General features: G+C 71.4%; 50 protein-coding genes, 1 tRNA gene and 1 riboswitch. Of the genes, 31 read left to right on the top strand and 20 right to left on the bottom strand.

All coding sequences use genetic code 11. The annotated features are described in order from the left end of the window. Positions 1-49: 49 nt before the first annotated feature. On the bottom strand, positions 50-691 hold the full coding sequence (locus UO65_RS23340; RefSeq protein WP_152551945.1) for a DUF6461 domain-containing protein: 642 nt from the start codon (positions 689-691) through the stop codon (positions 50-52). A 1,111-nt stretch (positions 692-1,802) separates the two neighbouring features. Here UO65_RS23340 and UO65_RS36110 point away from each other — a divergent pair. Then, complete coding sequence (locus tag UO65_RS36110; RefSeq protein WP_152552230.1) at positions 1,803-2,471, top strand: hypothetical protein; 669 nt, start codon at positions 1,803-1,805, stop codon at positions 2,469-2,471. Between the two features lie 251 nt (positions 2,472-2,722). On the opposite strand, the gene UO65_RS23345 is transcribed toward UO65_RS36110, so the two are convergent. After that, positions 2,723-2,799 (bottom strand) — tRNA-Leu (locus UO65_RS23345). A 151-nt stretch (positions 2,800-2,950) separates the two neighbouring features. Between UO65_RS23345 and UO65_RS23350 the strand changes: the two genes are divergently transcribed. Beyond that, positions 2,951-3,556 (top strand): ANTAR domain-containing response regulator, encoded by a 606-nt coding sequence (locus tag UO65_RS23350; protein ID WP_035286327.1) that lies wholly within the window; start codon positions 2,951-2,953, stop codon positions 3,554-3,556. Positions 3,557-3,614: 58 nt separating this feature from the next. On the opposite strand, the gene UO65_RS23355 is transcribed toward UO65_RS23350, so the two are convergent. Both UO65_RS23355 and UO65_RS23360 read right to left on the bottom strand, forming a co-directional pair. Beyond that, positions 3,615-3,809: a hypothetical protein gene (locus tag UO65_RS23355; RefSeq protein WP_035286329.1), complete on the bottom strand. Its 195-nt coding sequence runs from the start codon at positions 3,807-3,809 to the stop codon at positions 3,615-3,617. Continuing rightward, a complete protein-coding gene (locus UO65_RS23360) occupies positions 3,782-5,431 on the bottom strand; it encodes a hypothetical protein (RefSeq protein ID WP_152552231.1) in 1,650 nt (549 codons plus the stop codon). The genes UO65_RS23355 and UO65_RS23360 overlap by 28 nt, the downstream gene beginning before the upstream one ends. A gap of 253 nt (positions 5,432-5,684) precedes the next feature. Between UO65_RS23360 and UO65_RS23365 the strand changes: the two genes are divergently transcribed. The 6 genes from UO65_RS23365 to UO65_RS23390 all read left to right on the top strand — a co-directional run bounded on the left by UO65_RS23365 (position 5,685) and on the right by UO65_RS23390 (position 11,743). Then, positions 5,685-6,908, top strand: a complete 1,224-nt coding sequence (locus tag UO65_RS23365) for a branched-chain amino acid ABC transporter substrate-binding protein (protein WP_035286333.1) — start codon at positions 5,685-5,687, stop codon at positions 6,906-6,908. 87 nt (positions 6,909-6,995) lie between these two features. After that, a complete protein-coding gene (locus tag UO65_RS23370) occupies positions 6,996-7,940 on the top strand; it encodes a branched-chain amino acid ABC transporter permease (RefSeq protein ID WP_035286335.1) in 945 nt (314 codons plus the stop codon). After that, positions 7,937-9,712 (top strand): branched-chain amino acid ABC transporter permease, encoded by a 1,776-nt coding sequence (locus UO65_RS23375; RefSeq protein WP_052021664.1) that lies wholly within the window; start codon positions 7,937-7,939, stop codon positions 9,710-9,712. The genes UO65_RS23370 and UO65_RS23375 overlap by 4 nt, the downstream gene beginning before the upstream one ends. Continuing rightward, positions 9,709-10,563, top strand: a complete 855-nt coding sequence (locus UO65_RS23380; protein ID WP_233427814.1) for an ABC transporter ATP-binding protein — start codon at positions 9,709-9,711, stop codon at positions 10,561-10,563. The genes UO65_RS23375 and UO65_RS23380 overlap by 4 nt, the downstream gene beginning before the upstream one ends. Further along, positions 10,560-11,276, top strand: a complete 717-nt coding sequence (locus UO65_RS23385) for an ABC transporter ATP-binding protein (RefSeq protein WP_035286337.1) — start codon at positions 10,560-10,562, stop codon at positions 11,274-11,276. The genes UO65_RS23380 and UO65_RS23385 overlap by 4 nt, the downstream gene beginning before the upstream one ends. A gap of 191 nt (positions 11,277-11,467) precedes the next feature. Then, positions 11,468-11,743 (top strand): YggT family protein, encoded by a 276-nt coding sequence (locus UO65_RS23390; protein WP_035286339.1) that lies wholly within the window; start codon positions 11,468-11,470, stop codon positions 11,741-11,743. A 45-nt stretch (positions 11,744-11,788) separates the two neighbouring features. On the opposite strand, the gene UO65_RS23395 is transcribed toward UO65_RS23390, so the two are convergent. Continuing rightward, on the bottom strand, positions 11,789-12,223 hold the full coding sequence (locus tag UO65_RS23395; protein ID WP_035286341.1) for a hotdog fold thioesterase: 435 nt from the start codon (positions 12,221-12,223) through the stop codon (positions 11,789-11,791). A 152-nt stretch (positions 12,224-12,375) separates the two neighbouring features. Between UO65_RS23395 and polA the strand changes: the two genes are divergently transcribed. The 5 genes from polA to UO65_RS23420 are packed head-to-tail and all read left to right on the top strand — an operon-like array spanning position 12,376 to position 17,198. Then, on the top strand, positions 12,376-15,030 hold the full coding sequence (gene polA, locus UO65_RS23400; protein WP_233427816.1) for a DNA polymerase I: 2,655 nt from the start codon (positions 12,376-12,378) through the stop codon (positions 15,028-15,030). 54 nt (positions 15,031-15,084) lie between these two features. Continuing rightward, positions 15,085-15,519 (top strand): helix-turn-helix domain-containing protein, encoded by a 435-nt coding sequence (locus UO65_RS23405; protein WP_035286345.1) that lies wholly within the window; start codon positions 15,085-15,087, stop codon positions 15,517-15,519. A 34-nt stretch (positions 15,520-15,553) separates the two neighbouring features. Continuing rightward, positions 15,554-15,976: a VOC family protein gene (locus UO65_RS23410; protein ID WP_035286347.1), complete on the top strand. Its 423-nt coding sequence runs from the start codon at positions 15,554-15,556 to the stop codon at positions 15,974-15,976. Positions 15,977-16,007: 31 nt separating this feature from the next. Next, complete coding sequence (gene bluB, locus UO65_RS23415) at positions 16,008-16,634, top strand: 5,6-dimethylbenzimidazole synthase (protein WP_035286350.1); 627 nt, start codon at positions 16,008-16,010, stop codon at positions 16,632-16,634. Between the two features lie 51 nt (positions 16,635-16,685). Continuing rightward, positions 16,686-17,198, top strand: coding sequence for a Rossmann-fold NAD(P)-binding domain-containing protein (locus UO65_RS23420; protein WP_035286352.1), 513 nt, complete (start codon positions 16,686-16,688; stop codon positions 17,196-17,198). On the opposite strand, the gene UO65_RS34885 is transcribed toward UO65_RS23420, so the two are convergent. Both UO65_RS34885 and UO65_RS23430 read right to left on the bottom strand, forming a co-directional pair. Then, entirely contained in the window at positions 17,116-17,469 is a 354-nt protein-coding gene (locus UO65_RS34885; protein ID WP_233427815.1) for a hypothetical protein, read from the bottom strand. The genes UO65_RS23420 and UO65_RS34885 overlap by 83 nt on opposite strands. A 338-nt stretch (positions 17,470-17,807) precedes the next feature. Continuing rightward, positions 17,808-18,401 (bottom strand): TetR/AcrR family transcriptional regulator, encoded by a 594-nt coding sequence (locus tag UO65_RS23430; RefSeq protein ID WP_035286356.1) that lies wholly within the window; start codon positions 18,399-18,401, stop codon positions 17,808-17,810. Positions 18,402-18,501: 100 nt separating this feature from the next. Here UO65_RS23430 and UO65_RS23435 point away from each other — a divergent pair, with 100 nt between their 5' ends. Further along, positions 18,502-19,251 (top strand): SDR family NAD(P)-dependent oxidoreductase, encoded by a 750-nt coding sequence (locus tag UO65_RS23435; RefSeq protein ID WP_035286357.1) that lies wholly within the window; start codon positions 18,502-18,504, stop codon positions 19,249-19,251. A 24-nt stretch (positions 19,252-19,275) separates the two neighbouring features. Here the strand turns inward: UO65_RS23435 and UO65_RS23440 are convergent, their stop codons facing one another. The 5 genes from UO65_RS23440 to UO65_RS23460 form a co-directional block, all read right to left on the bottom strand. Next, positions 19,276-19,869, bottom strand: a complete 594-nt coding sequence (locus UO65_RS23440) for a TetR/AcrR family transcriptional regulator (protein WP_035286360.1) — start codon at positions 19,867-19,869, stop codon at positions 19,276-19,278. Beyond that, positions 19,866-21,845 (bottom strand): YhgE/Pip domain-containing protein, encoded by a 1,980-nt coding sequence (locus UO65_RS23445; RefSeq protein ID WP_035286362.1) that lies wholly within the window; start codon positions 21,843-21,845, stop codon positions 19,866-19,868. Before UO65_RS23445 ends, UO65_RS23440 begins: the two co-directional genes overlap by 4 nt. After that, positions 21,842-22,486, bottom strand: a complete 645-nt coding sequence (locus UO65_RS23450) for a hypothetical protein (RefSeq protein ID WP_035286364.1) — start codon at positions 22,484-22,486, stop codon at positions 21,842-21,844. Before UO65_RS23450 ends, UO65_RS23445 begins: the two co-directional genes overlap by 4 nt. Positions 22,487-23,010: 524 nt before the next feature. After that, the gene (locus UO65_RS23455; RefSeq protein ID WP_084176178.1) at positions 23,011-23,928 is read right to left on the bottom strand and encodes a GNAT family N-acetyltransferase; all 918 of its coding nucleotides are present in this window, start codon (positions 23,926-23,928) and stop codon (positions 23,011-23,013) included. After that, positions 23,925-24,749, bottom strand: a complete 825-nt coding sequence (locus tag UO65_RS23460) for a class I SAM-dependent methyltransferase (protein ID WP_035286366.1) — start codon at positions 24,747-24,749, stop codon at positions 23,925-23,927. Before UO65_RS23460 ends, UO65_RS23455 begins: the two co-directional genes overlap by 4 nt. Positions 24,750-25,038: 289 nt before the next feature. On the opposite strand from UO65_RS23460, the gene rpsA reads away from it, so the two are divergent. Both rpsA and coaE read left to right on the top strand, forming a co-directional pair. Beyond that, complete coding sequence (gene rpsA, locus UO65_RS23465; RefSeq protein ID WP_035286368.1) at positions 25,039-26,547, top strand: 30S ribosomal protein S1; 1,509 nt, start codon at positions 25,039-25,041, stop codon at positions 26,545-26,547. A gap of 116 nt (positions 26,548-26,663) precedes the next feature. Further along, positions 26,664-27,848: a dephospho-CoA kinase gene (gene coaE, locus UO65_RS23470; protein ID WP_035286370.1), complete on the top strand. Its 1,185-nt coding sequence runs from the start codon at positions 26,664-26,666 to the stop codon at positions 27,846-27,848. Here the strand turns inward: coaE and UO65_RS36115 are convergent, their stop codons facing one another. Then, positions 27,849-28,538, bottom strand: coding sequence for a hypothetical protein (locus UO65_RS36115; RefSeq protein WP_035286372.1), 690 nt, complete (start codon positions 28,536-28,538; stop codon positions 27,849-27,851). Between the two features lie 47 nt (positions 28,539-28,585). Here UO65_RS36115 and UO65_RS23480 point away from each other — a divergent pair, with 47 nt between their 5' ends. Continuing rightward, complete coding sequence (locus tag UO65_RS23480; RefSeq protein WP_181400234.1) at positions 28,586-29,389, top strand: siderophore-interacting protein; 804 nt, start codon at positions 28,586-28,588, stop codon at positions 29,387-29,389. Positions 29,390-29,409: 20 nt separating this feature from the next. On the opposite strand, the gene UO65_RS23485 is transcribed toward UO65_RS23480, so the two are convergent. Beyond that, a complete protein-coding gene (locus UO65_RS23485) occupies positions 29,410-29,928 on the bottom strand; it encodes a ribonuclease FAU-1 family protein (protein WP_035286377.1) in 519 nt (172 codons plus the stop codon). Between the two features lie 143 nt (positions 29,929-30,071). Further along, positions 30,072-30,647, bottom strand: coding sequence for a ribonuclease FAU-1 family protein (locus tag UO65_RS23490; RefSeq protein WP_035286380.1), 576 nt, complete (start codon positions 30,645-30,647; stop codon positions 30,072-30,074). A gap of 125 nt (positions 30,648-30,772) precedes the next feature. Here UO65_RS23490 and UO65_RS23495 point away from each other — a divergent pair, with 125 nt between their 5' ends. Together UO65_RS23495 and uvrB are read left to right on the top strand one after the other, a co-directional pair. Then, entirely contained in the window at positions 30,773-31,981 is a 1,209-nt protein-coding gene (locus tag UO65_RS23495) for a DUF5685 family protein (RefSeq protein WP_035286382.1), read from the top strand. 42 nt (positions 31,982-32,023) lie between these two features. Then, entirely contained in the window at positions 32,024-34,186 is a 2,163-nt protein-coding gene (uvrB, locus tag UO65_RS23500) for an excinuclease ABC subunit UvrB (RefSeq protein WP_035286384.1), read from the top strand. Between the two features lie 115 nt (positions 34,187-34,301). Here uvrB and UO65_RS23505 read toward each other — a convergent pair whose 3' ends face one another. The 3 genes from UO65_RS23505 to UO65_RS36120 form a co-directional block, all read right to left on the bottom strand. Continuing rightward, positions 34,302-35,528: an MFS transporter gene (locus UO65_RS23505; RefSeq protein ID WP_035286386.1), complete on the bottom strand. Its 1,227-nt coding sequence runs from the start codon at positions 35,526-35,528 to the stop codon at positions 34,302-34,304. A gap of 62 nt (positions 35,529-35,590) precedes the next feature. Next, complete coding sequence (locus UO65_RS23510) at positions 35,591-36,427, bottom strand: alpha/beta fold hydrolase (protein WP_052021666.1); 837 nt, start codon at positions 36,425-36,427, stop codon at positions 35,591-35,593. Positions 36,428-36,472: 45 nt separating this feature from the next. Then, on the bottom strand, positions 36,473-36,658 hold the full coding sequence (locus tag UO65_RS36120) for a hypothetical protein (RefSeq protein WP_146241419.1): 186 nt from the start codon (positions 36,656-36,658) through the stop codon (positions 36,473-36,475). A 130-nt stretch (positions 36,659-36,788) separates the two neighbouring features. Between UO65_RS36120 and UO65_RS23515 the strand changes: the two genes are divergently transcribed. The 10 genes from UO65_RS23515 (at position 36,789) to UO65_RS23560 (ending at position 44,239) form a co-directional block, all read left to right on the top strand. Beyond that, entirely contained in the window at positions 36,789-37,613 is an 825-nt protein-coding gene (locus UO65_RS23515; protein WP_200873441.1) for a crotonase/enoyl-CoA hydratase family protein, read from the top strand. 75 nt (positions 37,614-37,688) lie between these two features. Then, positions 37,689-39,398 carry an AMP-binding protein gene (locus UO65_RS23520; RefSeq protein WP_035286391.1) on the top strand — a complete coding sequence of 570 codons (1,710 nt, stop codon included), beginning with the start codon at positions 37,689-37,691 and terminating at the stop codon, positions 39,396-39,398. Positions 39,399-39,454: 56 nt separating this feature from the next. Further along, entirely contained in the window at positions 39,455-40,021 is a 567-nt protein-coding gene (locus UO65_RS23525) for a type 1 glutamine amidotransferase domain-containing protein (RefSeq protein WP_035286393.1), read from the top strand. Positions 40,022-40,142: 121 nt separating this feature from the next. Then, positions 40,143-40,385, top strand: a complete 243-nt coding sequence (locus tag UO65_RS23530; protein ID WP_035286395.1) for a hypothetical protein — start codon at positions 40,143-40,145, stop codon at positions 40,383-40,385. 54 nt (positions 40,386-40,439) lie between these two features. Further along, complete coding sequence (locus UO65_RS23535) at positions 40,440-41,060, top strand: CDP-alcohol phosphatidyltransferase family protein (RefSeq protein ID WP_035286397.1); 621 nt, start codon at positions 40,440-40,442, stop codon at positions 41,058-41,060. A 49-nt stretch (positions 41,061-41,109) separates the two neighbouring features. Further along, entirely contained in the window at positions 41,110-41,490 is a 381-nt protein-coding gene (gene gcvH, locus UO65_RS23540) for a glycine cleavage system protein GcvH (protein ID WP_035286399.1), read from the top strand. Positions 41,491-41,711: 221 nt separating this feature from the next. Further along, a complete protein-coding gene (gene garA / locus UO65_RS23545) occupies positions 41,712-42,167 on the top strand; it encodes a glycogen accumulation regulator GarA (RefSeq protein ID WP_035286400.1) in 456 nt (151 codons plus the stop codon). Between the two features lie 10 nt (positions 42,168-42,177). Continuing rightward, positions 42,178-42,861: a transcriptional regulator FtsR gene (gene ftsR / locus UO65_RS23550; RefSeq protein WP_035286402.1), complete on the top strand. Its 684-nt coding sequence runs from the start codon at positions 42,178-42,180 to the stop codon at positions 42,859-42,861. A 153-nt stretch (positions 42,862-43,014) separates the two neighbouring features. Beyond that, complete coding sequence (locus tag UO65_RS23555) at positions 43,015-43,488, top strand: bifunctional nuclease family protein (protein ID WP_035286403.1); 474 nt, start codon at positions 43,015-43,017, stop codon at positions 43,486-43,488. Positions 43,489-43,657: 169 nt separating this feature from the next. Beyond that, a complete protein-coding gene (locus tag UO65_RS23560) occupies positions 43,658-44,239 on the top strand; it encodes a MerR family transcriptional regulator (protein WP_052021668.1) in 582 nt (193 codons plus the stop codon). Between the two features lie 28 nt (positions 44,240-44,267). On the opposite strand, the gene UO65_RS23565 is transcribed toward UO65_RS23560, so the two are convergent. Continuing rightward, entirely contained in the window at positions 44,268-45,044 is a 777-nt protein-coding gene (locus tag UO65_RS23565; RefSeq protein ID WP_035286406.1) for a GNAT family N-acetyltransferase, read from the bottom strand. 76 nt (positions 45,045-45,120) lie between these two features. Further along, a riboswitch (glycine riboswitch) is annotated at positions 45,121-45,221 on the top strand. Positions 45,222-45,399: 178 nt separating this feature from the next. Here UO65_RS23565 and gcvP point away from each other — a divergent pair. Further along, positions 45,400-48,273: an aminomethyl-transferring glycine dehydrogenase gene (gcvP, locus tag UO65_RS23570; protein ID WP_035286407.1), complete on the top strand. Its 2,874-nt coding sequence runs from the start codon at positions 45,400-45,402 to the stop codon at positions 48,271-48,273. Positions 48,274-48,435: 162 nt separating this feature from the next. Here the strand turns inward: gcvP and UO65_RS23575 are convergent, their stop codons facing one another. Then, positions 48,436-48,633, bottom strand: a complete 198-nt coding sequence (locus UO65_RS23575) for a S1 RNA-binding domain-containing protein (RefSeq protein ID WP_035286409.1) — start codon at positions 48,631-48,633, stop codon at positions 48,436-48,438. Between the two features lie 230 nt (positions 48,634-48,863). Between UO65_RS23575 and UO65_RS23580 the strand changes: the two genes are divergently transcribed. Then, positions 48,864-49,691, top strand: a complete 828-nt coding sequence (locus tag UO65_RS23580; protein ID WP_035286410.1) for an aldo/keto reductase — start codon at positions 48,864-48,866, stop codon at positions 49,689-49,691. The last annotated feature ends 420 nt before the right edge of the window (positions 49,692-50,111 follow it).

Consider the following 50,111-nt stretch of genomic DNA (forward strand, 5'->3'; position numbering starts at 1 on the left):
CCTGCGACGCCCGCGCCGAGCGCGGCGGTGAACTGCCTCCGGTTGGTGGTCATGGCTTTCCTGCACGGTCGTGCGGTCCAGGGGCGAACGTGTAGGGGTGGTTGCGGCTGGCAGTGGGCAGCGGGCCGGTGAACGCCTCGGCGTCCAACGCGATCCCGAGCTGCGCCGCCACCGCCGCCGCAGCCCGGCTGAACGCCTTGCCGTACGGCAGCGGTGCGGCGAAGTCGAGCACGCCCGCGGCGTCGAGCGCGGGGTCGAGGTGGTGCGGGTCGGTCCCTTCCCGTGTGTCGTGGCCCTCCCCGAGGGTGGTCGTGACAAGAGCACCACCGGGGCCGGTCAACTTCAGCACGGGTGGTGTGGTCTCGAAGAAGAACATCGTCACGACATCGTGCTCGCGGGCCAGGTCGAGCTCGATCTGGTCGAGGTAGCCCTTGGCCTGCGAGACCTCAGCGGCCATCGTCCACCCACCCAGCTCGGCGACGCGAACCCAGAACGGCGGGACGTGCAGGCCGGGGAGACCGTGCTCGCGCAGCGCCTGCCGCAGGGTCCAGTCGACGGCCGTCGCCGGGTCGAGGTCGAAAGCGCGCAGCACGCGTTCACGGCTCGCCCCCTTGGCGAAGGTCAAGCACCCCCCGAAATCGAGCAGTGGTCCCAGCCAGTTCCAGTCAGCAAGCGCCTGCGCCCCGGTCATCGCGACTCCCTCGTCGTCGTGGTCAGCCCACCTCGACCCAGCAGGGGTCGAAGTCGATCAAGCGGTTCGATCGGACCAGGTTGCCCAAGCTGCCGCCCACGCTGGAGTTCAGCTTGAATGGGGTGTGGCCGCACATACGGCTCATCGCCCCAGTTGTTCTCGGGGGTGGTCGCCGGCCAGTCGTAGGCCTCGTCGGTCCCGGTCGTGCGGACGTGGCGGGACCCCGCGCGCGTCGGACCTACCTGCCGCGGCGACGCGTGGTGTGCGATTGCGGGCGCCGTCCGCAAACAGGACAACCTGCTGCGCCAAACGGAGAACGCCGACCCCGATGACCCCTTCACCCAGGGGTTGCGGCAGCGCTACAACGACCTGAAGAACGAACGCCGCGCGGTGAACACCACCCTGGAACAACTGGAGAGAGGCGCCCGCACGCGATCACCCGACAATGGAGCAAGCCAACCTGCTCGACGCCCTGCCCCACCTGGCGACCAACCTGCGACACGCGCCCCCGGAACTGCTCCAGCGACTGCTGGACCTGACTCAATTCACCATCCAGGTGCACTACCGGGACAACCAGGCCACCACATCGCCGAACAGACGATTGACCACGACCCGGATTGTCAGGTATCCGCAGGTCAGGAACTGTGTGCATCCTGCGAGTGCCCCCGGTGCGACTCGAACGCACACTAAACGGATTTTGAGTCGGCAACTCAGCCAGGCGCAAGCTGAGCGTGCGTGGTCGGAGGAGACTCAGCGTCATGAGCCTGGCTTGGTGTGGCCAGGAAGGAAGTGGGTTCGCACCCAAGCTCGCACCCAGGGTGGGTGCACGAAGTTCTCGCAACCACCGCAGGAAGCGGGCAGGGAGCGCATCAAGGAGTCGCCTTAACCTGTTGCTACTCCTCGACTGGTGGAAGTTGTTTCCAGTCGACACTGACCTATACACCAGACTTGCCGACGTACGGCATACCGACCGATCTTCGAGAGGCCGCCCATGCGTAGTAGCATACTATCCTTGACCTACAGGGATGCGATTGTCGACACATACGGCGCCGTGATACGCAATAATGCTCATGTGCGTACTGGCTGATGCAGACTGTGATGGGAGTATGCGGTGAACTTTGACGATGCGATCAGACGTGCTGAGGAACGTCGAAATGCTGCGGATAACCGGCGTAAAAAAATTCGGGTCCAGCAAAAAGTTTTGAACAATGAACGAAAAAAAGTCGAACGTAGAGTAATCGAAATTGGCACTGCTGCTGTTGCTGCTTTGACGGAAGCGGGAGTGCAGGGCTTGCCATTAATTGAGGTACAGCACGTGCGTACGGTCGTCGATAAAATTCGCGGTCGTTATCGTTCGATAGGAACGCAAGTAGGGTCAATTTGGGTGCTGCCTGTTCAAATCCCAGTGGAAGTCCAGCATAACGATAGTGAGTCACGTTACTGGACGACCGGCAATCTAGTCATCCATGAAGATGGCACCGTGACCAATGAGTGGAATCCTGGCATGGAGGTTGGTGCTGTTCACGTAACACTCCAAAACGGAGCTAGAATTTTCCTGCACTCAAGCGAAAAGGAATTTGCTGTCCCCGGTTATCGGCACGGAAACACGCGCACCCCTTGGTCGCCACGCGGTGGGCAATTAGCCTTTCGCACGGATGGTGAGCCGCTATGTATAGCAGGAGATGCTATCGTCGACAAAAATGTTGCTAGACTTGCAACAACGCTTGAAGACGCTGTCGCCGAAGGGGTTTTGGCATTAATTTCGGATACTGACTCTTGATCCATCAATGCAAGTCAATGTGTAATTAAAGGAGTTTGATCGATCTATTAAGTATCAAGCTGCGCGTCGTGGCGAAGTTCGCAATAGTGAAATCTAAAAGCTAGCAAAGGAAGTGACAAGGTATATCCCGCGGTGCCCAATTTCGCTGCGCTTGCGGCCCGCCTTAGGGCATGCTGCACTTCACTTCAGGTTACCCGCACCCGTTGATCAACTAGTGATCAACATATTTGGTTGTGACCGCTGGTCAGCGGTGGTGCCCCCGGTGCGACTCGAACGCACACTGGACGGATTTTGAGTCCGCTGCCTCTGCCGATTGGGCTACGGGGGCGTCGGACGAGCACTGTACGCGATCACCTGGTGGGTCGGTGCGGGAGGGGCGGGGTGTCAGCGCGATCACGTCTCGTGGACGACGGGTTGGGGGTGGGCGGCGGTAAGCTTCGGGCTCCGATTCACCGCCACTAGCCCACAGGAGGACCCCGGTGACCGACCTGGCTGCCGAGGCCCAACCGGCCCCGACCCCCCGCCGTGTGCTCGTCGCCGAGGATGAGGCGTTGATCCGCCTCGACCTGGTCGAGATGTTGCGGGAAGAGGGGTATGAGGTGGCCGGGGAGGCCGGGGACGGGGAAGAGGCTGTTCGGTTGGCCGGGGAGTTGCGGCCTGACCTGGTGATCCTTGATGTGAAGATGCCGAAGATGGATGGCATTGACGCGGCGACGTCCATTGCTCGGGAGCGGATTGCGCCGGTGGTGATGTTGACCGCCTTCAGTCAGCGGGAGTTGGTGGAGCGGGCTCGGGACGCGGGGGCGATGGCGTACCTGGTCAAGCCTTTCGCCAAGCATGACCTGGTGCCCGCGATCGAGTTGGCGATGAGTCGGTTCTCCGAGTTGCAGGCCCTTGAGCACGAGGTGGCGGGGCTGACCGAGCGGTTGGAGACGCGGAAGGTGATCGAGCGGGCCAAGGGGCTGCTGATGACCAAGCAGGGGCTTTCCGAGCCGGAGGCCTTCCGGTGGATTCAGCGCACCGCCATGGACCGGCGGACGACCATGAAGGCCGTGGCTGAGGCCGTGGTGGAGAACATCACCTGATCGGGTGGCACACAGCGGGCCGCTCCGGTACTGGGGCGGCCCGCGGCTCGTTCCGGGGTCAGGGGAGCAGGTCGAAGTGGCGGAGGGTGGACGTGGTCGTTCCGTCCACACCTGACAGTCTCAGTTCGACGGAGTGCCTGCCGGGGGTGAGGGCGGCCAGGGCTGTCGGGATGGCGTAGGTGCCGCCGGTGCCGGGACCGTCCGCCGTGGTCGGGATCGCCGCTGTCAGCCTGCCGTCGAGGAACAGTTCCACGCCCGCCGTGGCGCCGGTGTCCCATTGGGTGGGGGACGCGTCGACGTGGGCGGTGGAGAGTCTGCCTCGGGGGACTTGGGGGTCGCGCCTGGCAGGTCCCGGCCTGCCGCGTTGCCCAGGGTCAGGGTGGTGCGGGGGAGGGCGGGGATGGTGGGGCGTCGGGTGCTGGTCCGTGGGGGTGCTGCCCAGCCGGGTGGGGCTTGGTCCAGTTCCAGGTACATCTCCTGGACCAGGGTTTGCCCGGTGGCGCCGGGGGCGCGGACGACCAGGGGGGACAGGGTCGGGGCGCCGTTGTCGCCCAGGAGGGTGGTGGGGAGGTCGGCGGTGACCGTGATCGAGGAGCCGGGGGTGAACGGGCCGGGGATCGTGGGTGTCGCGGGCAGGTCCGCTTGCCCGAGTTGGATGGTGATCGCGCCCGGGTCGAGCCCGGTGTCGGCGGTGAGGGTCGCGACGACGCGGGCCGTGGTGGCCCGGGTCAGCGGGGTGCGGGAGATGCCGCTGCCCGGTGCCTGCTCCGCCGGGCCCAGGACCCGCCGGGTGGCGGGGACGACCTGGACCTCGTCCGAGGTGGGGACCGGGGTCGCGGGGCCGGTGTGGCCGATGGCGGTGACGTGGACCCGGCTGCGCCTGCCGTCCGGTCCGCGCACCCCCACCAGCGGGTACGCCCGCGTCCACGGGACCGGGGTCGACGACGTGGCGACCGTGAGGCCGTCCTGCGCGACCTCCACCCCCTGTGGGGACAGCCGGACCTCGAACCGGTGGGCGACCCCCGCCCCCCGGCGCGGTGCGCGCCGGGCCGGAGGTGCCGTGCCGATGCGGACACCCGCGTCGTCGGCAACCACCCGCAGGACCGGCGGGGGGACCGAGGCGGGGTCGCGGGTGCCGATGCGGTCCGCGCGGCCGGGGGCCAGGTCGATGGTCAGGATGCCGCCGGGGCCCGCGGCGTCGGTCAACACCGTGAAGCGGCCGGTGCCGCCGTCGAGGGTCATCGGCGCCCGGGTGCTGAGCACGGCCTCGTCTGCGCCGCAGCCCACGTCGACCGGCAGGCCGCGCTCCCCGGGCGCCCGGGTGCCGACGTCCACGCAGCCGGGGTGGCCCGACAGGTGCCAGCCGGCCCGGGTGCCGTCGGGGAATTCCTCCAGGGCGCCGGTCAGGCCGTCCCGCCAGGACTCGTGCACCACGCCGGGCAGGCCGATCGGGTCCGACCGCCTGCCGAAGGCGTCGACGCTGCGGACCGAGGCCGGCATCGCCACCCCGTCGGGCAGGCCGTCGAACTCGGTGACCGGGGCCGCGGTGAGCCGGGTCCGCTCACCCAGGCGCACCTCGTAGCCCACGGCCCCGCGCGGCGCGGGGCCGCCGGGGAGGCCGTCGGCCCAGGCCAGGCGCAGGCGGCCCGCGGCGGGGGTGGCGGTCAGGTCGCGCGGCGGATCGGGGCGGGCACCGGGTTCCGGCAATACCACGAAATCGGTGTGGTACCGCTGAACCCGGTGGCGTTCTGCCCGATCGGGTGGAATGTGCTGCCCGCTTTCCCCGTCGACGCGCAGCACCAGAACAGCCCCGGCGGGCAGGCCCGCGCCCACCACCGCGGCGAGCACCCGGTTGCGCCTGCGCCCGGTTCCCACGCTGGAGCCCAGGTCACGCCGTGTGAAGGCGCCGCTGCGCGCAGGTACCCCAACCCGGTGTGAATTCGAAATTTCGTCCGTCAGGCGAACAACTGCCCCCGCTTTTCGTTGCAGTCTGATCACGAGGTCGTGGGGTGCGTGACTACCCCCGCCCGGGGTCATTACCTTCCGGCGCAGCCCTCCAACAGGTATGGGCCGCGCCCGGCGGCGGTTCGCGTGTACTCGCCGGGCGATTTCGGAGAAGGGACGTCACGTGCGTAACCAGACGGTGAAGGCCACGGTGCTGGTCGCGGGCGCGCTGCTGCTCGCGGCCTGTGGCACGAACAAGACCGAGTCCGGCGGTGGCACCTCGGGTGCGGGCTGCGACACGAGCAAGGGCACGCTGGTCGTCGGCGTCATCGCACCGCTGAGCGGTGAGCTCTCCGCACTGGGCCTCGGCATCCAGAACTCCGCCGACCTCGCGGTCAAGGAGGCGAACGAGAAGTGCACCGTCAAGGGCTACAAGCTCGCCCTCGACCCGCAGGACGACCAGAAGAACCCGCAGCAGGGCGCGCAGGCGGCCACCAAGCTGTCGCAGGACCCCAACCTGGTCGGCGTCGTCGGCACGCTGAACTCGTCGGTGGCCCAGTCGGTGCAGCCGATCCTGGCGCAGAAGAACATCGTGCAGGTCTCGCCCGCGAACACCAGCGACGCGCTGTCCAAGGGTGAGAACGCGGCCGCTCCCACGCGCCAGTTCCCGACCTACTTCCGCACCTGCACCGTCGACTCGCTGCAGGGCCCGTTCGCGGCCAAGTTCCTGGTCGAGAAGCAGGGCAAGAAGAAGATCGCCATCGTCACCGACGGCCTGACCTACGGCGAGGGCCTCGCGGCCGCGTTCGCCACCAAGGCCGAGTCCCTCGGCGCGCAGGTCGTGACCCGGCAGAAGATCGGCGAGAAGGACACCGACTTCTCCGGCGTCATCGCCGCGATCAAGCCGAGCGCCCCGGACGCGCTGTACTTCGGCGGCCAGTACCCGCAGGCCGGTCCGCTGTCCAAGCAGCTCAAGGACGCCGGGCTGAACATCCCGGTCATGGGTGGCGACGGCATCTACGACGACAAGTTCATCAGCCTCGGCGGCAAGGACGGCGACTACGCCACCTCCGTCGGCGCGCCGACCGAGTCGCTCGACAGCGCCAAGGCGTTCGTCGACGCCTACAACAAGGCCGGCTACCAGGACAAGTTCGCCGCCTACGGCGCGTTCTCCTACGACGCGGCCAACGCCATCATCAACTCCCTGGCCACCACCCTCAACGGCGGCGACTGGTCCGAGGCCAAGCGCGCCGACCTGCTCGCCTCGGTGGGCAAGTACAGCGGCCAGGGCGCGACCGGCACCATCTCGTTCGACGAGTTCGGCGACAGCAACAACAAGGTCCTGACCGTCTACAGCGTCAACGGTGGCAAGTGGTCCCCCGCGGAGACCGGCACCTACAGCGGCTGACCTGACAGCACAGCCGGTTCCCCGGGACCGGACGAAACACGGTGGGGGTGGGCGCGCAGCCCACCCCCACCGCGTACGGAGGTAGATGTGACGACGCTGTTGCAACAACTCGCAAACGGCATCGCTTTGGGAGCCACGATCGGGCTGATCGCCCTGGGCTACACGATGGTGTACGGCATCATCCAACTCATCAACTTCGCCCACGGCGAGGTCTTCATGGTCGGCGCCTTCGGCGGTCTGGCCGTCCACCGCTGGGTGCTCCCGGAGAGCTTCCGCGAGAACTGGTACGTGTCCCTGCCGCTCATGCTGCTCGGCGGCATGGCCGTGGCGGTGGCGATCGCGCTGATCATGGAGCGCTTCGCCTACCGGCCGCTGCGCAACGCGCCCCGGCTGGCCCCGCTGATCACGGCGCTGGGCGTGTCCATCGTGCTGCAGGAGGCCATCCGGATCTGGTTCCCCAACGCCGACTCGGCGCAGCCTTTCCCGAAGGCGTTCGTGGACAGCCAGATCACGATCATCGGTCTCGGCCCCGACGGGCCCGAGGGCGACGTGAGCATCCGTGCTTCGCAGCTACTGCTCGTCGTCGTGTCGATCATCCTGTCCGTGCTGCTGCAGAGCTACATCAACCGGTCGAAGATGGGCCGGGCGATGCGGGCGACCGCGCAGGACCCGGACACCGCCCGGCTGATGGGTGTCAACCCCGACCGGGTGATCGTCTTGACGTTCGTCCTCGGTGCGGCGCTCGCGGGTGTGGCGGGCGTGCTCTACGGCGTCGACATCACCAACGTCGACAACGCGATCGGCTTCCAGAACGGCATCTTCGCGTTCACCGCGGCCGTCCTCGGCGGCATCGGCAGCCTGCGCGGTGCGGTCATCGGCGCGTTCATCATCGGTTTGATCAAGACATTGGGTGGCCAGTACATGTGGGGCGGCACCCAGTACGACTACGTGTGGATCTTCGTCGTGCTGATCCTGGTCCTGGTGTTCCGACCGCAGGGCCTGTTCGGCGAGGCCGAAAGGGTGCGAGCATGACGATCCTCAACCGGTTCTCCGGATCGGGTGCGCTGGGCAGGCACCTCAAGCCCGCCCACGCCAAGCCGCTGACCGCGGCGGGCGGTGTGCTGGCCGTGGTCGCGGCGCTGCTGCCCTGGGTGACGTTCCTCCTCGGTGACGGCGCCTACCCCGCCAAGGCCACGCTCCAGTTCTTCGACGCGCCGTTCGCCGTCGAGGGCTACCGGCTGCACGTGCTGCTGCTGGGCCTGGCCGCCCTGGTCGTCACCTTCGTGGCCAAGACCCCCGGCCGCGGGCGGGTGCTGCGCGCCCTGGGCTGGGGCGTCTTCGCCATCTCGCTGATCAGCGCCGTGTTCATCACCGGCCGCGGCGGTGGCCTCGGGGCCATCACCGCCGCCGACGGCGTCACCGCGTTCGGCTCCATCGTCGGCGTCGTCGCCGGTCTGCTGATCGTGCTCGGCGCCAAGGCGGGCCACCTCGACGACATCCCCGAGTGGTCGACCGACCTGCCCAGGTGGGCGGCGTACCTGGCGCTGGTCGTCGCGTTCGTCGGCGTGCTGTACCTGGTGGCCTCGATGCTCACCGCGGGCGGCACCGGCGGCGCGTCCAACCCCTACGCCGGTCCGATCTTCCTGGCCTTCCTCGGCATGGCGGGCGGCCTGCTCGGCGCGCTCAACGGCCTGGGCGTGGTCCGCTGGATCTCGGCGCTGTCGGAGAAGCACCGCGCGTTCTCCATCGTGGTCCTGCTGGTGTGCGCCCTGGCGCTGCCGCTGACCAGCGCGGGCAACGAGTACTGGATGACGGTGGCGACCACCATCGGCGTCTACGCGGCCACCGCGATCGGCCTCAACATCGTCGTCGGCCTGGCCGGGCTGCTCGACCTCGGCTACGTCGCGTTCATGGGCATCGGCGCGTTCGTCGCGGCGAACCTGTCCGGCGCCGCCGCGGCCAAGGTGGGCATCGACCTGCCGTTCCCGCTGGCGGCGCTGCTCGCGGCGGCCATCGCGGGCGTCATCGGCGCCATCGTCGGCTCACCGACGCTGCGGGTGCGCGGGGACTACCTGGCGATCGTGACGCTGGCCTTCGGCGAGATCTTCACCAAGTCCGCGCAGAACAACATCGGCGGCCTGACCGGCGGCTCGAACGCCATCCCGGGCATCCCGAACGTGGAGGTCGCGGGCACCGCGTTCAACGAGCCGATCACCGTGCTCGGCGCCGACCTGCCCGGCGGCGTGCTGTACTACTTCATGATCGTGCTGGTCGTCGGCGCCATCATGGCCGTGTTCGCCAACCTGAAGAACAGCCGCATCGGCCGGGCCTGGATCGCCATCCGCGAGGACGAGGACGCCGCGCGGGCCATGGGCATCAAGACCGGCAAGGCCAAGATCCTCGCCTTCCTCGCGGGCGCCACCCTGGCCGGTCTGGCGGGCGCGATCTTCGCCCACAAGCTGAGCACCTCCTCCTACGAGAGCTTCAAGTTCCTGGAGTCGGTGACCCTGCTCGCGGCGGTCATCCTCGGTGGCATGGGCACGATCCCCGGCGCGGTGCTCGGCGCCTCGCTGCTGTTCGTGCTGCCGGAGAAGCTGCGCGAGTTCGACGAGTACCGGCTGCTGGTCTTCGGCCTCGCGCTCATCCTGATCATGCGGTTCCGACCGCAGGGGTTGATGCCCGACCGGGTGCGCAGAGCCGAGCTCGCGGGTGAGACAGCGGGCGGAAAATCGATCGAGGAAGAGGAAGAACTCGTGGTCGAGCACGAACACGAGGCGCCGGGACCGAAGGGGGGCAAGGCGTGAGCATCACCGACAACATGGCCGCCGCCCCCGCCCCGCCGGTCTTGCAGGCCCAGGGCGTCACCATGGTCTTCGGCGGCCTGACCGCGCTCAACAACGTCTCGCTGTCGCTGGGCAAGGGCGAGATCGTCGGCCTGATCGGGCCCAACGGCGCGGGCAAGACGACCTTCTTCAACTGCCTCACCGGGCTCTACCTGCCCAGCCGGGGCCGGGTGCTGCTCGACGGCAGCCAGCTCGCGGCCGACCCGTCGAAGGTGACGATCGCCGGGGTGGCCCGCACGTTCCAGAACATCCGCCTGTTCCCGAACATGACGGTGCTGGAGAACGTCATGGTCGGGCGGCACAGCCGGATGCGGCAGGACCCGATCTCCACCCTGCTACGGCTGCCCGCGTTCCACCGCGGCGAGCGGGCAGCGCGGGAGCGCTCGCGCGAACTGCTGGAGTTCGTCGGGCTCACCCGCGCCGAGCACGAGGTCGCCCGCAACCTGCCCTACGGCGACCAGCGCAGGCTCGAGATCGCCCGCGCGCTGGCCACCGACCCGAAGGTGCTGCTGCTCGACGAGCCGACCGCGGGCATGAACCCGCAGGAGACCGAGGCCACCCGGCAGTTGATCTTCGCCATCCGGGACACCGGCGTCTCGGTGGTGGTGATCGAGCACGACATCAAGTTCATCTTCGGCCTGTGCGACAAGGTGTCGGTGCTGGTCCAGGGCGAACTGCTGGTCGAGGGCACGCCGGAGGTCGTCCGGGCCGACCCGAGGGTGGTGGAGGCCTACCTGGGCAAGCCGCCGGAGGAGGTCGAGGCCGACGTCCGCGCCGCCTCGACCGAGCACGACACGAGGGGTGAGGCATGAGTCCGCTGTTGGAGGTCACCGACCTCAGCGTCGCCTACGGCGCCATCGAGGCCGTCCGGGACGTGTCGTTCGTCGTCGAGGCGGGCCAGATCGTCAGCCTCATCGGCGCGAACGGGGCGGGCAAGACCACCACCCTGCGCACCATCTCGGGGCTGCTGCGCCCGCGGGTCGGGTCCATCCGGTTCGACGGCGTCGAGATCGGCGCGCTGGCCGCCCACAACATCCTCAACCTGGGCATCGCGCACTCCCCGGAGGGTCGGCGCACGTTCGGCCGCATGACGGTCGAGGAGAACCTGCTCCTCGGCGCGTACACGCGCGACGACAAGGCCGCGGTCGACAAGGACATGCGCAACGTCTACGAGCTGTTCCCGGTGCTCGGGGAGCGGCGCGACCAGAAGGCCGGGTTGTTCTCCGGCGGTGAGCAGCAGATGCTCGCCATCGGCCGGGCGATGATGTCGCGACCGCGGCTGCTCATGCTCGACGAGCCCTCCATGGGCCTGTCGCCGATCATGACCCAGCGCATCTTCGACACCATCCGCGAGTTGCAGTCGCAGGGCACCACGATCCTGCTGGTGGAGCAGAACGCGCTGGCCGCGCTGGCGCTGTCGGACCGGGGGTACGTGATCGACCTCGGGACGACGACGCTGGAGGGGCCGGGCAAGGTACTGCTGTCGGACCCGCAGGTCCGGGCGGCCTACCTCGGCGAAGACTGACCGGTCACGGCTTGGGGGAGGGGGCTGCGCCTGCGGGCGTGGCCCCCTCTTCCGCTCGGGTGGGCCGGGACCGTTGGTGAGCTTCGTCGAGACCTCGCGGCTGAGGGGCGGCTGAGAGATCGGGCGGGACGACACTTTTCGGGCACCGGGGGCGTTGAGCCGGGTGGACGTTTCCCCCGGGAGGAGTGGTCATGGGCGCGATCGGTGTGGTGGTCGGGTACGTGCTGAGCGCGTTCATCCTGGTGCTGGTGGCTCGGATGGTCCTCGACTGGGCGGGAGTGGTGGGCCGGGGACCGCACTGGGTCGGGCGGGTGCGGCGGACCGCGCACGCGGTGACCGAGCCGGTGATCGCCCCGGTGCGGCGGGTGCTCCCGCCGGTGCGGGCGGGGAGCATCGGGATCGACCTCGCCTTCACCGTGGTCTTCGTGCTCGCCCTGGTCCTGCGGTCTGTGGCCTTCTCCCTCTGACACCAGCGGCGAACCCCGCCCGCGTGACCGCGGTGCCGCCGAAAGCTACTTGGCGCCGGGGGCGCGGTCGACGGCCACGCAGGTGAGGCGGGCGGTGCAGGTGCGCTTCCCGGACTCCTCGGTGATGGCGATCTCGAACGTCGAGGTGCTGCGGCCCAGGTGCAGCGGGGTGCACACCGCCGTCACCACGCCCGCGCGGGCCGCGCGGTGGTGGGTGCAGGACAGCTCCAGGCCGACCACCACCTTGCCCTCGGGGGCGTTGAGCGCCGCGGCGATGGAGCCCACCGTCTCGGCCAGCACCGCGTTCGCCCCGCCGTGCAGCAGGCCGTAGGGCTGCAGGTTGCCCTTGACCGGCATGGTCGCGACCAGGCGGTCGGGGGTCCAGTCGGTGATGTCGATGCCGAGCTTGTCGGCGAGGAGCTGGTCGGCGACCTCGGGGAGGACGCCGGGGAGCTTCGTGGGGTCGGCGCTGCCGCTCACGGTGCCCTCCTGTCGGGTGACGCGAGCCCGGCACTCGCCGGGCTGTCGGTGCTCCACCCTAGACTCGCCGCGTGCCCGCCAAGACTCAGACCCGCGCTCCCGCCACCGCCTCGACCGCCACCCGGCGCCTGCTGCTCATCGATGGGCACTCGATGGCCTACCGGGCCTTCTTCGCCCTGCCCAAGGACAACTTCCAGACCGGCACCGGGCAGCACACGAACGCCGTCTACGGCTTCACCTCGATGCTGATCAACCTGCTGCGCGACGAGGCGCCCACCCACCTGGCGGTGTGCTTCGACGTCTCGCGCAAGACCTTCCGCACCGAGCAGTTCGCCGAGTACAAGGCGAACCGGTCCGCCAGCCCGGACGAGTTCAAGGGCCAGGTCAGCCTGATCGAGGAGGTCCTCGGCGCGCTGAACATCCCCACCCTGGCCAAGGACAACTTCGAGGCCGACGACCTGATCGCCACGCTGACCACCTCGGCCACCGCCGAGGGCATGGACGTCTACATCTGCACCGGCGACCGCGACGCCCTGCAACTGGTCAACGACCACGTGACCGTGCTGTACCCGGTCAAGGGCGTCTCCGAGCTGGCCCGGTACACCCCGGCCGCGGTGCTGGAGAAGTACGGCGTCAGCGCCGCGCAGTACCCCGACTTCGCCGCCCTGCGCGGCGACCCCAGCGACAACCTGCCCAAGATCCCCGGGGTCGGCGAGAAGACGATCACCAAGTGGATGCAGCAGTTCGGCTCCCTCGGCGAGCTGATCGACCGGGTCGACGAGGTCAAGGGCAAGGTCGGCGACGCGCTGCGGGCCAACCTGGCCAACGTGCAGCTCAACCGGCAGCTCACCGAGCTGGTCCGCGACGTCCCGCTGGAGCTGGGCCCGGACGACCTGGCGGTGCGCGACTGGGACCGCGACGCGGTGCACCGGCTGTTCGACGAGCTGGAGTTCCGCGTCCTGCGCGACCGGCTGTTCGCCACCCTGTCCACCGCCGCCCCGGAGGCCGAGGAGGGCTTCGAGGTCACCGGCGGGGCGCTGGAGCCCGGCGCGCTGCCCGGCTGGCTGGCCGAGCACGCCCCGGCGGGCACCCGGATCGGCCTGGCGTTCCGCGAGACCCCCACCGGGCCGTCCGGGCAGGCCGTCGAGCTGCGCTCGGTGGCGCTGGCCACCGCGGCCGGGCAGGGCGTGTACGTCGACGTCAGCACGCTCACCGAGGAGGACGAGACCGCGTTCCGCACCTGGCTCGCCGACCCGGAGACGGTCAAGCTCGGCCACGACGTCAAGCGCTCGCTGCACGCGGTGCGCCACCGCGGCTGGGAGCTGCACGGCCTGGCCACCGACACCGCCCTGGCCGCCTACCTGGCCCGCCCCGGCCAGCGCACCTTCACCCTCGACGACCTGGTGCTGCGCTACCTGCAGCGCGAGCTGCGGGTCGAGGACACCGGCGGCGAGCAGCAGCTCTCCCTGCTCGACGAGGAGGGCGACGACGAGCGCAAGCTGGCCGCGGGGGAGATCCTGCGCGCCCGCGCCATCGCCGAACTCGCCGACGCCCTCGACGTGGCGCTGCGCGACACCGGCCAGGAGGCGCTGCTCACCGACATGGAGCTGCCGCTGCTGCGGGTGCTCGCCGAGCTGGAGAAGGTCGGCATCGCCGTCGACGCCGAGCGGCTCTCGGAGCTGGAGTCGGAGTTCGCCGCGCGCGTCCGCGACGCCGAGCGCGCCGCGTTCGACGTGATCGGCAAGGAGATCAACCTCGGCTCGCCGAAGCAGTTGCAGGTCGTGCTGTTCGACGAGCTGCAGATGCCCAAGACCAAGCGCACCAAGACCGGCTACACCACCGACGCCGAGGCGCTGACGACGCTGCACGAGCAGACCCAGCACCCGTTCCTGGCGCACATGCTCGAACACCGCGACGCCACCCGCCTGCGGGTCACGGTGGAGGGCCTGATCAAGTCCATCTCGGACGACGGCCGCATCCACACCACGTTCAACCAGACCATCGCCGCCACCGGTCGCCTGTCCTCGACCGAGCCGAACCTGCAGAACATCCCCATCCGCACCGAGGCGGGCCGCACCATCCGCGACGCGTTCGTCGTCGGCCCCGGCTTCGACACGCTGCTCACCGCCGACTACAGCCAGATCGAGATGCGGATCATGGCGCACCTGTCGGAGGACGCGGCCCTGATCGAGGCCTTCAACTCCGGTTTCGACTTCCACGCCGCCACCGCCGCCCGCGTGTTCCAGGTGGACCCGAAGGCGGTGACCGGCGAGCAGCGCGCCAAGATCAAGGCGATGAACTACGGCCTGGCCTACGGCCTGTCCGCCTACGGCCTGTCCCAGCAACTGCGCATCTCCACCGAGGAGGCGCGCGGCCTGATGGAGGACTACTTCCAGGGCTTCGGCGGCGTCCGCGACTACCTGAACCAGGTCGTCGAGCGCGCCCGCAAGGAGGGCTACACCGCCACCCTGTTCGGCCGTCGCCGCCTGCTGCCCGACCTCACCAGCGACAACCGCCAGCGCCGCGAGATGGCCGAGCGGATGGCCCTCAACGCCCCCATCCAGGGCAGCGCGGCCGACATCATCAAGGTCGCCATGCTCAACGTGCAGCGCCGGTTGAAGGAGGACGGGCTGGCGAGCAAGGTCCTGCTCCAGGTCCACGACGAACTGGTCCTCGACGTCGCCGGGGGCGAGCGGGACGCGGTGGAGGTCCTGGTGCGCGAGCAGATGGCGGGCGCCTTCGCCCTGCGCGTGCCGCTGGACGTGTCGGTGGGCTTCGGCCGCACCTGGAACCAGGCGGCCCACTAGGACGCAAGCGGGGAGGGCGAGGCATTCGCCCTCCCCCCTCGGACAGGGAGCCCCATGCCCACGCCCGCCACCGCGGTCCTGGTCCACCTGCGACGGGCCAGGGACCTCATGGACTCCCGCTACGCCGAGCCGCTGGACCTCACCGCCCTGGCGGCGGAAGCGGGTTTCTCCCGGTACCACTTCGCCCGCGAGTTCAAGGCCGCCTACGGCGAACCGCCGGGCACCTACCTCTCCCGCCGCCGGGTGGAGCGGGCGAAGGACCTGCTGGGCGCGGCGAACCTCACCGTCACCGAGATCTGCGCCCTCGTCGGCTTCTCCAGCCTCGGTTCGTTCTCCGCCCGGTTCACCGAACTGGTCGGCTGCCCGCCCACCGAGTACCGCAGGCGGGTCGTGGCCGAGGGCGGTCCGCCCATGGTCCCCGGCTGCTTCGTGATGGCCTGGTCGCGCCCAGCAATCCAGGAGAAGCCGAACCCGCCCCGCACCCCATAGCGTTCTCCTCGAACCCGATCCGAGGAGGAACACCATGGCCGTCAAGCTCTCGCACACCACCGTCTGGGTACTGGACCAGGACGCCGCGAAGGCCTTCTACACGGAAAAGCTCGGTTTCGAGGTCCGCTCCGACATCCGCCTCGGCGGCGAGGACGACACCTCGGGCGTGCGCTGGCTCACCGTCGGCCCGGTCGGGCAGCCGGACGCGGAGCTGATCCTGGCCGACACCGGCATGGGCCACGACCCGGAGACCGCCGAGCAGGTCCGGGCGCTGGTCGCCAAGGGCGCGCTGGGCCCCGGTGCCATGTGGACCGACGACTGCCACAAGACCCACCGGGAGTGGTCCGAGCGCGGGGTGGTGTTCATGTCCGAGCCGACCGAGCGCCCCTACGGCATCGAGGCCCCGTTCCGCGACGACTCGGGCAACTGGTTCAGCCTCACCCAGCGCACCCGGTAGGTCCACCGACAGGTGAAATAAGCTCACCCTTGTGGACGTATACGAGGCCATCGGCAGGCGCAGGGACGTGCGCGCGGAGTTCACCGGCGCACCGCTGGACGAGGAGACCCTGCACCGGGTGCTCTCCGCCGCGCACGCCGCGCCCAGCGTCGGGATGACCCAGCCGTGGGACTTCGTGCTGGTGCGCGACCCCGGCACCAGGGCCGAGTTCCACCGGCACGTGCACACCGAGCGGGCCCGGTTCGCCGCCGGGCTCAGCGGGGAGCGCGCCGCGACCTTCGACCGGATCAAGATCGACGGCATCCTGGAGTCGACGCTGTCGGTGGTGGTGGGCTACGACCCGGAGCGCGGCTCACCGGCCGTGTTGGGCAGGCACGCCATCGCCGACGCCGGGCTGTACTCGGTGTGCCTGGCCATCCAGAACCTGTGGCTGGCCGCGACCGCCGAGGGCCTGGGCGTGGGCTGGGTCAGCTTCTACCGCGAGGAGTTCCTGCGCGACCTGCTCGGCATGCCCGCGCACGTGCGCCCGGTGGCCTGGCTGTGCCTCGGCCCGGTCGCGGGCCTGCGGGAGGTGCCCGACCTGGAGCGGCACGGCTGGCGCTCACGGATGCCCCTCGCGGAGGTCATCCACGAGGAAAAGTACACCCCGAAGGATTGAGCACGCACCACGCTGGGTAACCCACCTGCACTCAACGTGGAGGAGGCAGTCATGCGGGCATTGGTGATCGGCGGAACCGGGCTGCTCAGCGGTACCGCGGCGGACCTGGCCGACCATGGTTGGCGGGTGGTCCTGGCCAGCCGCCGCACCGACCCGGTCACCACCCGCACCCGCGCGGCCCGGTGGGTACCCGCCGACTGGTCCGACCCGGACCCCCACCTGGGCGACCGCCTCACCACAGCCCTCGACGGCCCCGCCGACCTACTCGTCGTCTGGGCCCACGGCGGCCTGCACGGGCAGATGGCCGCCACCGTCACCCCGCTGCTGGCCGAGGGTGCCCCGATCGTGGAGATCCACAGCGGCTCCTCCGCGCACACCGAAGACATCCCGGGCCACCCCACCCACCAGGTCCTGCTCGGCGTCGTCGACTACGCGGGCCGCACCCGCTGGCTCACCGCCCCGGAAATCACCGACGCCGTCGTCACCACCGTCGACCGGGCCACCGCGGGCAGGCTCCCGGGTGTCCACCAGGTCGGCCTGCCCCGCCTGCTCGCCGCCTCCTGACCCCGGGTGCTGACAGCAGCCGTTCCAGCTCCGCCCCCGCCTCGTCACACCCGGCATCCGAGATCCGGTGCAGCTCGAGCAGGTCACCCGCCGCGACCGCGCGCCGGGTGAGCAGGTGCCCGGCGTGCACGCACCCCTCATCCAGCAGTTCGCTCAGCTCGTCGAGGTCCACGCGGGCCTCGACGAGGTCGGCCAGCCGATCCAGGGCGGTCTCGTTGCTCTCGTCGGCCAGGGCGCGCAGGGTTTCCCGGTCGAAGTTCGCAGTTGCCATGGCGCCATGCTGCACCCCTGCCCCCGGGGCAAGGTCAAGTGCGAACATGGTCGGGTGCTCACCATCGGACAGCTCGCCGGTCACGTCGGGGTGTCGACGAAGACGATCCGCCCCGCATCGACACCCTCGCCCGCCGCATCGCCGACGCCACCCGCGACCGCTACGGAACCGATCTGCCCGCACCCGACTCCGGTTCCGAGATCCCGGTCTTGATCCAGGGAGCCGTCAACGCCTCCTCCCCGGCGTGGCACCGACTCGACACCCTGATCCGAGCGGAACTGGACGCCTGACGCCTGCTCGCAGGCGGTACGCGCCGGCTGAACGCAGGGCTGTCTGCGCTACCGGGATGGGCGCGGGAGGTGGGCCAGGGCTGTCTCCGTGATGCCGCGCAGGGTGCTCCCGTCGGTCCCGGCCTTGCCGAGGGCTTCGATGCCGCGGTGGACAGTCAGCAGCAGGCCCGCGAGTCGCCGTGCGTCGGCGGCAGGGTCGATGTCGCCGTTGCGCTGGCAGGCTTCGAGGTCGGCGGTGATGGCCTGGTTGATGCTCTCGAAGGTCTTCCGCGCGCGGGCCGAGACCACCTCGTCGTGCTCGGACAGTTCCGCGGTGCCCTTGGCCAGCAGGCAGCCGCGGTGGCTGGGCTCGGCGCAGGCGGTGGCGTGGTCCAGCAGGTAGGCGGTGAGCCGCGCGAACGCCTGCCCGTCGTCACCGCCCAGGCGGTGGTTCGCCGAGTCGATCGCTGCGGTGCAGTGGTCGTCGAACACGCGGTGGAAGAGTTCGCGCTTGCCGCCGAACGCCCCGTACAGGCTGCCCTTGCCCAGGCCGGTGGCCGCCGCGATCGAGTCCATGCTGGTGCCCGCGAAGCCGGTCGCCCAAAACTGGTCGCGTGCCGCGTTGAGCACGCTCTGCTCGTCGAATTCCCTCGGCCTCGGCACCCCCGCAGCCTAGCCGTTCTTGACTGCATCGTCCATAAGTCGCTACGTTGTGGACGATTCATTCCAATATTGGGCTTCGACGAGAGTGGGCGATCGGGCGATGAGTGGACTCCTGGACGACAAGGTGGCCGTGGTCACCGGTGGGACGAGCGGGATCGGGCTGGCCATCGCCCGGCGGTTCATCGCCGAGGGCGCGCTGGTCTACATCACCGGCCGCAGGCAGGCCCAGATCGACGCGGCGGCCGCGGAGCTGGGGCCGCGGGCCGTCGCGGTGCGGTGCGACGTGGGGAACCTGGCCGAGCTCGACGCCCTCTACGAGGTCGTCATGCAGCGGTCGGGTCGGATCGACGTCCTGGTGGCCAACGCGGGTGGCGCGGTGCCCGCTGTCCTGGGGGACATCACCGAGGAGCAGTTCGACAGCATGTTCGCCACGAACGTGAAGGGCGCGGTGTTCGGGGTGCAGAAGGCGATGCCCCTCCTGTCGCGGGGGGCCTCGGTGATCCTCATCGGGTCGAGCACGTCCACGCGCCCCGACCGGGGCATGGAGGTCTACGGCGCGACCAAGGCGGCGCTGCGCAACTTCGCCCGTAGCTGGACGCTCAACGCGCGGGAGAATGGTTTCCGGGTCAACGTGCTGAGCCCGGGGCCGATCCGGACCCCCGGCCTGCTCGGCGTCGTCTCCGAGGACCAGCGGGACGACTTCGTCGCGATGTTCGAGGACGTGCTGCCCGCGGGCAGGCTCGGCGACCCCGACGAGGTCGCGTCAGCGGCCCTGCTCCTGGCCTCGGACACCGCCACCTACGTCAACGGTGCCGAGTGGTTCATCGACGGCGGGTACACGAGCGTCTGAGGGGCGCGGTCACCGGCGCGGCCGTCAGACCCTGCCGCGCAGGCCGCGCACCAGCAGCAACACCGACTCGCGGACCTCGTCGCGGCTCTGGTCGGGTTCGAAGACCTGCCAGTCCAGGGCGACGACCAGGACCGTGCCGAACAGCGACGCCGCCGCCGTGCGGACGCGGACGCCCTCGGGCAGGTCGCCCGCGTCCTCCAGGCGCTGGAGTTGGGCGCGGATGATGCTGGTGACCTCCTCGCGCAGCAGGGCCAGGGTCTGGTGCCACTGGCCGGGGGTGCGCCACAATTCGCTCACCAGCAGTTGCGCGAACGTCGGGTACTCGGCGAAGAAGGCGAGCATCCCGTCGACGAGGTCGTGGACCGTGTCGAGGGGGCCGACGGCGGTCTCGGCGGTGCGCAGGCGCGCGGCGAGCAGGTCGACGCCGTAGCGGAGCAGGGCGTCGATGAGGCCGTCCTTGCTGCCGAAGTTGTAGTAGACCGTTCCCTTGGCCACGCCCGCCTCGGCCGCGATCTCGTCGACGGTGAGGCCGACCATGCCGCGGCTGCCCGCGAGGTTCAGCGTGGCGTCGAACAACTTCTGCTTGGTGGCGCCGGTCCGCGCCGGTCTCGCGCTCACAGCACCAACTCCGGTCGCAACCTGCCCGCCGTCCACACCCGCTGCCTGCGCGCCGCCACCGTCGTGATCACCAGCCCTCCGATCAGGTACACCGCGAGGACGCCCACGTCGACGCCGAGCCCGGACAGGGGACCACCGTAGAGCAGATGCCGCAGTCCGTCGACGACGTAACCCATCGGGAGCACTTTGTGTAGCGGCAGCAACGTTTCCGGCAGCGTCTGCCACGGAAATGTGCCCCCTGCACTGATGAGCTGGAGAATCAAGACCACGAGCGCCACGAACTTCCCGACCGGTCCGAGGAACGCGTTGAGCGCGTGCACCACCGACACGAACGCGAGCGAGGTCAGCACCAGGAATCCCAGTGTGGCCAACGGGTTCGCCGGGTGGATGCCGATGAGCGTGGTGACCACCGCGTACATCACCACGACCTGCGCCACGCCCAGCGCGGCCGGGGTGAGCCACCCGGCCAGGGCGGTGCGCACGGGGGAGTGGCCCGCGGCGAGGGCGCGCGCGGACAGCGGGCGCACCAACAGGAACAGCACGAACGCGCCGATCCACGTTGCCAGGCCGAGGAAGAACGGGGCCAGTCCCGCGCCGTAGCTGCCCGCGCTGTTCTCGCCCACCGTGCGCACGGAGACCGGGTCGCCGATGGTGCGGGCGGTGCTGTCGCGGGTGTTGTCATCCGGGTGCGGGATTTGGTCCAGACCGGCGGTGAGCCCGTCGCGCAACCGTGTCGCGCCGTCGGCGAGGGAACGCGTGCCCGAGGCCAGTTCCGCGGTGCCGTCGACCGCGGTTTGCTCACCGGAGCGCAGTTTCACCGCACCTTCGTGCAAGGTCGAGGTCCCGGTGGCGAGTTCCCGACTCCCGCTCGCCGCCCGCGCGATCCCGTCGGTGAGGGCGGGGGTGGCGGCGGCGAGCGCGCCCGCCCCGTCGGCGACCTGCTTGGCGCCGTCGGCCAGTGTGCGCAATTCGCCGGTGGCGCTTTGCACTCGGCCGTTCGCCTGGTCGATCGGCGTGCGCAGCCCGCGCAGGGTGGTGATGGTCTGCTGCACCTGCTCCTCGGGCAACCCGGCGGCGCGCAGCCGGGCGGCGATGTCCTGCTCCGCGCCGTCGAGCCGGTCCACCAGGCCCTGGGCGAGGGTGGCGACCTCCTCGCCGGTGGCGGCGACCTTCTCGTTGCCGGCGGCCACCTGCCGGGCGCCGTCGGCCAGTTTTGCTGTCTGCGCGGGCAATTCGCCCGTTTTGTCCTTGAGCGTGCCGAGACCGTCGGCCAGGGTGCGCGCGCCGTCGGCGGCGGTGCCGGAGCCGTCGGCGAGCTGCTGGGCGCCGCTGAGCAGTTGGCGCTGCCCGGAATCCAGCTTGCCAACGCCGTCCACGGCCTTGGCCGCGCCGTCGCTGAGCTGCCCCGCGCCGTTCGCGGCCTCCAGGGTGCGCTGGTAGACCGTGCCGAAGCCGACCAGGAACTTCTCCGCCGCCTCGGTCCCGACCTCGCTGGCCACCGATTGGCGCACCTCGCTGACCACCCGGTCGGCGATCGTGCCGACCAGGTAGTTGTTGGCGTCGTTGGTGGTCACCGTGATCATCCCCTGCCGCGGGGTCAGCGCGGAGCTGGACGCCAGCGCGGCGGAGAAGTCCGCGGGCAGGGTCATCGAGAACGTGTACCGCCCGTCGCGCACCCCCGCCTCGGCGTCGGCGGCGCCCACCTCGTGCCACTGGAACGCCCCGGAGTCCTTGAGCTTGTCGGCCACCTTCCGGCCCGCGTCGAGCCGGGTGCCGTCGGCGGCTGTGGTACCGGTGTCGGCGACGACCAGGGCCGCCGGGATGTTGTCCAGCCGGTCGTACGGGTCGGCGTTGGCGTAGAGGTACAGCGACCCGTAGAGCAGCGGCACGAGCACCAGCGCCAGCACGGCCAGCCTGGGCAGGGTGCCGGAGGTGATGCGGCGCAGCTCGGTGCGGGCGAGGCGGAAGGTGCTCACGGTGTCGTCTCCAGGGGCGGCGCGGTGTCGAGGGGGGTGGGCTGGTCCGACGAGCCGAGCCGGGCGCAGGGGTGGGGCAGCTCGCGGGCGGTCCCCGCGCCGCAGAGCACGACCACGGCGAGCCCACCCCGTGCCAGGCTCAGCGCGGTCTCCCACCAGGTGCGGTGGTCGCTGCTGTGCCGGTCGGGCGTGTCCAGGACCAGCAGCTCGACGCCGGGGCGTTCGGCGGCCAACCCGGCCAGCAGCGCGGTGCGGGCAGCGGGGGCGACGGCCTCGAAGCGGGTGTCGGCGTCCAGCCCGTACCGGGCCAGCACCCCGGCCACGTCCGCCCGCCGGTCCCGGCGCCCCGCCAACGCCAACTCCTCGGCCACCACGTCGGCGACCCGCAGAGCCGGTTCCGGTTCACTCACCCCGGGGGCATCGACGAGCGCGGAGTGCGCGCGCAGCCGGGACGCGTCAGGCTCGACCGTGCCCGCCGAGGGGGCGAGCCTGCCGGTCAGCACCAGCCCGAATGCGGTGTGCCCGTCGTTCGGCTCACCCGCCACCACCGCCAACTGCCCCGGCCCGACCTCCAGCGAGGTCGCCGCCACCAGCGGCCCGTGCGCCCCGGTCACGGCCACCCGTTCGGCCCGCACCCGCATGTCGCCTCCATGTGAACTGACTGGTCAGTTCAAATAGTGCGCCGCGCAGCAGCCGGAGGCAAACCACGATGGGGTGATCCGGGATACGTCCGCCCGCGAGGTGCGCCAAGTCCACCCGCGAACCTGCGGCCAGCCACCCCGACCCCTACCGGCGCAGCGGCCCAATCAGCCACCCCGAAAATCGCCGGCCTGGCCAAGCGGATGCGTGGGTGGGCGGGTGGGTGGAGGTGCTCGGCCAGCCGACCGCCCCCGAAACTGCCGGCCCGGCGAGCCAACTGCCCGGGTGGGTGGATGTGTTTGGCCGGGGGTGGCGATCATGTGACAGCCTGCCTGGGCGGTGGGGCATCTTTTCAGCCCCACCTGACGCACTGGAGCACATGATCGCCATAGGGGCCCCGGCCAAACACATCCACCCAGCCGGGCACCGACCACAAACAACCGGGTTTTGAACAGGGGCACGGCCGAGCCGAGCACATCCACCCAGCCGGGCACCACCCACGACAAGACCGGGCTGTGAACGCGACCTAGCGCAGCGCCGTCGCGGGCCGCAGCTCCCACACCGTCCACAGCGGCCGGTACCCCTGCCGCGCCCAGAACACCGGCGACAACGGGTTCGGCGGGTTGTAGTACAGGAACATCCCCACCGCACCCCCCGACAGCAGATCGGCGTGCGCCGCGTCCGCCAGCGCTCGCCCGACCCCCGTCCCCCGCGCCGACGGCACCACCGACAGGCAGTTCAGGTACCCCCACCGCCCGTGCCGCACCCGGGTCTCCGCCCAGGACCCGGGCGCGGACACCGTCTGCCAACCCTCCGCGTGCCCGACCGGTTCGCCGCCGCGCTCGGCCAGCCACACCGGGTCCTCCTGCGCCAGGTGCACCCGCAGCGCCGCCCGCTTGACCGCCCGCGTCCGCGGTCGCAGGACCGCCCCGCCGACCCGGGACGAGTACTCGACCTCCGCCACCGCGGAGTCCACCAGGAAGTCCAGGTCCGCCGCGCTCGCCCGGCGCACGGTGACCGCGGACGGCCGGGCCCCCGGTGTCGGGCCCACGCGCACCGCGAGCACCGACAGCGGCACGAAACCGTGTGCCAGCAACGCTTCCGCCGCCGACACGTCGCGGCTGGGCCAGGTCACCACGCACGAGGAGTCCGGTCCCGGCGCGGCCCGCTCCAGCACTGCCGCCCAGCGGCGCAGCAGCACGTCCAGGGCCGCCCCGGGCGCCGCGCCCAGCAGCGGGTGCAGTTCCCGCACGTCCAGCGCCGACCACAGCGCCGGTGCCGTGCCCGGCCCGTGCTCGGTCCTGGTCAGCACCGCCGCCACCCGCTCGCCGTCGGGCAGCGCCGCGACCAGCGCCTCGCCGTCCGGCGGTGCCACCGCGGCGGGCAGCAGCGGGTCCAGGCCCGCGAACCGGGTCGACTGGGCGGCCAGCAGCGGACCGGTCACCGGCGGCAGCGGAAGATCGCCGTGCCGGGGAAGCGCTCGCCGCGCAGCGGGCTCCACTGGCCCCACTCCTGGGTGTGCCCCTCCGGCCACTCCGGCTCCACCAGGTCGAACAGGGTGAACCCGGCGGCGGTCAGCGCGCGCACGTAGTCGCCGAGGGTGCGGTGGTGCTCGACGTAGGTGGGGGTGCCGTGCTCGTCGACCTCCACGTACGGGGTGCGGTCGAAGTAGGAGCCGGTCACGGTGAGCCCGCCGGGGCCCGGGTCGTCCGGGAAGATCCACCGCATCGGGTGGGTGACCGCGAACGTCCACGTACCGCCCGGCCGCAGCACCCTGGCCACCTCGGCGAACGTGCCCGCCACGTCGGCGACGAACGGCACCGCGCCGAACGCCGAGCAGGCCAGGTCGAACGAGCCGGTCCGGAACGGCAGCCGCTCGGCGTTGCCCCTGATCAGCGGAACGTCGATGCCGGTGGCCTGGTTCGCTGCCCGGCCGTAGCGCAGCATCCCGGCCGACAGGTCGATGCCGACCACCCTGGCGCCGCGCTCGCGCAGCCAGCGCGCGCAGGGCGCCGAGCCGCAGCCGACCTCCAGCACGTCGCGGTCCGCCACGTCGCCGAGGAGGTTCGCGTCCTCCTCGCGCAGCGACTCCGGGCACCACATGAAGTCGGCCACGCCCAGGAACTCGCCGTGCTCGGCGTGGTAGTCGTCGGCGTCGGCGTCCCACCAGGCGATGTTCGCCGCGACGGAGGCGGCGGAGCCCACCGCCACCCTGGCGACGCCGGTGGTGCCCAGGACCGCCTCGGCGCTGGTCTCACTCGTCACCGGGGCATGGTGGCAGCAGGGCGCTGACCACGGCCGTTCGAGGTACCCGGGTTTGCCCGTGCCCCGCCGGGCCGCGTAGGATACATCCACGCAGTGGTATCGCGCTTCCCACCAGGCTCGACCGGTCTTTCTCCAAGCCCGGAATGCACCGGCGGTGGCGTGTGTTGTCCGGAGTATGTCCTGCTCGTGGGGTGTAAGTCGGCGGCCGTGATCCGCTGCGCCACACGAGCTACACGACGAACAGCACCAAGCCCAGCGACCCCCAATCCGTACCGGAGCCACCTACCCAATGTCCACCGACACCACCATTGTCCCCGCCGCCTCCTCGTCGAGGCCGCAGGTCGCCATCAACGACTTCGCGTCCGAGGAGGAGTTCCTCGCCGCGATCGATGCGACGATCAAGTACTTCAACGACGGCGACATCGTTGAGGGCACGATCGTCAAGGTCGACCGGGACGAGGTCCTGCTCGACATCGGCTACAAGACCGAGGGCGTCATCCCCTCGCGCGAGCTGTCGATCAAGCACGATGTCGATCCCGCCGACGTGGTCAGTGTCGGTGACGAGGTCGAGGCCCTCGTTCTCCAGAAGGAGGACAAGGAGGGCCGTCTGATCCTGTCCAAGAAGCGCGCGCAGTACGAGCGCGCCTGGGGCACGATCGAGGCGCTCAAGGAGTCGGACGAGCCGGTCAAGGGCACGGTCATCGAGGTCGTCAAGGGTGGCCTCATCCTCGACATCGGCCTCCGCGGCTTCCTGCCCGCGTCGCTGGTCGAGATGCGCCGCGTGCGCGACCTGCAGCCCTACGTCGGCCGCGAGCTCGAAGCGAAGATCATCGAGCTGGACAAGAACCGCAACAACGTGGTCCTGTCCCGCCGCGCGTGGCTGGAGCAGACCCAGTCCGAGGTCCGCAGCGAGTTCCTCAACCAGCTCCAGAAGGGCCAGGTCCGCAAGGGCGTCGTGTCCTCGATCGTCAACTTCGGTGCCTTCGTGGACCTCGGTGGCGTCGACGGCCTGGTGCACGTCTCGGAGCTGTCCTGGAAGCACATCGACCACCCCTCCGAGGTCGTCGAGGTCGGCCAGGAGGTCACCGTCGAGGTCCTCGACGTCGACATGGAGCGCGAGCGCGTGTCGCTGTCGCTCAAGGCGACGCAGGAAGACCCGTGGCGCCAGTTCGCCCGCACCCACGCGATCGGCCAGATCGTGCCGGGCAAGGTCACCAAGCTCGTCCCGTTCGGCGCGTTCGTCCGGGTGGACGAGGGCATCGAGGGCCTGGTCCACATCTCCGAGCTGGCCGAGCGCCACGTGGAGATCCCGGAGCAGGTCGTGCAGGTCGGCAACGACGTCATGGTCAAGGTCATCGACATCGACCTCGAGCGCCGTCGCATCTCGCTGTCGCTCAAGCAGGCGAACGAGGGCTTCACCGCCGAGACCGAGTTCGACCCCACCCAGTACGGCATGGCCGCCGAGTACGACGCCGAGGGGAACTACATCTACCCCGAGGGCTTCGACCCGGACACCCAGGACTGGCAGGAAGGCTTCGAGAAGCAGCGCGAGGAGTGGGAGCGCCAGTACGCCGAGGCGCACGCCCGCTACGAGCAGCACATGAAGCAGATCGTCAAGGCTGCGGAGGCGGACGCCGCCGCCGAGGCCGAGGGTGTCATCGCCGCTGCCACCGGTGGCAGCGGGGGCGAGCAGAGCTACTCCTCGGCCGGTGCCGAGAAGCCCGCCCAGTCGGGCGGCACCCTCGCCAGTGACGAGCAGCTCGCGGCCCTCCGCGAGAAGCTGTCGGGCGGCGTGTGAGCTAGCCAGGCACTTTCTCTCCCCGGGAGCCCCCGAACCTGTCCAGGTTCGGGGGCTCCCGGCTTTCCTCGCCGTGTGGCGCGAGACCGCCGGACGGCCCCTGACACAATCGGCCCATGCTGCGCGTAGGCCTCACCGGGGGAATCGGTTCCGGCAAGTCCACCGTCGCCACCAGGCTCGCCGAGCACGGCGCCTTCGTGGTCGACGCCGACCGGATCGCCCGCGAGGTCGTCGAACCCGGCACCGACGGCCTGCGCGACCTCGTCGCGGCCTTCGGCGACGGAATCCTCACCGCCGACGGTGCCCTCGACCGGCCCGCGCTGGCCGCCATCGCCTTCACCGACGACGCCTCCCGGGCGAAGCTGAACGCCATCGTGCACCCGCGCGTCGGCGCCCGGACCGCCGAGCTGGTCGCCGCCGCCCCGGACACCGCCGTGGTCGTGCACGACGTGCCGCTGCTGGTGGAGAACCGGATGGGCGCGCTCTACCACCTGGTGATCGTGGTGGACGCCCCGGTCGAGGAGCGGGTGCACCGGCTGGTCCACTCCCGCGGCCTGCCCGAGGCCGACGCCCGCAACCGGATCGCCGCCCAGGCCACCGAGGCCGACCGCCGCGCCGCGGCCGACGTGTGGCTGGACAACTCCGGCCCGCAGGACGTCGTCCTCGCCGCGGTCGACGCGCTGTGGGCCGACCGGCTGGTCCGCTACGAGAGCAACGTCCGCCTGCACCGCCACGACAACCGCGGCGCCCCGCGCATCGTCGAGTACGACCCCACCTGGCCCGCGCAGGCCGAGCGGGTGCTGGCCCGGCTGCGGCTGGCCGCGGGGGAGCGGGCGGTGCGGGTCGACCACATCGGCTCCACCGCGGTCCCCGGCCTCGCCGCCAAGGACATCCTCGACTTCCAGATCACCGTTCCCGACCTCGACGCCGTCGACGGGTTGTCCGAAGCCCTGGCTGGCGCGGGCTTCCCCCTCGCGGAGGGGGTCCTGGAGGACAGTCCGTACGGTGACGACCCCGACCCCGCGCACTGGCGCAAGCGCGTCCACGTCGACACCGACCCCGGCCGCTGGGTCAACATCCACGTCCGGGAGGCGGGGCGACCGAACCAGCGCTACGCCCTGCTGTTCCCGGCCTGGCTGCGCGCCGACGCGCGGGCGCGGGCCGAGTACGAGGCGCTCAAGCGCGAGCTGGCCGAGGAGGCCACCGAGATCCCGGCCTACGGGGACGCCAAGGTCCCCTGGTTCACCGAGGCGTACGTGCGCGCGGAGGAGTGGGCCGAGCGGACGGGCTGGACCCCCTGATCACCCGGGCAGCACCTCGCTGAGCGGGCGGCCCGGCGGCAGGGTGGCCAGCAGCCCGGCGACTGTCGCGGTCATCAGCAGGTGGAACTGCCGCTCCTCGGACGTGGGCGGAATCCGGGCGTGCGCGGCGGCCAGCACGAGCGAGGACGCCACCGCCGCGAGCGCGGCGTCGACCTCCGCCTCCACCGCTCCCGGGTTCGCCGCGGCCGCCGCCTCCCTGGCCTCCTGCGCGGCGGCGTGGCCGAGCGCGGTGCGGGCGACCGCGCTGCTGAGCACCACCGCCGCCTCGGGTGCGTAACCGCGGGCGCCCAGGGCCGCCACCTCGGCCTCCAGCAGGCGGACCCCGGACGCACCGCGCGGGAAGACCCGCTGGAAGTAGGCCGCCGCCCCGGGGCGGGCCAGGGTGAACGCGCGCAGTTCGGCGGCGAAGGTCACCAGGTGCTCGGCCGCCGACCGGGTCGGGTCGTCGGTGATCACCAGTTCGGCCAGCACCGCCTCACCGACCAGCCGCTCCAGCGCCTGCCTGCTCGGCACCCGCCGGTAGACGGCCGTGCTGGTGACCCCCAGCTCAGCTGCCACCGCCTGCACGGTGAGCCCGGCCAGCCCGACGCGCACGCCCGCGGCGACGATGCCGCCCGGGGAAACCTGCGCCGTGCGGCCGCCGGTCTTGGCGCGTTTCGGCAGTGACATCCAACTCGTCCCTTTCTAAGTTAGGCACCGTACTTTAGAGTCTGCGCATGGCGAGGACCAACATGGCCGCGAATCGGGTCAAGCCCGCGAACGCGGAGCCGCTGACCTTGGGCGTGCTGCGCAGCACCCGGATCTCACCCGGGTTCGTCCGGGTCACCTTCGGCGGCGCCGACCTCGCCCGCTTCACCCCGATGGGCTTCGACCAGTGGTTCCGCCTGTTCATCCCGGTGTCGGACGACTCGCTGTCGAAGGTCCCCGACCGGCTGACCGCCGCGTCGTACGTCCGGCTGCTGACCACCTCGAAGACCTCCCGGCCGATCGTGCGCAACTACACCGTCCGGGCCCACCGCGCCGAGGGGCCCGAACTGGACGTCGACTTCGTCGTGCACGGGGACGGGCCCGCCGGGACGTGGGCCGGGAACTGCGCGGTGGGCGACCGGGTGGCCATCATCGACGAGGGGATCAGCTTCACGCCGCCGCCGTCGACCCGGGAGTTCGTGCTGGTGGCCGACGAGTCCGGGCTGCCCGCGGTGGCGGGTGTCCTGGCGTCGCTGGATGCGGGCGCGACCGGTCGCGCGGTGATCGAGGTCGGGGCGGCCGAGGATCGGCAGGAGGTGACCGCACCCACCGGGGTCGAGGTCACCTGGGTCGTGCGCGCCGACCCGCACGCGGTCCCCGGGCGGGCCGCGCTCGCCGCCGCCGAGGCGCTGCCGGTGCCCACCGGCCGGTTCTACGGGTGGGTGGTGGGGGAATCGGGGCTGGCGACCGGGCTGCGGCGGCACTGGGTGCGGGCGGGCGTGCCGAAGGAGGACATCGTCTTCTGCGGTTACTGGCGCGCGCCCAAGCGCTGACCCGCCGCGCCCAGCCGGGCCTAGTACGGCGGCCAGACCTCGAAGATGTGCTTGTGGGCCAGCCACGACGACAGGTCGTGGCGGACGCGGCTCAGCTCCTCCAGCGTCTTGTGGACGGTGCACATCGCCAGGTCGGCGTCGCCGACGCGGAGGACCTGGCCCCCGACGGCGGCGGCGAACTCCTCCGAGCGGACGATGCGGGCCGTGGTGCCGCCGGGGGCGGCCAGGCCGAGCAGCAGGTCGGTGGTGCGCCAGTAGCGGCCGTCGCGCAGCACGCGGACGGCGGTGAGCACGCTCGGGCCGCCCTTGGCGTGCCGGGAGCGGGGTTTCTGCTGGGTGAGCCGGAGGTTGAGGTCCGGCAGCAGCCAGGTGATCTCGGTGTCGGAGAACGGGTCGTCCGGAGTGGTGTACTCCATCCGCAACCCCCACCGTTCGACCTGGCAGACGCGCAACCCGTGCGCCGTCCCCGACGAGAAGCTGCGTACCGCGGTGGCCGTGTCGACGATGTCGACAAGCTGCGGTGTGATGACCGTGCCCACGGGCCTGAGCGTAGCGGCGCGTTTCCGGGAGGCCATTGCCGGAATCATTTTGTTATGTCACGACTCGTACCCGCGAAGGTCTCTTTCGAGCCAATTTACGCGATTCGACGCCACTCTCTGTTGACTTTAACGGCGCTCGAACACTAACGAGTTCGATCGATCCAGGGAGGCGTGATACCCAGCGTGACCAGCCACGCATCCACATCATAACTCGAATGGGCTATACCGTCGACCGCGCGGTATGTGCGTTCCATTGCTCGTTGAACGGTGGACGAGTCAAGCAGCCCGGTGCGGAATGCGGCCAGCAGTTCATCGGTGTCCTCCACCCGCACATCCCGCCCGGTCCGCACGAGCACGTCCAGATAAAGATCGACAGTGCGCCAGGCCGACCGGTCGTCGACCGAGATGTCCACGACGTCGAGGTAGAAGTCGTGCCCCAGGTCGACCCCCGGCCGCGGTCGCCACTTCGACACCCGCAGGCCGAGTTCCGGCAGCAGCAGCGACTGGAAGTAGGCGATCCGGGGGTGCCCGTCGACTGGGCGGGCCATGAACAGCCCCTCCGGCGTCTCGCGGTAGGCGTCGACCGCCCGCACGAAACCCTTCGGGTCGGTGTTCGTCCGCGCCGCCGGGTCGAACAGCTCGACCTTGGGCGGGTGGACCTCGTGCTGGCGGTCGTCCCGGCGGGCGGCGGGGACGGGGACCGGGCGGGTGCGGGCCATACCGCCATCGTGCCCACGCGGCCAGGTCGAGGCCCAGTCTTTTTGGCTGGTTCCGTGCCGCCGAACGGGTGATCGCCGCTATGCTCCGGCGCCGTTCGGCAGCGACGAGGTGAGGGGTCACCAGCGTGTTCGGAATCCTCAGGCCGTGCAGGCACCGGCTCTCACCGGTGCTGCGCACCTCCTGGATGGCCCACCTGTGCGGGCTGTGCCTGGCGCTGCGCGACGACCACGGGCAACTGGCCCGCACCGTCACCAACTACGACGGCCTGGCGATCTCCGCCCTGGTCGAGGCCCAGTCGGCCGCGGTGGGCGGGCGGCGGGTGGCCGGGCCCTGCCCGCTGCGCGGGATGCGCTCGGCGCCGGTCGCCGAGGGTGCGGGCGCCAAGCTGGCCGCGGCGGTGTCGCTGGTGCTGGCCTCGGCGAAGGTCGACGACCACGTCGCCGACGGCGACGGGCCGTTCCGCCGCCGCCCGGTCGCCGGGGTGGCGCGGAAGGTGGCCGCGCGCTGGGCGCGCCAGGGCGAGCTGACCGGCGAGCGGATCGGCTTCGGCACCGCGGTCCTGCTCGACGCCGTCGGCCGCCAGGGCGAACTGGAGTCGAGCCTGCTGACCGGGTCGTCGGTGCTGCTGGCCACCGAGCCGACCGAGACCGCCACCGCCGCCGCGTTCGCCCACACCGCCGTGCTGACCGGCCGCCCCGGCAACGAGGCGCCGCTGCGCGAGGCGGGCAGGCTGTTCGGCCGGGTCGCGCACCTGCTCGACGCGGTCGAGGACCTCGACGCCGACGCCGCCGCGGGCGCCTGGAACCCGCTCGCCGCCACCGGCACCACCCTCGCCGAGGCCCGGCGGCTGTGCGACGACGCCGTGCTCGGCGTGCGGCTGGCGCTCAAGGAGGCCGAGTTCGACGACGGCAAGCTGGTGCACGCGCTGCTCGTGCACGAGCTGGGCGCCGCCGTGGTGCGCACCTTCGGTCACCTGGAGCTGGACCGGCAGGGGCTCGACCTGCACGGCCAGCCGCCGCCCGGGTGGCAGGCGCCGCAGGCCCCGCCGGGGTGGCAGCCGCCGCGCGACCCGAAGGCGCCCAAGCACGGCGGTGGGCGCAAGCACGGCGGCCACCAGTGGGGCAGGCGGCGCGGCACCCTCGCGGGCTGCGGCGTGGCGCTCGCGCTGTGCTGCACCTGCCAGATGTGCTGCGCGGACCCGTACCACGACCCGTGGACCGGGGAGCCCAAGGAGGGCTTCTGCCACCGCTGCGACTGCGACTGCTGCGATTGCGGCGACTGCGGTTGCGGTGACGGGTGTGACTGCTGCGGCTGCTGCGACTGCTCCTGCTGAGCGCCCCGGTTTCTGTCGGGGGTCCGGCGTAACCTCGTCGGCGTGGCATTCGCGACCGAGCACCCAGTCCTGGCCCACTCCGAGCACCGCCCCGTCGGCGACATCCCCCGCACCGACGGGAAGTTCCGCATGGTCGCCGACTACGCGCCCGCGGGTGACCAGCCCGCGGCCATCGACGCGCTGGAGAAGCGCATCCGGGCCGGCGAGCAGGACACCGTGCTGCTCGGCGCCACCGGCACCGGCAAGTCGGCGACGACGGCCTGGCTGATCGAGCGGGTGCAGCGGCCCACCCTGGTGATGGCGCCGAACAAGACGCTGGCCGCGCAGCTCGCCAACGAGCTGCGCGAGTTCTTCCCGGACAACGCGGTCGAGTACTTCGTCTCGTACTACGACTACTACCAGCCCGAGGCGTACATCGCGCAGACCGACACCTACATCGAGAAGGACTCCTCGGTCAACGACGACGTCGAGCGGCTGCGGCACTCGGCGACGATGAGCCTGCTGTCGCGGCGGGACGTGATCGTGGTGGCGTCGGTGTCGTGCATCTACGGCCTGGGCACCCCGCAGTCGTACCTGGACCGCTCGATCGGGCTGAGCGTCGGCGGCGAGGTGGAGCGCGACACGTTCCTGCGCGCCCTGGTCGACGTGCAGTACACGCGCAACGACATCGCCTTCGCCCGCGGCACCTTCCGGGTGCGCGGCGACACGGTGGAGATCATCCCGGCGTACGAGGAGCTGGCCATCCGGGTCGAGTTCTTCGGCGACGAGGTGGACAAGCTGTACTACCTGCACCCGCTCACCGGCGACATCGTCCGAGAGTGCGACGAGCTGCGCATCTTCCCGGCCACGCACTACGTCGCGGGCCCGGAGCGGATGGAGCGGGCGATCGGGGCGATCGAGGCCGAGCTGGAGGAGCGGCTCAAGGACCTGGAGGGCAAGGGCAAGCTGCTGGAGGCCCAGCGGCTGCGGATGCGCACCAGCTACGACGTGGAGATGATGCGCCAGGTCGGCTTCTGCTCGGGCATCGAGAACTACTCCCGCCACATCGACGGCCGCGCCGCGGGCACCGCCCCGGCCACCCTGATCGACTACTTCCCGGACGACTTCCTGCTGGTCATCGACGAGTCGCACGTGACGGTGCCGCAGATCGGCGGCATGTACGAGGGCGACATGTCCCGCAAGCGCAACCTGGTCGACTTCGGCTTCCGGCTGCCCAGCGCGGTGGACAACCGCCCGCTGACCTGGGAGGAGTTCGCCGAGCGGATCGGCCAGACGGTGTACCTGTCGGCCACCCCGGGCCCGTACGAGATGGGCCAGACCGGCGGTGAGTTCGTCGAGCAGGTCATCCGCCCCACCGGCCTGCTCGACCCGGAGGTCGTCGTCAAGCCCACCGAGGGCCAGATCGACGACCTGGTGCACGAGATCCGCGAGCGCGCCGAGCGCGACGAGCGGGTCCTGGTCACCACCCTGACCAAGAAGATGGCCGAGGACCTCACCGACTACCTGCTGGAGCTGGGCATCCGCGTCCGCTACCTGCACTCCGAGGTCGACACGCTGCGCCGCATCGAACTGCTCCGCCAGTTGCGGCTGGGCGACTACGACGTGCTGATCGGCATCAACCTGCTCCGCGAGGGCCTCGACCTGCCCGAGGTCTCCCTGGTGGCGATCCTCGACGCGGACAAGGAGGGCTTCCTGCGCAGCGGCACCTCCCTGGTGCAGACGATCGGCCGCGCCGCCCGCAACGTCTCCGGCCAGGTCCACATGTACGCCGACAAGATCACCGACTCGATGCGCCACGCCATCGACGAGACCAACCGCCGCCGGGCCAAGCAGATCGCCTACAACACCGAGCGCGGCCTGGACCCCCAGCCGCTGCGCAAGAAGATCAACGACATCCTCGACCGAGTGTTCACCGAGGTCGAGGACGCCGACGAGCCGGTCCCGATCGGCGGCTCCGGCCGCAACACCTCCCGGGGCAAGCGCGCCGCGGGCGAGAAGGGCGGCACCCGCAGCGCGGGCATCGTCGGCGAGCGCGACGTCAAGTCCATGCCCAGGGCCGAACTCGCCGACCTCGTCCAGCAGCTCACCGACCAGATGATGGGCGCAGCCCGCGACCTCCAGTTCGAACTCGCGGGCCGCCTCCGCGACGAGATCCACGACCTCAAGCGCGAACTCCGCGGCATGGACGCGGCGGGCATCAAGTGACCCGGGGCGCCTGCCCGGCGGTCACCCGGGCAGGCGCCGAGCCGGGCACGTGGACGACCGGGAACCGGCCCGGCGAAGCCCATCGCGCCGCCGGTGTGCGCGCTGCCGGGCAGCGTCAGGGCACCGGCCGCGCGTCGCCCCGGGTCAGGGCGCGCAGGCTCGGTGAGCACAGGGCGCCGGCCACGGCGAGCACGACCAGGACCGCGAGCCCGCTCAGCGTCAGCGCCGTGCCGAAGCGGTGCGACAGCGGCCCGACCGCGATCTCCCCGATCGGGATGGCGACGAACGACCCCGCCGCGTCGTAGGAGTAGACCCGGGCCAGGTGGTCCTGCGGCACGTTCTCCTGCAGCGCCACGTCCCAGGCGATGCCGAACTGCTCCACGGCGAACCCGCCGACGAAGTTGGCCGCCAGCAGCGGCACCACCTGCGGCGCGTGCGCCAGGGTGAGCAGCGGCAGCGCCATCACCGCCACCAGCGCGGTGCCGAACACCAGTGCCCGCCGCGGCTGCCACCGGCTCGCCAGCACCCCGCCGACCAGCGCGCCGACGGTCTGCGCGCCCAGCACGAATCCCCAGGCGAGCCTGCCGACGGTGGTGTCGGCCACCGAGGGCCCGAGCACCTGCATCCCGCCGATCACCGCCGCGTTGATCACCATCATCGCCGCGACCACCGACCACACCCAGGACCGGGCGGTGAACTCCCGCCACCCGGCGCGCAGGTCCGCCCACGGCCGGGTCGGGGCGTCGTCGTCGATCTCCGGTGCCCGGACCCGCGCGTAGAACAGCGACGCGACCGCGAAGATCCCCGCCGCCACCGCCATCGCCCAGCCCGGCGAGGCCAGCGCCGCGAGCATCCCGCCCAGCGACGCCCCGGTGACCACAGCGGTGTTGATGCCCATCCGCACCAGCGCGTTCGCCTGCCGCACCAGCCCCGGCGGCACGGTCTGCGGGGTCAGCGCCGACGCGGCGGGCAGCGACGCCGCCGACACCGCGCCGTTGACCACGCTCAGCACCACCAGCAGCGGCACCGACGCGAACCCGAGCAGCACCGCCGCCGCGGTCAGCGCCTGCGACACCGCCGCGGCCGTGCTCGCGCCCTGCAGGATCACCGACCGGGGCAGCCGGTCGGCCAGCACCCCGCCGAGCAGCAGCAGCGCCACGTTGGCGATCGACCGCGCCCCCACCACGACCCCCAGCGCCACCACCGACCCGGTCAGGTCCAGCACGGCGAACGCCAGCGCCACCGGCGCGATCGCGTTGCCGACGAACGTGGTGACCCGGCCGATGGCCAGCCTGCGGAACATCCCCTCGCGCAGCGGCGCGAAGAACCCGTTTCCCCCCATGCGCGGAGTCTGGTGCAGCACCGGGGGGAGGTGTCAAATCCCGACCAACCGGATTCCCGGCCTCATTCCGCCCTGGCGGTGGCGGCGCCGGTCGCGGCGAAGCACTCGTCGAGGAACCCGGTGATCGCCGTGGTGAGCCGGTTCGGGGTGAACCGCAGCTCGACCGGGCTGCTCGCCTCGATGAACCGCGCGTCCGGCAGCTCGCCCGCCAGCATGTGCGCGTCGCCGAAGGGGTGGATCGGGTCGCGCTTGTGCCCGATCACCAGTGCGGGGACCGCGATCGCGGCGCGCAGCGTGGTGGGCGGGGCGATCCGCCCGAAGAAGATGCCGTGCACCGCCGCCGCCATCGCGGCGGGCTCCTGGCGCAGGGTCTCGGTCACGGTGTCCACCCACTGGTGCCCGCGCGGCACCCGGTCGGCCAGCCAGGCCACCGCGCGCACGGCGGGCGGCAGGAACCGGGCGGTGAACAGCAGCGGGGTGAAGGCCAGCAGCCCGGCCACGATCGCGTTGTCCAGCACCGGCATCTCCACGACCACGCCGAGCAGCCGCTCCGGCGCGGCCACCGCCACCTCCAGGGTGACGTTGGCGCCCAGCGAGGTGCCGCCGACGACCGCGCGCTCGACCCCCAGGTGGTCGAGCAGGCCGACGACCTGGGTGGCCCAGGTGCTCATGGAGTAGCGCCACGACTCGGTCGGGCGGTCGGACTCGCCGTGCCCCAGCAGGTCCAGGGTGACCACCCGGTACCCGGCGGCGGCCAGTGACCTGGCCAGCGGGGCGTGCATGGTCCTGGTCATGAGCTGGCCGTGGGTCAGCACGACCAGCCGGTCCCCGCTGCCGAACCCGGTGTAGCGCAGGGTGTGCCCGGCGAAGGTGAACGAGTGCGCGCGCTCCACGGTCATCCGCTCAGGTTACCCGCCGGTAGGGCTTCGTGGGACCGGTGAAGCTCAGTCCGAGTCGCGCCTGCGCCGACCGCCGGGCTGGGCCTGCGGCTGCGGCGGTTGCGCGGCGGGCCGGGGGGCGGCGGCGGTCTCCCCCTCGGGCTGCTCGGCCGCGTCCTCGGTGCCGCCCGCGCGCATCTCGCGCAGCAGTTCGTCGAAGATCGGCGTGGACATCACGCTCTGGCTTGCCATCCGGGCTCCCCTCGTTCTGGCTCGCGTGCGCAACTTACCGGCCGGGCCCGACGACCCACGGCCATTCGGGTCACTCGATCGGGTGCAAGGGGGGTTGGTCTGGATGTTACCGATGGGTAATACTGGTTCCATGACGGAGAACCTGGTCTCGCTCAAGGTCGACGTGGCCGACCACATCGCCGAAGTCACCCTGCTCGGCCCCGGCAAGGGCAACGCCATGGGCCCCGACTTCTGGCGGGAGCTGCCGCTGGTGTTCGGCGAACTCGACGCCGACCCGGAGGTCCGCGCGGTCGTGCTGACCGGCAGCGGCCCGCACTTCTCCTACGGCCTCGACCTGCCCGCGATGATGTCCTCCTGGGGCGGCTTGCTCGGCGCCGACTCGCTGGCGGGCCCGCGCACCGACTTCCTCACCCAGATCCGCGGCCTCCAGGACTCGGTCACCTCCATCGCCGCCTGCCGCAAACCGGTGATCGCCGCGGTCAGCGGCTGGTGCATCGGCGGCGGGGTCGACGTCATCGCCGCCGCCGACATCCGCATCGCCAGCGCCGACGCCAAGTTCAGCGTCCGCGAGGTCAAGGTCGCCATCGTCGCCGACCTGGGCAGCCTGCAACGCCTCTCCGGCATCATCGGCGAGGGCCACCTGCGCGAACTGGCGCTCACCGGCAAGAACATCGACGCCGCCCGCGCCCAGCGCATCGGCCTGGTCAACGACGTCCACGACGACCAGGCCGCGGTCCTCGCCGCCGCCCGTGAACTCGCCGCCGAGATCGCCGCCAACCCGCCGCTGGTCGTGCAGGGCACCAAGGACGTCCTCGGCCAGGAGCGCGACCGCCGCGTCGCCGACGGGCTGCGCTACGTCGCCGCCTGGAACGCCGCCTTCCTCCCCAGCAAGGACCTCGGCGAAGCGGTGCAGGCCTTCCTGGAGCGCAGGCCGCCGGAGTTCAAGGGCGCCTGACGCCGGGGGAGTGGCGGGTGGCACGCCGGTAGGGCAGGCTCGATCGCGGTTGTCGAGTCAACGAGGAGCAGAACCGTGCGCCAGGCCACCGACGAGTTCCGTGCCGCCCGCGACTTCCTGCTGGAGCACGGCGACGACTACGACCGCGCCTGCGCCGGGTTCGAGTGGCCCCGACCGTCGAGCTTCAACTGGGCGCTGGACTGGTTCGACGTCGTGGCCGCCGAGGAGCCCACCGCGAGCAGGCCCGCGCTGTGGATCGTCGAGGAGGACGGCACCGAGGGGAAGTGGACCTACGCGGAGCTGTCGCGCCGCTCGGACCAGGTGGCCAACTGGTTGCGCGGGCTCGGCGTGCGGCGGGGCGACCGGCTGGTGCTGATGCTGGGCAACCAGGGCGAGCTGTGGGAGGTCATCCTGGCCTCGATCAAGCTCGGGGCGGTGATCATCCCGGCCACCACCCTGCTCGCCGCCGCCGACCTGCGCGACCGGGTGGACCGCGGGCTGGCCAAGCACGTGGTGGTCCGGTCCGCCGACACCGCGAAGTTCGACGACGTGCCCGGCCACTACACCCGCATCGCCGTGGGGGAGCCGGTCGACGGGTGGGAGTCCTACGCCGATTCGACCGAGACCCCCGCGCGGTTCACCCCGGACGGGCCGACCGGGGCGGACGACACGCTGCTGCTCTACTTCACCTCCGGCACCACCGCCCGGCCCAAGCTGGTCGAGCACACGCACGTGTCCTACCCGGTGGGCCACCTGTCCACCATGTACTGGATCGGCCTGCGCCCCGGCGACGTGCACCTCAACATCTCCTCGCCCGGCTGGGCCAAGCACGCCTGGAGCAACGTCTTCGCGCCGTGGAACGCCGAGGCCACCGTGTTCATCCACAACTACAGCCGGTTCGACGCGACCGCGCTGATGTCGCAGATGGACCGGTGCGGGGTCACCAGCTTCTGCGCCCCGCCCACCGTCTGGCGGATGCTCATCCAGGCCGACCTCAGCCAGTTGCGGACCCCGCCGCAGAAGGTGGTCGGGGCCGGGGAGCCGCTCAACCCCGAGGTGATCGAGCAGGTGTCGAGGGCGTGGGGGGTGACCATCCGCGACGGGTTCGGCCAGACCGAGACCAGCGTGCAGGTCGCCAACACCCCCGGCCAGCCGGTGAAGGCGGGCTCGATGGGCCGCCCGCTGCCCGGGTTCCGCATCGCCCTGGTCGACCCGGCCACCGGCGACCTCGCCGACGAGGGCGAGATCTGCGTGGAGCTGGCCTCCCGGCCGGTCGGGCTGATGGTGGGCTACGCCGACGACAACGAGCGCACCGCCGAGTCCATGCGCGACGGCCACTACCACACCGGTGACGTCGGTTCCCGCGACGCGGACGGCTACATCACCTACGTCGGCCGCGCCGACGACGTGTTCAAGGCCTCCGACTACCGGATCTCCCCGTTCGAGCTGGAGAGCGCCCTGATCGAGCACCCCGCCGTGGCCGAGGCCGCCGTGGTGCCGTCCCCGGACCCGATCCGGCTGTCGGTGCCCAAGGCGTACGTGGTGCTGGCGGCCGGGTACGAGCCCGACGCCGACACCGCCCGGTCCATCCTGGCCTTCGCCCGCGAGCAGTTGGCCCCCTACAAGCGCATCCGCAGGCTGGAGTTCGGCGAGCTGCCCAAGACCATCTCCGGCAAGATCCGCCGCGTCGAGCTGCGCGGGCGCGAGCGCGACGCCCACTCGGGGACCGGCGCTCGGGTCGCGGGCGAGTTCACCGAGGACGACTTCCCCGACCTACGCGGATGATTGAGCGTCCCCCGGTCGGGAAACCCCTCTGGGACAACCCGACCGGAAGGAGCACCATGTCGCCCCTCACCGACCGCAAGGTCGCGTTCCTCGTGGCCCCCGAGGGCATCGAGCAGGTCGAGCTGACCGAGCCGTGGAAGGCGGTCGAGAACGCCGGGGGCACCCCCGTGCTGGTCTCCACCGACAGCGGCACCGTGCAGGCGTTCAACCACCTGGACAAGGCCGACACGTTCCCGGTGGACAAGACGACCGCCGACGCCGACCCGGCCGACTACGCCGCGCTCGTGCTGCCCGGCGGGGTGGCGAACCCGGACTTCCTGCGCACCGACCCCGGCGCGGTCCGCTTCACCAAGACGTTCTTCGACACCGGCAAGCCGGTCGCGGCGATCTGCCACGCGCCGTGGACGCTGATCGAGGCCGACGTCGTGCGCGGGCGCCGGGTCACCTCGTGGCCCAGCCTGCAAACCGACCTGCGCAACGCGGGCGCGGAGTGGGTGGACCAGGAGGTCGTCGTGGACACCTCGGACGGCTCCACCCTGGTGACCAGCCGCAAGCCCGACGACCTGCCCCGGTTCTGCGAAACCCTCCTGGAGGTCCTGAGCCAGGAGAAGGTTTCGCATTAACACCCCGCACCCGGGACTTTTACAAGCGGTAACGCCTTTTGTGCGGACCGTTGCTAACACGGGGTGCTTGGCTTCCGACATGCCGGTCGGAAGCCAGCCCCCGTGGCAGTGAGGACACGTGATGAGCAAGACGACGCAGATCGACGCACCGACCGACGCACCCCCCGCGATACCCGGCGGCCCGCCCGCACCCGGCGCCGCGCGGTCCCTGCCGACCGCCCCGTGCAGCGTGGTGTGGAGCAACGGCCGCGCCTTCGTCCTCGAACCGCCCGTCTGGGTGGGCCTCGACGGGTACGGCAGGCCCGCCCGCCTGACCCCCGCCGCGCTGGACCGGCAGGGTTGGACCCACCACCGGGCCTGCTGACCCGGACGAGCGACCGGCCGCCGGTGCGGGGCCCCGCCCGAATACGCTGCGGTCATGTCCGACGCGGCCCCCGGCCCTCCCGACGACCCGGGGGAGCGACTCCCCGACCGGGTGCTCACCATCCCCAACGCGCTCAGCGTGCTGCGGTTGGCGGGCGTGCCGGTCTTCCTGTACCTGCTGCTGGGTCCGCGGGCCGACGGGTGGGCGATCGCGCTGCTGATGTTCAGCGGCCTGTCGGACTACCTCGACGGCAAGATCGCCCGCTGGCTCGACCAGACCAGCAGGCTCGGCGCGCTGCTCGACCCCGCCGCCGACCGGCTCTACACCCTGGCCACGATCGTCGCCTTCGTCCTGCGCGACATCGTGCCGTGGTGGGTGGCGGCCGTGCTGGTGGCCAGGGACCTGCTGGTGGCGGGCTGCATCGGCCTCCTCCGGCGGGGCGGCTTCGCCCCGCCGGAGGTGACCTACATCGGCAAGGCGGCCACGTTCAACCTGATGTACGCCTTCCCGCTGCTGCTGCTCGCCCAGGGTGCCTCCACCGCGGCCACGATCGCCCGCCCGATCGCGTACGCGCTGGCCATCTGGGGTGCGGGCCTGTTCCTGTACTCGGGGCTGCTCTACGTCGTGCAGACGCGCACGGCACTGCGCCACCACCCCGGACCGGTCTGCATCTAAGCTCTCCGGCACCCGGCCTGCGAGGCTCGTCGTGAGAGGGCGACCGAAGGTGATTCCCGAAGAACTGCGCTACACCGAAGAACACGAGTGGGTGGCGACCAAGACCGAGGTGCTGGTCCGGGTCGGCATCACCGAATACGCCCAGCAGCAGCTCGGCGACGTGGTGTTCGTCCAGCTACCCGAGGTCGGCGACCGGGTCGAGCAGGGCTCCCCGATCGGCGAGGTCGAGTCGACCAAGAGCGTCTCCGAGCTGTACGCCCCGCTCACCGGCGAGGTCACGGCGGTCAACGACGAGGCGGTCGAGGCGCCCGACCTGCTCAACTCCGACCCCTACGGCGAGGGCTGGCTGGTGGAGATCACCATCGACGACCCCGACGCCGTCGAGGCCCTCCTCGACGCCGAGGGCTACCAGCCGCTCACCCGGGACTAGGTCGTCGCGGAACCCGCGCCCGCGGTGGCTGCCCTGATCAGGGGCACGTTTCCCGGAACCAGGTCCGGCGCCGCGCCGCGTCCGGTGCCGCCCGCGGCGCCGCGGGCGTGAGACGATCTTCACCCTTCCCCCCCCGGCAGCGGGGGACCACCGTCCGGCCGGTTGATCGCGCACGGTACGTTGGCACTGTTCAGCGAAGTACCAGCAGGAGGAGAGCTCAGGTGAGCACGAACGACGGGCCCGGCGTCCCGCCGGAGCAGTCTCCGGAACGGACTTCGGTCTTCCGGGCCGACTTCCTCGCCGACCCCGAGGCCCGCACCGAGGTCCCCGCCCCCGAGCCCGCCGTCGCGGGCGTGGACGCCCTGCCCGCCGGGTCCGCCCTGCTGGTGGTCAAGCGCGGCCCGAACGCGGGCTCGCGCTTCCTGCTCGACCGCGACACCACCAGCGCGGGACGGCACCCCGACAGCGACATCTTCCTCGACGACGTCACCGTCTCCCGGCGGCACGCGGAGTTCCGCCGCGAGGGCGGCGAGTTCGTGGTGATCGACGTGGGCAGCCTCAACGGCACCTACGTCAACCGCGAGCCCGTCGACCAGGCCGTGCTGGCCGGTGGCGACGAGGTGCAGATCGGCAAGTTCCGCCTGGTGTTCCTCACCGGTCCGGGCGCGGGAGCCTAGGGGTCGCCGAGTGGCGGGCGCGGCGGCGCGGCCGGAACGGGACGGGGCGAGCATCGGCGCGGTGCTCGAGCGCCTGCGCCCCGAGTTCCCGGACGTGACCATCTCCAAGATCCGGTTCCTGGAATCGGAGGGGCTGGTCAGCCCGGAGCGCACGCCATCGGGGTACCGGCGGTTCACCGAGGCGGACGTGGCCAGGCTGCGCTTCGTGCTCGCCGCCCAGCGCGACCAGTACTTACCGCTGCGGGTCATCCGCGAGCAGCTCGACAACGGCCGCCCGCCCGCGCGGGCGGCCGAACCCGAGCCGGTGGACCCGCTGCCGGAGGGCGCCCGGTTGCCGCGCGCCGAGGTGCTGGCCAGGGCCGGGGTCGGCGACGACCTGCTCAGCGCCCTGGAGGAGTACGGCCTGCTGACCGCTGACCGCGACGGCCACTACGACGGCGGCGCGGTCTCCATCGCCCGCACGGCGGCCTCGCTCGCGGCCTACGGCATCGAGCCCAGGCACCTGCGCGCCTTCCGCGCCGCGGCCGAGCGCGAGGTGGGGCTGGTCGAGCAGGTGGTCGCCCCGCTGTACCGGCAGCGCGACCCGGCGGCCCGCGGTCGGGCCGACGAGGTGGCCCGCGACCTGGCCGACCTGTCGGTCGACCTGCACGCCCTGCTGGTCCGCGCGGGTCTGCGCAGGCTGACCGGGACCTGAGTTCACCGCCCCGGCCCTTCCCGGTGTGACCAGATCAGAAGTGGAATGGTTGCGCACAGGGTCCGGATGGCGGGTAGCGTCGAGGCCGGGGATCGGCGATCCTCAAGGGATACGGGACGCCGATGCCCCATCGAGCGGAGGGAGGCGAGCCCGATGAGCGAGATGCGCGTCGTGGGCGTCCGGGTGGAGTTGCCCCAGAACCAGCCCATCCTGTTGCTGCGCGAGGCCGAGGGGGAGCGGTACCTCCCGATCTGGATCGGGTCGGTCGAGGCCACCGCGATCGCCCTGGAGCAGCAGGGGGTGCGACCTGCCCGGCCGCTGACCCACGACCTGCTCAAGGACGTGATCGGGGCGCTCGGGCGCGAGCTGGAGCAGGTCCGGATCACCGACCTGAAGGAGGGCACCTTCTTCGCGGAGCTGGTCTTCGACGGCGACATCCGGGTCTCGGCCCGCCCCAGCGACTCGGTGGCCCTCGCCCTGCGGGTGGGGGTGCCCATCCACGCGGAGGACTCCGTCCTGCAGGAGGCCGGACTGATCATCCCGGACGAGCAGGAGGACGAGGTGGAGAAGTTCCGCGAGTTCCTCGACTCGGTCTCGCCCGAGGACTTCCGCGGCGCCGACACCTGAGTCGCGCCGCGCCCCGCGCGTCGCGTTGACCTCCCCGCGCGCCCGATTTACCGTCAGGAACTGAGCGTCGTCTCCGGTGGGTGGGGCTCGACCGTGCGCCCCCCACCGCCGACGTGCTCGGCCGACGGTTCCCCACAGCGGAACGGGCGGTCTCGTTCGCCGGCCGCCGATGGCCGGACGAGGGGAGGCAGGCGTGTTCGAGCAGGGTACGGACTCCGGGGAACAGGGTGAGCTGTTCCCGGACGCCTCGCTGCCGGACGAGCTGGTCGGCTACCGCGGTCCCGCCGCGTGCCAGATCGCGGGCATCACCTACCGGCAGCTCGACTACTGGGCCCGGACCGGGCTGGTGGTCCCCACCGTCCGCAGCGCCGCCGGGTCCGGTTCGCAGCGGTTGTACTCGTTCAAGGACGTCCTGGTCCTCAAAGTGGTCAAGCGCCTCCTGGACACCGGTGTCTCGTTGCAGAACATCCGAGTGGCTGTGGAGCACCTGCGCAAGCGGGGAGTCCGGGATCTGGCCAGAATCACCCTGTTCAGCGACGGCACGACGGTGTACGAGTGCACCTCGCCGGAAGAGGTCGTCGACCTGCTCCAGGGCGGGCAGGGCGTGTTCGGCATCGCCGTCTCGGGGGCGATCCGCGAGATCAGCGGCACGATCCACGAGTTCCCGGCCGAGCGCGCCGACGGCCTGGAGCTGGACCAGCCCAACCAGGACGAGCTGACCCGCCGCCGCAACGCCCGCAACGCGGGCTGAGACCCGCACGCCCGTCGAGGGCGGGCCGTCACTCCGGCAGCGTGTACGGCGTGGTCGAGGTCAGCTCCACGAAGCCCAGCCGCTCCAGGATCGGCCTGCTCGTCGGCAGCGCGTCCACGTGCAGGTACCGCACCCCCCGCGCCCGCGCCAGCTCCGCCCGGTGCGACACCAGCGCCCGGTAGACCCCGCGGCGGCGCCACCCGGGCAGCGTCCCGCCGCCCCACAGGCCCGCGAACGCCGTCCCCGGGTAGTACTCGGTCCGCGCGGCGCTCACCGGCACCCCGTCGGCCACGGCGAGGAGCACGTCCAGCCGCGACGGTGACTCCACCAACTGCTCCAGCAGCCGCTCCCCGAGCCACCCGAACGGCGCCCCGAACGCCGCCTCGTGCACCCGCACCACCGCCTCGACCCCCGCCGCGTCGCGCACCGGCACCAGCGACACCCCGGCGGGCGGGGCCACCTCGGGCACGGCCGCGGCCTCCGCCACCATCACCGCCTCCACCTGCCCCGGCCGCAGCCCGGCCGCCACCAGGTGCACCGGCAGCGCCCGGAACCGGTCGTGGTGGTAGTGCTTCCACTCGCAGTCGCCCGGCAGCACCCGGAACCGGGCGACCTCCTCGGCGACCACCGCGTCCGCCGTCGTGGCGTCCAGGTCGGACCACACCACCCCGGACCAGCCGCGGGGGCGCTCGTCCACGTGCCGGGTGACGTGCGGGGTGCGCTCGACCACCGCGTGGTCGTCCAGGGCGGGCAGGTCGCGGCGCAGGTCGCGGTCCAGGGCGGCGAGGGCGGCGGATGTGTCCATCCCCGCATCCGACCACGTCCCGGGCGGCGACGCGAGGTTTCGGCGCGTCCGCGGGTTAGACTCGTCGGGACGTCGACGAACCCGCGCGGGAGAGTCCGGACGGCCCACCGGCCGCACCGGCGCCGAAGGAGCAAATCCTCCCCGGAACCTCTCAGGCAAACGGACCGCGTGGGTGAGGCGCCTCTGGAAAGCGGGTCGCCCGGATATCGCCGGGTGACCCCGCCGAAGGTGCAAGTCCGCCCACTGGCCGGACGAAGCTCTCAGGCGCCCGGGTGATCGGGCACGGACAGAGGGGGAGGGCCCAGGGCAGCGCAGCCCGCCCCGGCCCGACCCCGAAACCCGGAGGTAGCCCCGCATGACCAGTGACCGCATCCCCCTCGCCGCCCTGGAGCACGGGACCCCGTTCGCCGACCGGCACGTCGGGCCGCGCCCGGCGGAACTGGCCCGCATCCTCGACGTCATCGGCGTCGGGTCGCTGGAGGAGTTGGCGCACCGCGCGGTCCCCGAGTCGATCCGCGAGGGCGACCTGACCCTGTCGCTGCCCGAGCCCGCCACCGAGCACGGGGCGCTGGCCGAGCTGCGCGCGCTCGCCGCCCGCAACACCACGCTGACCCAGATGATCGGCCTGGGCTACCACGGCACCCAGACCCCGCCGGTGATCCGGCGCAACGTGCTGGAGAGCCCCGCCTGGTACACCGCCTACACCCCGTACCAGCCGGAGATCTCCCAGGGCAGGTTGGAAGCGCTGCTGAACTTCCAGACCATGGTCGCCGACCTGGCCGGGCTGCCCACCGCGAACGCCTCGATGCTCGACGAGTCGACCGCCGCGGCCGAGGCGATGACCCTGCTGCGCCGCGGCGGCCGGTCGAAGTCCCCCCGGTTCGTCGTGGACGCCGACACCTACCCGCAGACCATCGCGGTGATCGAGACCAGGGCCGAGCCGCTGGGCATCGAACTGGTCGTCGCCGACCTGGCCGACGGGCTGCCCGAGGGCGAGTTCTACGGCGTCCTGCTGTCCTACCCGGGCGCGTCCGGCGCCGTCCGCGACCACGCCGCGCTGATCGCCGAGGCGCACGAGCGCGGCGCCAAGGTCGCCGTCGCCGCCGACCTGCTGGCGCTGACCCTGCTGCGCCCGCCGGGGGAGGTCGGCGCGGACGTCGTCGTGGGCACCACCCAGCGCTTCGGCGTCCCCATGGGCTTCGGCGGCCCGCACGCCGGGTACATGGCCGTCGCCAAGGGCCTGGAGCGCCAGTTGCCCGGGCGGCTGGTCGGGGTGAGCACCGACGCCGACGGCGCGCTGGCCTACCGGCTGGCGTTGCAGACCCGCGAGCAGCACATCCGCCGGGAGAAGGCCACCTCGAACATCTGCACCGCGCAGGTCCTGCTCGCCGTGGTCGCGTCGATGTACGCGGTCTACCACGGCCCCGACGGGCTGCGCGCGATCGCCACCCGCACCCACCGGATGGCCGCCGTCCTGGCCGAGGGCCTGCGCGCGGGCGGCGTCGAGGTCGTGGCCGACGGGTTCTTCGACACCGTGACCCTGCGGGTCCCCGGCCGCGCCGCCGACGTGGTGGCCGCCGCCCGCGACCTGGGCGTCAACCTGCGGCTGACCGACGCCGACCACGTGGGCGTCACCACCGACGAGACCACCACCCGCGCCCACCTGGAGCTGGTCTGGCGGGCCTTCGGCGTGTCCGGCGACGTGGACGCCCTGGACCTGCGCACCGCCGACGCGCTGCCCGCCGCGCTGCTGCGCGAGTCGGCGTACCTGACGCACCCGGTGTTCTCCGCGCACCGCTCCGAGACCGCCCTGCTGCGCTACCTGCGCGCGCTGTCGGACAAGGACGTGGCGCTGGACCGGAGCATGATCCCGCTGGGGTCGTGCACGATGAAGCTCAACGCCACCGCGGAGATGGAGCCGATCACCTGGCCCGCCTTCGCCGACCTGCACCCGTTCGCCCCCGCCGACCAGGCCGAGGGCATCCTCCGGGTGGTGGCGGACCTGGAGCGCTGGCTGGCCGAGCTGACCGGCTACGACGCGGTGAGCCTGCAGCCGAACGCGGGCAGCCAGGGCGAGTTCGCGGGCCTGCTGGCCATCCGCGCCTACCACCGCTCCCAGGGCCACGGGGAGCGCGACGTCTGCCTGATCCCGTCGAGCGCGCACGGCACCAACGCCGCCAGCGCGGTCATGGCCGGGATGCGCGTCGCCGTGGTCAAGTGCGACGACTCCGGCAACGTCGACCTGGACCACCTGCGGCTGATGGTCGAGGAGCACAAGGCGGACCTCGCCGCGATCATGATCACCTACCCGTCCACGCACGGGGTGTACGAGGACACTGTCCGCGAGGTGTGCGGGCTGGTGCACGACGCGGGCGGCCAGGTCTACGTCGACGGCGCCAACCTCAACGCGCTGATCGGCCTCGCCCGCTACGGCAAGTTCGGCTCCGACGTGTCGCACCTGAACCTGCACAAGACCTTCTGCATCCCGCACGGCGGCGGCGGCCCCGGCGTCGGCCCGATCGGCGTCCGGGAGCACCTGGCGCCGTTCCTGCCCAACCACCCCCTCCAGCCCACCGCGGGCCCGGAGACCGGTGTCGGCCCGATCAGCGCCGCCCCCTGGGGTTCGGCGTCGATCCTGCCGATCTCCTGGGCCTACGTCCGGATGATGGGCGCCGACGGCCTGCGCCGCGCCACCCTGACCGCGGTCGCCGCGGCCAACTACGTCGCCAGGGTCCTCGACGAGCACTACCCGGTCCTCTACACCGGCGAGGGCGGCCACGTCGCCCACGAGTGCATCCTCGACCTGCGCCCCATCACCAAGGCCACGGGCATCACGGTCGACGACGTCGCCAAGCGCCTCGCCGACTACGGCCTGCACGCCCCCACGATGTCGTTCCCGGTCGCGGGCACCCTCATGGTCGAGCCGACGGAAAGCGAAGACCTCGCCGAGATCGACCGCTTCTGCGACGCCATGATCGCCATCCGCCGCGAGATCGACCAGGTCGCGGCGGGCGACTGGCCCCGCGACGACAACCCGCTGGTCAACGCCCCGCACACGGCGGCGTCGGTCACCGGCAAGTGGGACCACCCGTACAGCCGCGAGGAAGCGGTCTTCCCCGCGGGCACGGCCGCCCCCAAGGTCTGGCCCCCCGTCCGCCGCATCGACGGTGCCAAGGGCGACCGCAACCTGGTCTGCTCCTGCCCGCCGATCGAGGCGTTCAGCGGCTGAGGACGCGGCTCGGGTCCGCGGTGCGCACCGCGGACCCGAGCCGACCCCCGGAGTTCTCGTGTGGAACCGACCCGCGGCGGCGCCTGCCGCGGGCGGCCCTCAGCGCGCGCACCGGTTGATCAGGCGGTGCGCGCGGTCAGTGCTGCTCGGTGCTGGTTGCTGCTACGCCCTGGCCAGGCTGTAGCGCTGCTTGACGGGGTCCGAGTGCAGGACCCGGACGTCGAGGGTCGTGCCGACCTCGACGGTCTCGCCGTGCAGCAGGCCGTGGGTGCCGTCCGGGTGCTCGACGAACGAACCGAACGGCGCCACGTCCACGACCGTGCCGGTGAAGGTCTCGTCGACCTGGGGGAACATGCGCATCTCACCTCCTCTCCCGCGCGAGTCCACTCAGGACTTCCAACGCGGGGGGAGGGCCCCGGATCACGTCAGTGCCGGGCGACCGTTCTGTGTGCGGCGCGAGGCCGACCCGGCAGTCATGCCACCACCCTATCGGGGGACATCTCACAAGGGGAAGCCCACGGGGAAGTTTCGGTCGCGGGCCGTCGTTGGCAACCCGCAGAGACCAACGCGATCCGGAGGTTGCACACTCGATGTCCACAGTCCCCAACGTCACGCTCAACGACGGCACCACCATCCCGCAGCTCGGCTACGGCGTGTGGCAGGTCCCCAAGGACGAGGTGACCGCCGCGGTGACCACCGCCCTGGAGGCCGGCTACCGCGGCATCGACACCGCGGCGATCTACGGCAACGAGGAGGGCACCGGCGCCGCCATCGCCGCCTCGGGCATCCCCCGCGAGGACCTGCACGTCACCACCAAGCTGTGGAACTCCGAACAGGGCTACGACTCCACCCTCCGCGCCTTCGACGAGAGCATGGCCAAGCTCGGCCTGGACTACCTCGACCTGTACCTGATCCACTGGGCCGCCCCCCGGCAGGACAAGTACGTCGACACCTTCAAGGCCTTCGAGAAGCTGCGCGCCGACGGCCGGGTCCGCTCCATCGGCGTCTCCAACTTCCACGTCCCGCACCTGGAGCGCCTGCTCGCCGAGACGGACGTGGTCCCCTCGGTCAACCAGATCGAACTGCACCCCAACCTCCAGCAGGCCGAACTGCGCGCCTTCCACGAGAAGCACGGCATCGCCACCGAGGCCTGGAGCCCCTTGGCCTCCGGCCAGCTCCTCAAGGACAAGACCATCGCCGCGATCGGCGAGAAGCACGGCAAGTCCACCGCCCAGGTGATCCTGCGCTGGCACCTCGACCTGGGCAACATCGTCATCCCCAAGTCGGTCACCCCCGCCCGAATCCAAGCCAACATCGACGTCTTCGACTTCACCCTCGACGACGACGACCGCAAGACCCTGGCGGCCCTGGACAACGGCACCCGCACCGGCCCCAACCCGGACACCTTCGAGGGCTGACCAATCCCCCACCGCGCCGGGCAGGCCACCAGCCTGCCCGGCGCGGCGTGCTCAACCGCCGCCCGGCCACCAACCACCCGAAACCCCACCGGGCGCAGCTACCAGCCACCCCCGAAACCGTCAGCCCGGCCAAGCAGAGGCCGGGTGGGCGGACGTGTTTGGCCAGCCGACCACCCCGAAAACCGGCGGCCCGGCCAAGCAAATGCCTGTGTGGGTGGACGTGTTTGGTCAGCCGACCACCCCGAAAACCACCAGCCCGGCGAGCGACTGCTCGGGTGGGTGGATGTACTGCTTGGTCAGCCGACCACCCCGAGAACCACTAGCCCGGTGACCGGCTGCCCGGGTGGGTGGAGGTCCTGAACGCAGGCCGACCACCCCGAGAACCGCCGGCCCGGCGAGCGAACTGCCCGGGTGGGTGGA

Source organism: Actinokineospora spheciospongiae (assembly GCF_000564855.1).
GTDB classification, from domain to species: domain Bacteria; phylum Actinomycetota; class Actinomycetes; order Mycobacteriales; family Pseudonocardiaceae; genus Actinokineospora; species Actinokineospora spheciospongiae.

Coding starts and splice junctions, on each gene's coding strand:
- UO65_RS23340 (WP_152551945.1), bottom strand. CDS start 691: ATGACCGGGGCGCAGGCGCTTGCTGACTGGAACTGGCTGGGACCACTG.
- UO65_RS23375 (WP_052021664.1), top strand. CDS start 7,937: ATGACGATCCTCAACCGGTTCTCCGGATCGGGTGCGCTGGGCAGGCAC.
- UO65_RS23385 (WP_035286337.1), top strand. CDS start 10,560: ATGAGTCCGCTGTTGGAGGTCACCGACCTCAGCGTCGCCTACGGCGCC.
- UO65_RS23390 (WP_035286339.1), top strand. CDS start 11,468: ATGGGCGCGATCGGTGTGGTGGTCGGGTACGTGCTGAGCGCGTTCATC.
- polA (WP_233427816.1), top strand. CDS start 12,376: ATGGCCTACCGGGCCTTCTTCGCCCTGCCCAAGGACAACTTCCAGACC.
- UO65_RS23405 (WP_035286345.1), top strand. CDS start 15,085: ATGCCCACGCCCGCCACCGCGGTCCTGGTCCACCTGCGACGGGCCAGG.
- UO65_RS23410 (WP_035286347.1), top strand. CDS start 15,554: ATGGCCGTCAAGCTCTCGCACACCACCGTCTGGGTACTGGACCAGGAC.
- UO65_RS23420 (WP_035286352.1), top strand. CDS start 16,686: ATGCGGGCATTGGTGATCGGCGGAACCGGGCTGCTCAGCGGTACCGCG.
- UO65_RS34885 (WP_233427815.1), bottom strand. CDS start 17,469: ATGGCAACTGCGAACTTCGACCGGGAAACCCTGCGCGCCCTGGCCGAC.
- UO65_RS23435 (WP_035286357.1), top strand. CDS start 18,502: ATGAGTGGACTCCTGGACGACAAGGTGGCCGTGGTCACCGGTGGGACG.
- UO65_RS23450 (WP_035286364.1), bottom strand. CDS start 22,486: ATGCGGGTGCGGGCCGAACGGGTGGCCGTGACCGGGGCGCACGGGCCG.
- rpsA (WP_035286368.1), top strand. CDS start 25,039: ATGTCCACCGACACCACCATTGTCCCCGCCGCCTCCTCGTCGAGGCCG.
- coaE (WP_035286370.1), top strand. CDS start 26,664: ATGCTGCGCGTAGGCCTCACCGGGGGAATCGGTTCCGGCAAGTCCACC.
- UO65_RS36115 (WP_035286372.1), bottom strand. CDS start 28,538: ATGTCACTGCCGAAACGCGCCAAGACCGGCGGCCGCACGGCGCAGGTT.
- UO65_RS23480 (WP_181400234.1), top strand. CDS start 28,586: ATGGCGAGGACCAACATGGCCGCGAATCGGGTCAAGCCCGCGAACGCG.
- UO65_RS23490 (WP_035286380.1), bottom strand. CDS start 30,647: ATGGCCCGCACCCGCCCGGTCCCCGTCCCCGCCGCCCGCCGGGACGAC.
- UO65_RS23505 (WP_035286386.1), bottom strand. CDS start 35,528: ATGGGGGGAAACGGGTTCTTCGCGCCGCTGCGCGAGGGGATGTTCCGC.
- UO65_RS23510 (WP_052021666.1), bottom strand. CDS start 36,427: ATGACCGTGGAGCGCGCGCACTCGTTCACCTTCGCCGGGCACACCCTG.
- UO65_RS36120 (WP_146241419.1), bottom strand. CDS start 36,658: ATGGCAAGCCAGAGCGTGATGTCCACGCCGATCTTCGACGAACTGCTG.
- UO65_RS23515 (WP_200873441.1), top strand. CDS start 36,789: ATGACGGAGAACCTGGTCTCGCTCAAGGTCGACGTGGCCGACCACATC.
- UO65_RS23525 (WP_035286393.1), top strand. CDS start 39,455: ATGTCGCCCCTCACCGACCGCAAGGTCGCGTTCCTCGTGGCCCCCGAG.
- UO65_RS23530 (WP_035286395.1), top strand. CDS start 40,143: ATGAGCAAGACGACGCAGATCGACGCACCGACCGACGCACCCCCCGCG.
- UO65_RS23535 (WP_035286397.1), top strand. CDS start 40,440: ATGTCCGACGCGGCCCCCGGCCCTCCCGACGACCCGGGGGAGCGACTC.
- UO65_RS23555 (WP_035286403.1), top strand. CDS start 43,015: ATGAGCGAGATGCGCGTCGTGGGCGTCCGGGTGGAGTTGCCCCAGAAC.
- UO65_RS23560 (WP_052021668.1), top strand. CDS start 43,658: ATGGCCGGACGAGGGGAGGCAGGCGTGTTCGAGCAGGGTACGGACTCC.
- UO65_RS23565 (WP_035286406.1), bottom strand. CDS start 45,044: ATGGACACATCCGCCGCCCTCGCCGCCCTGGACCGCGACCTGCGCCGC.
- gcvP (WP_035286407.1), top strand. CDS start 45,400: ATGACCAGTGACCGCATCCCCCTCGCCGCCCTGGAGCACGGGACCCCG.
- UO65_RS23575 (WP_035286409.1), bottom strand. CDS start 48,633: ATGCGCATGTTCCCCCAGGTCGACGAGACCTTCACCGGCACGGTCGTG.
- UO65_RS23580 (WP_035286410.1), top strand. CDS start 48,864: ATGTCCACAGTCCCCAACGTCACGCTCAACGACGGCACCACCATCCCG.